This is a genomic window from Gillisella terrae, from assembly GCF_004801395.1.
In the GTDB taxonomy this organism is placed as follows: Bacteria; Pseudomonadota; Alphaproteobacteria; order Rhizobiales; family Rhizobiaceae; genus Allorhizobium; species Allorhizobium terrae.
Map to the genome: position 1 here is coordinate 115,343 of NZ_SSOA01000010.1, position 57,671 is coordinate 173,013.

The window sequence follows — 57,671 nt, forward strand, 5'->3', positions numbered from 1 at the left end:
CAAAGCCGCAATAAGGCTAAGGTTCTCTTGTGCCGGGCCTTCTTGTTTGCGATCCAGAAACACCTTGGCATTCTCGGCAAAGGCGCGAATTGTGGCCACCGGCTGGTTGATTTCATGGGCAACCCCTGCCGCGACCTGCCCTAAAATAGCAAGCCTGTTGGCCTGCACCAACTCCTGCTGCACCCCCTGCAATCGGCCTTCGGTGGCTTTATGGCCAGCGATTTCGGCTTGAAGTCGGTCACGAGCCTGCAAAAGATCATTGGTGCGCTCATAAACGCGGCGTTCCAACTCCGCCTGATTGGCCTGCGCACGGGCCAACCGAATGGCACCCGCCTGCCGCCGCCATAACACCAATGCACAGACGAAGAAAAAAGGCACCAGCACGGCCAAAACCAGCAGGCGAAACTCTCGCACTGTCGAAGCAATCGCAGCATCGACCGGCACAAGATAGTTTAACTGCCACGTGGTTGTCGGAACGGGCATGGAAACAAACAGATATTGGCCCGCTGTTTCACCTGGCAGAACGGCCCGCACAAGCATCATCCCCGGCCCGATTGTTTCCGCCTGATTGAATGGGAGCGGAGCAAGAGACGCATCGCCAAATTGCAAACTGGCGCGAATGTCGCGCACCTCATCGGGCAACAGTGTTGAGAGCGTCATGAACCGCCAGGATGGGATACTGGAGATCAGCACGACGCCGCGACGATCGGTAACAAAGGCACCCCGCGATGCTTCCAGCCAATCGCTTTCGAGCTGGTCAAACTCTGCCTTCACCACCACAACCCCCAGGGGATCCGCAGACGATCCAACCCGACGGGAAATGTAGAGACCGGGACGATGGCTGATGCTGCCCAGCGCAAAGTGCTCGGCAGAGCCACTGCTCATGGAACGCTTGAAATATTCACGAAAAGAATAGTCAACGCCGACGAAACTATCGGCCTGCTGCCAATTGCTCGACGCAATCGCGACGCCTTTTGCATTGGTCACATATAAAACGGATGCGCCTGTGGCCGCGACAAGGCGTTCCAGTTTGTCGCTCAAACGGACCACCGCTGCTGATGTTTTTAAATTCAGCGCGTCCAGCACCTGCTGATCTTCGGCCAGCAACAACGGCAAAGATCGAGGACGCTCCAGCACCGCGCGCAAAAACGCAACTTTCAGCCCCGCACTGACCCGTGCCTGTTCTTCCGTGTCGCGCAAGGCAGAATTACGCCCATAAACGCCCGCCGCATACAGCGCAAAGCCCGTGACGCAAAGGGCAATGAGCGCCAGGAAAAACCATGGCTTTCTGGGCCTCGATGGCAAAGCCGTTAAACCCGTTTCCTGATGTTGTGTGCGAACCACCATCCACCATGTTGTGCACTTTTCCGCACAGATTGCAACAGCGTGCGCGGACAGCCGCGCAAATCTTCCAGCCACATGGAGAGAGAATTCGGCTTTTTCTTGTTTTTTCAATGACTTTCTGTAGCGAAGCCAGTTTGGCACGCTCTTTGCTAAGCATATCGAAACATCACACTGATGTTGAAATCTACTGATGCCCCGGGAGGCCGATCCGTTCGGTTGGGGCGCTTACGGAGGGTCAGATGCATATAGACACGTCCGCCGCCCCACAGGGTGGCAAACTTCCATTCTATCGTCACCTGTATTTTCAGGTGATCACCGCCATCATTATCGGCATTGTGCTGGGGCACTATTACCCATCGGTGGGTGAGTCGATGAAACCTCTTGGCGATGCCTTCATCAAGCTCGTCAAAATGGTTATCGCGCCGGTGATTTTTCTGACCGTGGCGACCGGCATTGCTGGCATGAGCGATCTGAAAAAAGTCGGCCGCGTGGCTGGCAAAGCCATGATTTACTTTCTGGTTTTCTCCACCCTCGCGCTGGCCGTGGGGATGCTGGTGTCCAACGTCGTCCAGCCCGGCGCAGGCATGCACATCAATCCAGCCACGCTGGATGCCAAGGTGGTGACGTCCTACGCCCAGAAAGCCCATGATGCGAGCATCACCGGCTTCTTGATGGAGATCATTCCCGATACGATCGTCGGTGCCTTCGCCTCAGGCAACATCCTTCAGGTTCTTTTCTTCTCCATCCTGTTTGGCATCGCGTTGGCCATGGTTGGCGATTCCGCCAAACCCGTCACCAACTTTCTTCAATCTTTGACTGTGCCAGTGTTCAAACTGGTGGCCATCCTGATGAAGGCAGCACCTGTGGGCGCCTTTGGTGCCATGGCTTTCACCATCGGCAAATACGGCATTGGCTCGGTTACCAATCTCGCCTACCTGATTGCAACTTTCTATGTCACGTCCCTGTTGTTCGTGCTCGTCGTTCTCGGTGCCGTGGCCCGTTACAACAAGTTCTCCATTCTGGCTTTGATCCGCTATATTAAAGAAGAGTTGCTGCTGGTGCTGGGCACCTCCTCCTCAGAAGCTGCCCTGCCCGGCCTGATGGCCAAGATGGAGCGGGCTGGCTGCAAGCGCTCGGTTGTAGGTCTGGTTATTCCAACCGGCTATTCCTTCAATCTGGATGGCACCAATATCTACATGACATTGGCCGCCCTGTTCATTGCCCAGGCAACAGACATTCACCTGTCTTTCGGTGATCAGATTTTGCTGCTGCTGGTGGCCATGTTGAGCTCCAAGGGTGCCGCAGGCATCACCGGCGCAGGCTTTATCACCCTGGCAGCAACGCTGTCTGTTGTTCCATCCGTTCCAATCGCTGGTATGGCGCTTATTCTCGGCATTGACCGCTTTATGTCTGAATGCCGTGCTCTGACCAATTTCGTTGGCAACGCTGTTGCAACCGTGGTTGTTGCCCGCTGGGAAAATGAGCTGGACGTTGAAAAGTTCAACGCCGCCATGGCTGGTGAATTGCCGGAAGAAATTGATGTGACTGAAGAGCTGCCAGCACCCGCTGCGGCATAAATTGATCACAGACAACACACGCAAACGCCCCGGCAAAAACCGGGGCGTTTTTTTTTGCGCTGATCAAACGCCGTAGAGGGCGAGCAAAAGAGGATCGACGCCGAACAAGACCTCGTGGAACGCAAACAAAAGCAGCCCTGTGATAACGGCTGTCGCCAGCAGCGACAGCAGCATGATGCCATCCACTTTCAGATGTGCCCTCCCGGCAAAAATCGCGGAAAAAGGGATGATTGATGTTGCACTCGTCATTTCGTTCCAGCGTGCACCAAGCCTGCGGCGGCCCCGGCGCTCCATAATGGCAATGCCCATGAGCGAAAAGGCGGAAAATCCACCAAATAAAATCAAAGCGGCAAGTTCACCATTGGGAAAGACATGGCCGAAAAACAGCAGGAAAAAACCCCAGAGCACGGGATGACGTGTGACGGAGGCAATGGCACCGACACGGCCCGAAGACCGAAAACTGATGGAGGCGGGGTTTGGACTGAGCAACCCGCAGATCACCAGAAAAATACCGATCGGCGCGCATAGAATTGTTATCCAAGCCTGCCAGGGATGGTCCATCCAAAGTGCAACATCATCCGATGTGGCAAAAGCATAAAACAGCCATGCCAGCGACGCTAAAGATAGCAAAGAATAACCCGTCATATACACCGAGCGCCCAAGCCGTTCGATCAAATACTGGCGCAATCTTGCGAAAGACGGCAATGAATGCGTGAGGAGAAAAAAGAAAAATGCGAGAAGAAAATTCGCCATGAAGAAGCGCCGTGTTGTTTATGCCTCGGCCCTGTGCCGACCTCTGATCTCTTAGCACCGCCCTGCCCAAAAGCCTACCAAGCGCGCTCTTCAACAAAACGCGATTTGCGCTCAATCAAAGTGGCGGCCGCAAATTGTGCCTATGTCTAGGCGCGCAAGCCAAAACGAAAAACTTGGACATCGTGCTGATTCCCATCTTTTCGCACGATGCCCTTACGGAGATATTTATGCGCACATCGCTCGCCCTCATTGCATTGATCGCAGCAGCTGCTGGCACGCCTGCCATGGCAGCCGACTATGAAATTCATATGCTGAACAAAGGCGCAAACGGACAGGCTATGGTATTTGAGCCAGCCGCCCTCAAAATCGCCCCCGGCGATACCGTCACCTTCATTCCAACAGACAAGGGACATAGCGCAGAAACCATCCCCGGACTGTTGCCAAGCGGGGCCGAACCTTTCAAAGGCAAAATCAATGAGGCGATCAAGGTGACATTTCCCGTTGCTGGCGCTTACGGCATCAAATGTGCACCCCATGTTGGCATGGGCATGGTGGCCGTGGTTGTGGTTGGCGATGTGCCCGCCGCCAATGCGCAAGCATTGAAAGACGCAAAACTGCCTCCGAAAGCCACCACCAATCTGACCGCCGAGCTCGATTCACTGCATTAAGCCAGGTTACGCAAAGACCGCGCTGGCCGTTATCCGAAGCGGTAGATTAAAAATATTACAGCGCCGTGCACCATATAGGACGCACGGCGCTGTCATGACTGGTTTAACCTGCGTTTATTCGCGCTCGCCTGTCAGATTCAGCAACAGCTGGAAAATGTTCACGAAATTCAGATAGAGCGACAGGGCACCGAACACCGCCAGTTTCTGCTGAGATTCGTGGTCGATATTCTCGGCATATTGCTCCTTGATCGTCTGGGTATCCCAAGCCGTGAGGCCAACAAATACCACAATACCAATGACCGACACGGCAAATTGCAGCGCCGATGAGCCAAGGAAAATATTGGCGATGGAGGCAATCACAATGCCGATCAGACCCATCATCAGGAACGAACCAAACTTCGACAGATCACGCTTGGTTGTGTAACCATAAAGGCTCATGGCACCGAACATGGTCGCCGAAATGAAGAATGTCCGTGCGATGCTGGCACCCGTGAATTGCAAAAACACGGCAGCCATCGACAGTCCCATGACGGCACAAAATGCCCAGAACGCCATTTGTGCAGCGCTTGCCGACATGGCATGCAGACGGAATGAGAAGAAAAACACGAAGGCCAACGGAGCCAACATCACCACCCATTTCAAAGGTGTTTGGAAGATTGGCACATAAAGCGCGGGCGTAGAGCCAACAAAGAAGGCGACCAGACCGGTAATCACCAGACCGGCACCCATGTAATTGTAAACGCGCAACATGTGTTGGCGCAAACCCTGATCGAGTGCTGCGGCAGAGTGCGCGCCAGCACCCACTTGGTAACTTCTATTGACTGGATCCATTGATGGATACTCCTCTCGTTCTTTGTCTCGACACATGTTGAAAAGTGCCAAAGATTGCTAACTGTCTGAAACCCTGTTGATATTATCAGTTATCAATAAAGCGTCCTGGCCAGCCGGTCTGCTGCTGCTGCCAATGCATCTTCATCGCCGCCATCGGAAATCAGCGCATAAGCGACCTCGCCAATCTGCCAATGGGCGGCGGCTGACTTTCCGGAAAAAGCCAGCGTGACACGCTGCACCGAAAACGCGCCGGTCCGCGCCGCAAACAAGGTGAGGTCACGGCCATTGCGCTGCTTCACCGCCATTTCCACACTCGGTCCAAAATCCGACGGGAAGATCTGGCTGTCCAACACTGTCCAATTTTCCGGCAGCTTTGGCAGAATAATGCCGGTTGCAGCCCGTACTTCGCCAGCATCAAAGGGCGTGTTTGTCACGGCTGGGCGCAGCTTTTCCCGCACCAGGGTTGCTTCATGCGCCTGCAAGGCCTCGCGCACAAATGCGGGCGTGGGCACGGAGGCAACCACCGGCGTCGCGGTGAACGGATTGATCAGGGAATGCGCCACCCAGCCAAAACCGACAAAGATTGCAACCGCTGCCGCCCGCCGCAAAAGCGCAACCCGGCCTTTGTTGCGCAGCGCCTGTTCCAGCAAACGGGCATTCTTTCGCGTTTTATGGGCATCAGACATGTCATGGGGGCCCGCATTCAGCCGCAAGGCCAGACGCAACTCATCGCGCAGCTTCAAGTCGGCCATCACCCGTGCCGCCAGCTCAGGCGTCTGTGCCAGATGCGCCTCAACCTCTATACGCCGTGCCATATCGAGCTGATTGTCGATGTAGGCGTGAATGTCAGCATCCACAATCGGGTCAGGTTGTCGTGTCATCAGAACCTCCTACAATCCGGAGCCTTGGAACCGTGCCATGCGCGTCTTCAAACGCGCGCAACCGGGTGCGAGCACGCGACAGCCGCGACATCAGGGTGCCAACCGGAATACCCAGCATGTCGGCGGCCTCCTGATAGGAAAACTCCTCAATAGCCACGAGATGCAACGCCTGCCGCTGCTCTTCCGGCAGTTCCATAAACGCCGCCCGCACCTGATTGAGCCGAACGACCTGTTCCTGACCGCTCTCAACAATCGGATCAAACAATTCGGCCGCAATCGCATCGCGCCGCTCTGCAGATTTTCTATGACGCACCCGGTCGACATGCGTGTTGTGCAAAATTGCAAACAGCCAGCGACGCAGATTTCCGTCAGGACGAAAACTGCCATGACGCTCATAGGCCCGCACTAAGGCGTCATTGACCAGATCCTCGGCATCATCCTTGTTGCGCACGAGCGAGGTCGCATAACGCCGCAGTGCGGCAAGCTGTCCAATCACGTCAAATGAGCCAATTTTTTTGTCCATGCCCTATATACGGAGCCACATGCTGACTTATTCCATGCTTTTACATTTTTTTTGACTCTGTCAGTTGGCGGCGGAAAAGGGCGCACAACAGAGGGGTGCGACAATTTGATTATTGGCAACTGCGCACCCAAAAATCACCCTAAGGCGACCTGTTTTATGCCGCACCTGCGAAGGTGAAGATTTTTGTAAGCCCCAGAATTAACGGGATTATTTTAGCGGAAGCCGAAGTCTAAAATGCAAAGCAATGGCCTGTTCTGACGCGAGAGCGCTTACATTAGAGACTCTGCCTGCGACAAAATGCGCATTTCTTCTTTGTAAAAAAGGACTAATTCGCCAGTACGCGCTTGATGTGAGTCAAAGTAATGAAAAAAATCCCAGCACTACCAATTTTAATGCTAGCACCTTTGCTGCTGCTTTCCGGTTGCAATCTGGTTGTCATGTCGCCGTCTGGCGATATCGCAATGCAGCAACGCGACCTGATCATTTTCGCCACCGTTCTCATGTTGCTGATCATCGTTCCGGTGATTTTCCTGACATTGTTGTTTGCCTGGCGCTACCGCGCTTCGAACAAGTCGGCGACCTACCTTCCCGATTGGCACCATTCGACCAAGCTTGAGCTGATTGTCTGGTCCGCGCCGATCGCGATCATTCTGGTTTTGGGCACCGTAACGTGGATTGCAACCCACCGGCTCGATCCATACCGGCCGTTGGATCGCCTTGACGCAGAACGGGCTCTTCCAGCCGACGTGAAGCCGATGACGGTTGAAGTTGTGGCAATGGATTGGAAGTGGCTGTTTGTCTATCCTGATCTTGGCATTGCAACAGTCAATGAACTGGCAGCGCCTGTGGATGTGCCAATCAACTTCAAGATCACAGCGCAATCTGTGATGAATTCCTTCTACATCCCTGCTTTGGCTGGACAGATCTACGCCATGCCGGGCATGCAGACCCAGCTCCACGGCATCATCAACAAGCCCGGCGTTTATGAAGGCTTCTCTGCCAACTACTCTGGTGCCGGTTTCTCCAACATGCGCTTCAAGTTCCACGGACTTGACCAGAAAGGCTTCGACAATTGGGTTGCCCAGGTCAAGGCAAATGGCACTGCGCTGAATCAGGACGCCTATATGAAGCTCGAAAAGCCGAGCGAAAAGGACCCTGTTCGCTATTACGCTTCTACCGAGAAGAATCTCTACAACAAGATTCTCAACATGTGCGTTGATCCAGACAAGATGTGCGTCGACAAGATGATGCATATCGACATGATGGGTGGCGCTGGCAAAGAAAGCGCGGAAAACCGCGAGAAGCTGCAATATGACGACCGCGGTGTCGATTTGAGCGTCAGCCCTGATCACGGCGCAGAAGGTGCAAAAGAGCATTCCAGCGTCAAGACAGATGCAATGCCTGTCTCTTCGACCACCAAATCCGACGATAACACCATGCATATGAACCATACCATGCCGGGAATGAACATGCCCGACAGCGAAAAAGACGCGGCGACGCCGGTTCAGACCAAGAACTGAACCGCCATTCCGCCGCATTCAACTCAACGGGGCTTCCCATGTTTTCCAACCCAGACATCATGAAGTTTATCTTCGGGCGTTTGACCTTAGAGTCCATCCCGTACCACGAACCCATTCTTGTGGTGACATTCATTGCTGTTGCCATCGGCGGTGCAGCCGTGCTTGGCGCGGTCACCTATTTCAAACTGTGGGGCTATCTCTGGTCAGAGTGGTTCACCAGTGTTGACCACAAGAAAATCGGTATCATGTATATGATACTTGCCGTCATCATGCTGTTGCGCGGCTTTGCCGATGCCTTGATGATGCGCGTTCAGCAAGCCATGGCCTTTAATGGTGACCCAGGCTTCTTCCCGCCCCATCACTACGACCAGATCTTCACCGCCCATGGCGTGATCATGATCTTCTTCGTCGCCATGCCGTTCGTCACAGGTTTGATGAACTTCGTGGTACCGTTGCAGATTGGTGCGCGCGACGTGTCCTTCCCCTTCCTGAACAATTTCTCGTTCTGGATGACGGTTGCTGGTGCCGTTGTGGTGATGATTTCGCTGTTTGTTGGCGAATTCGCCCGCACAGGCTGGCTGGCCTATCCGCCGCTGTCCGGTGGTGATTACAGTCCCGGCGTCGGCGTCGATTATTATATCTGGGGTCTACAGGTTGCTGGTGTTGGTACCACGCTGTCTGGTATCAACCTGATTGCAACCATCGTTAAGATGCGCGCTCCAGGCATGACCTTCATGAAGATGCCAATCTTCACCTGGACATCGCTCTGCACCAACGTGTTGATCGTGGCCTCCTTCCCGATCCTGACCGCTACACTCGCGCTGCTGTCGCTCGACCGCTACTTCGGCATGAACTTCTTCACAAACGATCTCGGCGGCAATCCGATGATGTATGTGAACATGATCTGGATCTGGGGCCATCCTGAAGTTTACATTCTGGTCATTCCAGTGTTCGGCGTGTTCTCTGAAGTTGTGTCTGCCTTTTCTGGCAAGCGTCTCTTTGGCTACACCTCGATGGTCTATGCAACATGCAGCATCATGCTGCTGTCCTACCTCGTCTGGCTGCACCACTTCTTCACCATGGGCTCAGGCGCAAGTGTGAACTCGTTCTTCGGCATCACCACGATGATCATCTCGATCCCCACGGGCGCGAAGATTTTCAACTGGCTGTTTACGATGTATCGTGGTCGCATCCGTTTCGAAGTGCCGATGCTGTGGACCATGGGCTTTATGGTCACCTTCGTCATCGGCGGTATGACGGGCGTTCTGCTCGCTGTTCCTCCTGCTGACTTCGTGCTTCACAACTCGCTGTTCCTGATCGCACACTTTCACAACGTCATCATCGGCGGCGTGGTGTTTGGTGTGTTTGCAGGCATCAACTTCTGGTTCCCGAAAGCCTTCGGCTTCAAACTGGATGCCTTCTGGGGTAAGATGTCCTTCTGGTTCTGGCTGGTCGGCTTCTACTTTGCCTTCATGCCGCTCTACGTTCTGGGCCTGATGGGTGTTACCCGCCGTATGAACCAGTTTGATGATCCATCGTTGCAGATCTGGTTCGTCATTGCCGCTTTTGGTGCAGTGTTGATTGCAGCAGGTATCGGCTCGTTCATCGTGCAGATTGGCGTGAGCATCAAGAACCGCGAAAAGCTGCGCGACGTAACAGGCGACCCATGGGATGCCCGTACGCTGGAATGGTCGACCTCGTCACCACCGCCTGCTTACAACTTCGCCTTCACACCCGTTATCCACGATCCTGACGCATGGGATGATATGAAGAAGCGTGGCTATAGCCGTCCGCTGCTTGGTTTCCGCCCAATTCATATGCCGAAAAACACCGGCACAGGCGTGATCCTGTCTGGCTTGAGCGTCGCTTTTGCATTTGGGATGATCTGGTACATGTGGTGGCTTGCAATCGTCTCCTTCGTTGCAATTGTCGCTGTCGCGATCGGTCACACGTTTAATTACAACCGCGACTATTACATCTCTGCGGAAGAAGTGGTGAACACCGAAGCCACACGCACCGCTCTTCTGAGCAATAAAGGGGTGATCTGATGGATCCGAGAAGTAATAAGGCTACAAAGCCGGAATTTTACCTCACAGAGGACCACCATCCGGAAAGCAGCACGAACCTGGGGTTCTGGCTGTATCTGATGAGCGACTGCCTCATCTTTGCGATGCTGTTCGCAACCTATGCCGTGCTTGGCCGCAATTATGCGGCCGGCCCTTCGCCTGCTGACCTGTTTGACCTCAAGCTGGTTGCCATCAACACAGCAATGCTGCTGTTCTCGTCCATCACCTATGGCTTCGCCATGCTGGCAATGGAAAAGAAAAATCAGTCTGCAACGCTGATCTGGCTGGCCATCACCGGCTTGTTCGGCGCGGTGTTCATCTATCTCGAGCTCTATGAGTTCGTGCATTTGATCCATGAAGGTGCAGGCCCGAGCCGCAGCGCATTCCTCTCAGCCTTCTTCACGCTGGTTGGAACACACGGCTTGCACGTGACCTTCGGTCTGATCTGGCTGGTCACGCTCATGGTACAGGTCAAGAAACATGGTTTGAATGATGCAAACAAGCGTCGCCTGATGTGCCTTTCGATGTTCTGGCACTTCCTGGACGTTGTCTGGATCGGCGTATTTTCCTACGTTTACCTGCTGGGAGTTATCGGATGAGCGAGAACGCACATGCTCACGATCATGGTCATCATTCAGGCGGCCATGAAGCAAGCCACGGCAGTGTGAAAAGCTATGTCACCGGCTTTATCCTCTCTGTCATCCTCACCGCCATTCCTTTTTGGATGGTCATGAGCGGTGCCATTGAAAACAAAGCCCTGCTGGCTGGTCTGGTCATGGCCATTGGTGCCGTACAGATTGTGGTTCACATGATCTACTTCCTGCACATGAACACCAAATCTGAAGGCGGCTGGACCGTAATGGCGCTGATGTTCACGGTGATCATCGTGGTGATCGCCCTGTCTGGTTCGCTTTGGGTTATGCATCACCTGAATACAAACATGATGCCCATGGGCGTCGAGATGATGAGAAATATGCCCTAATCAGGCTTTATCCTCGGGCGGCCTAAAAGCCGCCCGACCCTTTTCAGGATTTTAAAATGTCCACTGCCCCCGCCCCTCGACAAAGCGTTGCTCGCAAAGCTTTTCTTTCTGCTTTTTTGCTCTTGGCTTGCGCAGCATTCGTAGCATTGGGCATCTGGCAGATTGAGCGTCTTGGATGGAAGCGTGATCTCATCGCGCGCGTCGACTCCCGCGTCCACGCCGCGCCCGTGCAGGCTCCTGCGCCGACTCAATGGCAAAAGATCAACCAGCAAGACGACGAATACAAGCATATCCAGATCACCGGTGAATTTGACAATTCAAAAGAAACATACGTCTACGCCTCGACTGCGCTTGGTGCGGGCTACTGGGTTTTGACCCCATTGACCACACCTGATGGCGGCGAAACCATCTTGATCAATCGCGGTTTTGTCCCTTTGGACAAGAAATCCCCCTCGACCCGTCTCGACGGCCAGATTAAAGGTACTGTGACGGTCACAGGCCTGCTGCGTCTGTCTGAACCAAAGGGCACCCTTTTACGCTCCAATGTGCCACAAGACGACAGATGGTACTCCCGCGACGTCGCAGCCATTGCCGCCAAACGGAACCTGAGCAATGTCGCGCCCTATTTCATTGATGCGGACAAATCCGACAGGGGTGACACGTTACCAGTCGGCGGCCTCACTCAGGTGAAATTCCCCAACAGCCATCTTCAATATGCCATAACGTGGTTTGCCATGGCCTTTATGACCTTGGCTTTTCTCTGGTATTTGCTTCGCCATTCCCCGAAGTCATAAAACCTGACATACCCGCAATTGCTTTTCAGTTCCGTCCCGCAGCCGCGCAGCACAAACAATTCGTTATCGCCGCCTAGAAGCGTCCGATGCGTGGAAAATGCCATCCCATATCACCTAAAACCCCGGAACATGGAATCTTTTCCGGCCTGATAATCTTAATGTGACGACACCTCAGCGTGTACTTTGCTTAAAACCCTCCTATTACCAGGCTTGCGACGTCCTTCGCCTTTTGCAAGGCATTGGCATGGTCATCTGTGATCTGTTTGAGTTGAAAGTTTGCGCTTTCAACGGGGCCGAGTGTCTGGGCTCCAGCTTGGCTGTGAGGTCTGATACATAATACTCGGAGAACATCATCGTTTCGGCCTTGGCAACAACTTCTTCCGTGATCTGGCGATAGTGCTCAACCGAGAACGGGACATGAATGTGTCGTAGGTCAACGACCTCAGTCACAAAGCCCCGTGCCCATCCCGGAGAAAACTACAGGCATGGTCTCCACCTTTCTGCGTCGTCGGCCCGTTTATGCATTCTATCACCATCCTCATTCCCCAGAGAAAAGGAGAGGTTTAACCAACGACCTCCCCGCCAAGCACATGTGTTCTGGGTTCAGACCGTGGCGTATCGGACGGTGATGGCGATTGTGCGTTTTGGGGCAAAGTCAGGGGTCCGCGACCTGTCAGCCGTTGGAGTGTCTGTATCGCCTCAATGGTCTGGCGCGCCAGAGGAACAAGGTGATCCCGGCTTTGATCGTTCTTGTATTGAAGGCGAAGCTTCATCCGCTCCGCTGGGATTTGCCAAATACCCTGAGTGAGGCTTTCCTCGTCCCATTCCGACCATTGAGTGGCAATCAATGTGCCTGGCCGCACCGCTGTCAGAGCAAGGATACGCAGCGCAAGTCTTGTCACTGGGTGACTTGGCGTGGCTATGGCTGCCAGTAGCATCTCCCTCGCCTCCTCCAGATCAACAACAGCGGGCTGCCTGCCCTTGATCAAGGGAGCCATCGCCTTTTGTACCGTCGCAGCTGGATCGTCTTTGGCGCGACCTGTGGCGATACCATAAACGAAAACAGCAGACATGCGCTGACGCACGCGCCGCGCTGTCTCGATTGCACCCCGGCGTTCAATCAATCGCAGCACCGGCAGAATGTCGGTTGGCTGCAAATCGTTGATTGGCCGCGCGCCGATATGCGGGAAGACCTCTTTTTCCAAGCTTTCGATAACATCGGAAGCGTGACGCTCAACCCACTGCGATTTTTGCAGATCATACCATTCGCGCGCCAACTGCTCGAAGGTATTAAGCGCTGCCAGTTTGCTGGCAAATTTGTTCATCTTTTTCAGGACAGAGGGGTCTCTACCCTCTCGTAGCTCGGCCTTGGCTTTATCGCGCGCCGCTCTCGCATCCGCCAGGCAATATGGGGATATGCCCCAAGCGCCAGCAGCTTTTCTTTTCCGTCAACCCGATACCTCGAGCGCCATAATTTCGACCCTGACACTGCAACCTGCAAATCAAACCCGCCGCTGTCAGAGATCTTTTACGCTTTCTCAGCCACGTGCGCTTTCTTGATTGGTGCGTCTGTCAGCGTTCATCGCATCTTATCGATCCCCCCATTGTTTCGGACCATACCCGTAATCTGCGGGCTATGTGGGTAAATTTGAAAACAACGGAGTATCTTAGAAACTCGAAAAAACGGTTTTCAAGGCTTAACGTACATTGGAAAACAGTGGAAAATCGAAAAATGGCGGAAGAGGTGCCGGTCAATTATGTTTTTTATAGTGCGGTTTTATTAAAATACTTCATCCATAAAATGAACAATACCCCTGAAATACCCCGCAAATATTAGAACGGACCGGCATCGATCCTTCGCAGGGAGCAGGCGTGTAAATATGACCTGGCAAACAATAAAAAGACTATTCTAAGAAACCATCGGGTTGCGGCGGTTTTGTTCACTCAGGCCATATACTCAGATCAGGTTCTGCCGAACTCGTCGACCAGACGCACAATGTCGTCTTCGCCAAGGTAGGATCCGGTCTGCACCTCAATCATCTCCAGCAGAATCTTGCCCGGATTGCCCAGCCGATGCACCGAGCCTTGCGGAATGTAAATCGACTGGCTTTCATGCAAGATTGTCACCGTGTCATCAATAGTGACTTCGGCAGCCCCCTTGACACAAATCCAATGTTCGGCGCGGTGGTGATGTTTTTGCAAGGACAGTTTCTTGCCGGGATGCACAAACAGACGCTTGACCTGAAAACGATCCCCGCTGAGGATGGAGGTATAGCCGCCCCATGGACGAAGGGAGGTCGGATGCGTTTCCGTCAGGCGTGCGGTTGTCTCACTGGCGGCCAGAATCTTAACCAGATTGCCGACATCCTGGGCATTGTCCAGTCGCCCGACAAAAACCGCGTCTTCGCTGGCAATAACCGCTACACCATCCATGCCCTGCACGGCCATATGGCTATTGCGCGAAATCACCAGAGAATTCCTGGTGTTGTGAACGGTGACATTGCCTTGCACAACATTGCCATCGGAATCGGCATTGCCGGTTTTCCAAACGGCATCCCAACTGCCCATGTCTGACCAGGTGAAGGCGGCGGGCACCACGGCAGCCTTTTTGGTCTTTTCCATCACCGCATAATCAATCGAGATCGACGGCGCCTCGGCAAAGGCTTTGGCGTCGAGCCGAAGAAAATCAAAGTCCTTGCTGGATTTGGCCACTGCTTCGGTTGCCGCCGCCATGACGCTGGGCGCAAAGGCTTCCAACTCGGTGATAATGCCGCTCGCTGAAAATAGGAACATGCCGGAATTCCAATAGAAATTGCCCGCTTCCAGCAATGTTCTGGCCTTGGTCCCATCGGGCTTTTCAATGAAGCGCTGGACAATATAGACGCCGTTTTCCAGATCATCACCAAGCTCGATATAGCCGTAACCGGTGGCGGGCTCGGTTGGATGAATGCCAAATGTCACCAGCTTGCCGGTTTTTGCCGCCGTTGCCGCTCTCGCGATCGAGCCAGTGTAGATGTCGTCTACGGTGATGGCGTGATCGGACGGCAGAAGCAAGAGCAGGGCATCGTCGCCAAAACGATCGGCCGCCACACGCGCTGCAACGGCAACGGCTGCCGCCGTATTGCGCGCCATGGGCTCCAACACGATGCCGGACAGGGCGACGCCTTGTTCGCGTGCCTGTTCGGCCACCCGAAAGCGAAACTCCTCATTGGTCACAATGATCGGTGCTTCATACATGGCATCATCGCGAACGCGATTTAAGGTCGACTGAAAAAGTGTTTCGTCACCAATCATTTTCAAAAACTGCTTGGCGGCGCTTGCGCGCGACAAAGGCCATAGCCGGGTGCCTTTTCCGCCAGCCATGATCACGGGGACGATTTTATCAGTCATGTTCAATCCTTCTGATTTAAGGCCCATAAAATGGTCTCTCGTAGTTTGCTCTAACGCAGGGCGAAGATTGGTGCGAGAAATTTCTGCATGTCCAAAACGTTATGCGACGATATTTAAAATTAGAGTGACGTGCCCCCAATAAATTAGGCCATTTAGAACTGGAATTTTCCACTTATGATCCCTGCAGGGAAGAAGAGGAGAATTCGATGAAAGCCTCGAAGTTTACGGAAGCGCAGATTGCATTTGTGTTGAAGCAGGCAGCGGATGGAACACCGGTTGGCGATGTTTGCCGCAAGGCTGGAATATCTGACGCGACGTTTTACAACTGGCGTAAAAAATATGCGGGCCTGATGCCCTCTGAGATGAAGCGCCTGCGCCAACTTGAAGAGGAGAACGCCAAGCTGAAGCGGATCGTTGCCGACCTTTCGCTCGACAAGGCTATGCTTCAGGACGTGTTGTCAAAAAAGCTCTGAGGCCTGCTCGCAAACGTCAGCTTGTCGACACAATCAAAACGGACTAGAAGGTCTCGATCCGGCGTGCGTGCGCCGTTTTGAAAGTTGACCGGTCCCTTTACGTCTACAAGTCCAGGCGCGGCGATCAGGCCGAACTGAAGCTGAAGATCAAGGATATCTGTCAGACGCGAGTGCGCTATGGCTATCGTCGTGTGCATGTCCTGATCAGGCGTGACGGGTGGCCCGTAAACCCAAAGAGAATCTATCGCCTTTACAAGGAGATGGGCCTCCAGATTCGCAACAAGGTTCCGAAGAGACGCGTCAAGGCGAAGCTGCGGGCTGACCGCGCCGAGCCAGCACATTCCAACCATGTCTGGGCTATGGATTTCGCTCATGACCAGTTGGCCACAGACCGCAAGATCAGGGTTCTGACCGTGATTGATACCTTCTCGCGCTTCTCACCGGCGGTTGATGCGCGCTTCAGCTACAAAGGCGAAGACGTTGTCCTCACACTTGAGCGCGTGTGTCGGCAAGTCGGCTATCCGGCCACGATCCGTGTTGATAACGGCAGTGAATTCATCTCTCGCGACCTCGATCTGTGGGCTTACCAAAAGGGCGTCACACTCGATTTCTCCCGGCCAGGCAAACCAACCGACAACAGTTATATCGAAAGCTTCAATGAGAAATTCCGGGCCGAATGCTTGAATACCCACTGGTTCATGAGCCTTGACGACGCCCGCTCAAAGATGGAGGATTGGCGTAGAGACTATAACGAGTTCCGGCCACACAGCGCGATCGGCAACAAGGTGCCGATTTCGCTCATGAACGGCTCATCGGCACTCACGCCGAACTGAGCCTTAACCCCGGAAAATTCTAGTTCTCTCTGGACCAAAATTGGGGAGTACCTCAAAATTCATGCCCCGCATTGAAACTGCAGTCGCGTTTGCCTCTTCACTTGGGCGTTTCGGTCCGATAAAATCTTTATTTCCATTTTTAAGAGTATATTTTTTGAAATTTTTTATTACCTATTTGCTGCGCTCATCAACAAGGGAGATTTTATAATTGTATAAACATTGCATCATAACAAAGAAATACCCTGGAATAAATGGATTAAATTTTGAATGGTCCTCATCAAAATTCTTAGCAAATATACTTATCTCTAAGGGGTATGAGGTTGATATTATAATCACCGACATGACAATTGATAAATTAAATATAGAACAATCATCCAATATTGAGAAATTTCCATATTTTTACTTATTAAAAAATTTAGTAAATACTGATAAAGAACTCTACGCACCGGTGGATGCCATCTCGGAAGCCTATTGTATCTACCGTGCGGTCTCACACAAACAATATGATTGCCTTCACTTTCATGACCGTGGGGGGGCTGGGTTTTATTGCACAATGGCGCGCAGGCAGGGATTAATGTCTGCAACTATCGTCACACATCTTAATGGCAGCTCGCTTTCGGTGCGCAAAGACACAAACTATCCACCAGACATAAGCCAACTCGAGTGTGAAGCGATCGAGCGAACGCAGATTGAATTGTCTGACGAAGTGGTGGTAACCAATGTTACTCTACTAAGTCACTATCAGACGCTTGGTATCAGGCTTCCGACGCTGAATCTTCACGTGCCGCTGTTGGGCGGCGATTCCGAGGCAGAATTAGTGAAAGCCTCTTTTGTAACGCGAAGTATTTTGGGACGTGACATCAATGAACTTGTTTTCATTGGATCGCACGATCTCCAGGAAGGACTACCATTTTTTATTGACGCCATTACGCGTCTTTCTAACAATATTAATCCTGACATCACAATCATTGGCGAATTTTCCCGATGGAGATTCGAGTTTACCGGTGCGTTCGTACTGAGAAGACTTTCGGACTATCGTGGACATATTCGGTTCTTGAATGTCGATACTCCCGACCAATTGGCGTCGTTGCTAACCTCAAAGCCAAACGCACTATGTTTCGTGCCACCGTCACTAGCAAGTCCCTTTTTTAGTATTGCTCATTGTTTCAAGCTGGGCCTACCCTTTCTTACTACAGACGGAGCAGAGGCAGCGCGACTGGTTGCCCCACAGGATCACAGTATTTGTTTTTCAGGACCGACGCCCATAAATCTTGCAAGGGCAATTGAGCGTTGCCTGAATGAAGGCGTTCCACAGATAAGATCAAACATCAGTCCAAGCGAAACCATAGCGCAATGGTATGGCTGGATCGCCAATCTGCGCAAGAAAGAGATACATCATGAGCAATCGGCAGACATGCCACTTGTTTCTGTTTGTGTAACGCACCATGAGAGACCGGCCTTGCTGCGGCAGGCTATTGATGCGCTCATGAAGCAGACTTACGATAACATCGAGATTATCATAGTTGACGACGGAAGCCGCAATGTCGATGCAATCGCGCTTCTCAAAATGCTCGAGAATCAACCCACGCGCTTTCCAGTTACCGTAGTATGGTCGGACAACAGGTATCTTGGCGCAGCGAGAAACACAGCTGCAGCGCATGCAAAAGGGGATTACATCCTCTTTCATGATGATGACAATCTGTCCGTGCCGACCGAGGTTGAAGTTTTTTTGAATGCGGCAATCCATTCCGGATTTGATATCCTAACATGCATGGCGTGGATCGATCATGCAGATGATCATTACCGAGGGATTGAACACACAAACAAGATTGAATATTATCCTGTAGGCGTCGGGGGGGTATTTTCGTTCTTGGAAAATAGGTTCGGGGATGCAAATGCCTTCTTCAAACGATCAACATTCCAAGCATTAGGTGGTTTTTCAGCGCTCTACGGCATTGGACTTGAGGATTGGGAACTTTTCCTCAAGGCTTTTTTGCGGGGCTTTTCCATTGGCGTGGTGCCGGAGCCGCTTTATACATATCGTGTCAGCAGACAGGGGATGCTGTCAACAAGTTCGATATTGCAAAACTATGAACGGATCTTCAGAATGGTTGATGCTGAAGCCCCTCCATTAAATGCGGATGTTCTCCGTCTTGCTTACAGAAATACGATGCTCGAAGAAGCAGAACGTCAGACGAAACGTTTTCTTGAACGATTGCCCGGTGGGGATATTCATTTGAAGCTGATGTCCAGCGATCCGTTATCTGACTCCGCGCGAGAGGATTTTTGCGATCTTGCCTATATCCTCGGACGCACCGCAGAATCGGTAGAACTATCGGCATTTAAGCCCTATAAGCAGGCAGATTTCGTGCGCCGCGTGCAATTAGAAGGAGCATCAAGAGTTGCGATCCGGTCCTGCGGGCAAATCCTTGAGCCTTTTTACGGACCTCCAGACAAGCTATTTGCTCTCATTGGTTGGGCGTTTCGTGGCAAAGGTCGTCCGGTCACGTTCTCAAGAATAACCATCAACGGAAGGAGCCATCGCCCCATTTTCAATCTCAGGGTTATCCGGCCGGATGTTCGCGATCATTTTCAAATTCGCCACGATTGCAGTTTGGGATTTCTGACACTAGTGACCACTGAAATGTCGACAAAATCCAGCCTGCAAAATTTCTTCATGCGAGACCTCCGCATCGGAAATATAGATGGACTATCTATAGGCTTAGTGACGAGGAATAAAAAAATTCAAGGCAACGTGGACACATATGTACCCTGTATTGAAGCAACGGTTGAACTGAGGGAAATTGAAGGGCGTATATCCTATATCTCTATAGAAAGCCCTGAGCCGCGTTTTATTTTCCACAAATCTGAGGGTGAGGATCTCCGGCAGCCGGATCGGGTTACTTCCTCAAACGCTATATTCAAGATACAGTCGCAGGAGCAAAAGCTGACATTTATCGTACCCGATAGTAGTAATGTTAGGTTTCTACTATTTTAAAACGACTAAGCCGAAGGGAAGAATGGCCCCTCCGGCCGACATCCTCTTCATCAGTTCAGGCTCTCATCATTCGCTGGAGATTTTCCAACTTAAGTTTATGCTTGGGTATCTTTTATCGTTATCTTTCATTATACTTATGCGGTATTAAAAAATTCCTGCGATCAGAAACCACAGCCGGATATCACAAAACACAAGACCGCCGCAACAAGCCTGATATAAAAGCCGCCTCATTTGGCGCGAAATGTAAAGTAACGGCGGCATATAATATTGTCATCGTCGACCCTCTTGCCTTGATTAAACACCGTGATAACTTTATCTTGACAGAGAAATAATAATATTAGCATGAACGTTGCGCTAGAGAGACATATTGGCAATCGCCATTTAAAGTCTTGATGAGAATTGATCAAAATGGAAATGATACGATAATGTCAAAGAATATTTCGCGAATCGTCTTCACCGGTGATTTTTTTCGGTCGGCGAATGGCGGCACGGATCAATTGAATGTTGTCAAATGGTTGTGTGATCGAGTCGGAGGCTTATTTACGCAACTTACCTCGTTGCCGCAAGAAATCATAATCCCCTTGATTGGACAATCAGTCTCCGAAGCACTGGCTATACAGAGCGGACTAACCGAACCGACCCTAGACAACTGGGCCAAAATCTTTTGGGACAAAGCCTCTTTAGATGTGGTGGATCTGATCAGGCGGCATTATGCCGACGCGCTGATTGTGACGATTGAAATGCCCCCGGTTCTTGAGGATGCTTTGGATCGTGCAGATGTGCCTTGGATTGATATCAGTATATCTCCATTGCGCTTCATGCCTGATTGGGCGTTTCACGTAAAATTTTCTAATCATTTTAATATTGATGACGTAAACCATCTCCTTCTCACGGAGAAAGAGATTTCAGAATTTGCTGGCCATGTCAGTTCTTGGTATGGTCCTGCAGATATCAACGTCCCGACGATAGTCTTCTTTGCCCAGACTCCTAGAGATCGAACTTTGATTCACAATGGCGGTTTCCGGACAGAAAAGGACGTACTAGATATCATCGACTCCCTGAGGGGCGGTAGACCAATATTGATCAAGGATCATCCGTGGAACACATCAAGCGATGTAGTTAATGCGCTTATTTCGGCCGGGGGAGTAACCACCAACCTCAACACTTACGCGCTTCTATCATGCGCCTCTGTCGAAGTGGTCACTCTTTCATCCTCCGTCGGTCGAGAAGCTGCGGCTTTCGGGCGCAGGTCCACGATTATTAGCCCCGATGTGCAAAACTGGGCTTTCTCAGGTGTCGACGTTTTACAGCACGCATTGTCCCCTCGTTTTTGGGGACCGTTATTTCGTTCCGTAGGCATTGATGTGTCGCCCATTTCAGAGCCCACCTGGCGTCCAAATTTTCTAAGGGAAAGTCTTCCTCCACAGGGATTGGATCTTGCAGTTTGGGAAACTAAACTTAAGCCGTTTTATAGCCGCTCTCCAGAAGAGCGTCTTGCGCTGACAGAGAAAGCCATCAACGAAAGAAGGACTTTGGTGGAGCGATGGGCGGCAATCGACACTGATGAGGCAATGCATTGGGACGCTCGGGCTGCTATAGCTGCAGGTTACCTGGAGGACCAGATGTCGATTGCAGATTTCGGGTGTGCTACAATGAACCTACGTCGCCATCTACGCCCAGATCAACGCTATATTCCGATTGATGTCGTCGCACGCAATGACGAAACCCTGGTCTGTGACCTAAATAAGGAAGTACCGCCGATAACAGGTGCAACCGCAGCGGCTTTTTTAGGGGTGATTGAATATTTGTTCGATCCTGAAAGCCTGCTTTCCAATGTGCGGCTCCAGTACGACGTATTAGTGCTGAGCTATTGTATTGCACCCTATGGCAAAAATGATGTTGGTCGTCGTGAGCACGCTTGGGTAAACGACCTGACAGAAGAGAGTCTCTTGGATATGTTCAAGAGGACGGGGTGGCACGCAGGGGATGGCCGGTTAATAGATGGTGTACAAAAGATTTGGCGGTTGACTGCCGCTTAACTGGCCTGTAGCTCAAGATTTGAGAATGTTGATATGGAATATGATGCCAGCGGTGATCCAATCTAGCGGCAATAGAACTAAGACGTGCCATGCTTCAAATGAGCCGGATGTCTTCTGAGGCTATGTCGAACTAGTTTCCAATAACAGTAATAGTAAATATTGATGGATGCAGGATTAATGGTTTTCCCGAAAACGACAAATGGAAAATTAAAAATAGTGCGATCTAGTGCTTTTTTTGATCATGATTGGTATATTGATACAAATCATGATGTAAAAAAAGCTGGTGTAGATCCTGCTTTGCATTATCTACAGTATGGCGCAAAGGAGGGACGAGACCCAAGCAAACGTTTTTCAACAGAACGTTATAAGAACGATTTTCCAGAGATCAGAGTGACAGGCGAAAATCCGCTCGTTCACTATGCTCGCGTTAACCATTCGTCTACGGGTAAACTTTACGGAAATATGCCCCGGCCTGAGCCGATAAAGACAGGTTCTTCGATTCCGAGAATATTCCACAGCGTCTGGCTGAGTGGAGATTCTGTTCCAACACCGCTTCGGTTGGGTTTCGAAAGTTTTGCCAAGACACATCCAGATTTTGAAATAAGAAAGTGGTCGCTGGACTCGATAAAAGACGATGACTGTGGTTTCCTTCACGAAGCTATTGCGCAGAAAAAGTGGGCATTCGCGACGGATTATATCCGACTGAAAGCGCTATACGAATTCGGTGGTATTTATGCGGACGGCGATGTCGCATTCTATAAGCGTGTGGATGGCTACCTTGATTTTGACAGTGTCTTTTGCTGGGAAAATCACTTTGCTATTGGGCCGCATTTTTTGATGTCCAAGCCAAGAAATCCGCTTATCGGCCGACTTCTCGACATTTACAGAGGGCGCAAGCTTGTCCTAGGGCAGAATCTTGACCTCACGCCGATGCCTGTCATCGTCACTTGGCTGTTCGCGACAGAATTGGGTATGCGGCTGGACGGCAGTCGTCAGATCCTGGCTGGTAACAATCTGATTGAAAGTGAAAAATTCTTCACCACCAGTTTCGGCGATGGTCAGTGCATAGCAGAACATATGTACTATGGTGGTTGGACGGATCCCTCCCACAATTCCTATAAGGATTCGCTAGTTGACATTGCACGTGAGTGGGAACAGCAATACGATTCTAAATATCAACGCCGACTTCGCCTTATCATGCCAGCCCGCCAGCAATGGGCATACTACTTTCTAGCAAACGCCGAAAAGGCATTCCCGTCATTAGGCGAAGTTTCAGAACTAGAGACTTTTAGGAGCTTTAAAAATCGCTTACTGGGCGGAAGCTTGAGCTCGAAAAACAAGATCCTTAGCGAGGCAGCCAAAGCCAGTCCCTTAAAAGTCATTTCACAATGGCACCTTAAGCCACTTAACAAAGGTGTTGAGGGAACATTTGAAATAAAAGAAAAACACACTGTCACGGCTGCCGTGTACAATTCCATACAGCGCCAAGAGCATAAAATTGATATTGTCCTCCCGATGTACAATGTTGAAAAGTATCTCGTTCGTTGTTTAAAATCCCTTCAAATGCAGACGTATTTAAATTTTGAAGTCCTGATGATTGATGATGGATCGACTGATAATAGTGGCCTGATAGCTCAGGCAATGTCAAAGGCCGATTCCCGTTTCCGCTATTATCGCAAAGAGAATGGCGGGCTGGGAGATGCTCGAAATTTTGCAATCCCCTATCTAGACTCTGACCTTGTTACTTTTATTGACAGTGATGACTTTCTTGAAACAGTACATCTCGAAAAGCTTGAAGCGAAGTTTCGCCAAGGACACGACATGGCGATATGCAACTTCCGGCTGACTATGCCAGACGGTCGCCTTACTGAAACGCGAGAACTTGACAAATTCTGGGGTGAAGAAGATCCCGTGATACACGCACTTATCTCAAACTACGAATGCTATGCGTGGAATAAAATGTATCGGACTGAAACGTTTACACAGAATCCAAATGCGCGCTACTCGCTCGGCTGGTTTGAGGACCTCGCGCTCACTCCCGCACTGATTTGTGGTGCAAAAGACTTAAGTTTTGTCAGTGACTGTACGTACAATTATGTTCAGAGACCAGGATCCATTTTGGCAAATGCACGTAAAAATCTAGAACGAAACATTGAAGTGTTTGCTTCCTTTAATATGCTAAAAAAGCATGAAGGTACAGTTCCCGAGAACTACTGGAAGCTGTATATGGAGTGGATGGCTCCGAAGCACTATTTTTATTGGCGCATTATTGCAATCCTGAGTGAGCGATCTCATGGAGAGAGAGTGTCGTTTTCTGATGTTTTTTCTAGGACTCTCAATCGAGAAGTTCCTGAATGGGCCCAAACGCCATATATGGAGCATTTTACTCGTGAAGCGCCTAGCCATGCAATTCGGTCGAGGCGCGAAGATCTCGTCCGCGCATTTCAGACAAACGATCTGGAGTTTTATGGACAAGTTAAAGGCACGGCGGAATTCGGTTTATGATAGGTAAATTATGCCCCTCATTTTAAATATTCATCGGTCTAATACATCAAATATTGGCGACATTAAATCGTCGCCGTTTAATTTCTTTGACGTTCCTGGTTGGGACATTGTGAGGCATGACATTCTTGAATCTGTCAATTCAAATCATCGGGCGCAATGGGAGGCGAGCTTCGACGCGGCGGACTGCGTCGTTATTGGTGGTGGCGGGTTGTTTGGGATTGATTTTTTCGAGCCCGCGCTAAACGAGGCTTATCGGAGGCGGAGGCCTGACCAAAAATTTGTTACGTGGGGTGCTGGGCACAATAACTATCAGGTGGGATCTTGGCGCGAGATGAAATATAATCTGGATCTTATCCCTTTCAATTACGACCTGATTGGACTGCGTGATGCCAATCAGATTTATGACTGGGTTCCTTGCCCGTCGTGCATGGATCCAGCTTTTGATGAATATTATGAAATCACCGAAGACGTTGTTTTTTTTAAACATATTGAAACGGATCTCGATGAATACACATTGAGTATATTGCCAAAAAACATCCGCGTAATAGACAACTATACTTCTTTTCATGATGTAATAAAGTATCTAGCTAGTGCCGAATTGGTTTTAACAAGTAGCTTCCACGGTGCATATTGGGCGACCCTATTGGGACGACGCGTAGTAGCGTTTCCATTTTCATCAAAATTTTACAGTCTGCGCCATCCTGTTGCTTTAAGTGATATTCAAGACTGGAAGCGTATGGCACAGCAAGCGCGAACTTATCCCCAAGCGCTTGAGGAATGTCGAGGCGCGAATATCAAATTTCATCAAAAATTCCTTGATTATCTTGCGCCGTAATCCGGTCTTCACTGTGATCGGATTAAGTCGGCGAGATTCATCCCCCCCCAGATCGCCAACATATCGTTGCGGAATTTTTCGACTTCGAGTGCCGCATACCGGGTGTAAGAATCCTCTATGAATTCAGACAATCCAAATATGTATTTTTGACCATCCATTTTTGTTTCGCTCTTGAACGTATATCCACCTTGTACCCCAAAATAACTAGCTAATTCTGGATAGATCGGCCATTTTGCATAGTTTATAAGAGGGTCAGCAGAGTAATCGTCAATCCCCGAAATTTGCCTTGTGGCTATATGCCTTGTTGCTAGCATGTCGATCAATATATCATTTATCGCAAAAATTTTGGGATGATTGATAGAATTCATAAAAGGCTTCACTGCCATCCATTTGGGTATGTAATTCCCAACCTTGAGACCGCATCGCTGTAGTTCGGCATCCAATGCCATTACAGAATTATCCCACATCGAAAAATATCCGACATGTGAAAATACACTTTCTCGAAATGCCGAGAGACACTGCTCCTTTGTCAGGCCATTGGCAAAACAAAATGCAATCAAGGCCGAGTTATAGTCTCCCAAGCAACTACGCACAATTTTGTGTGTTTTGTCATCAACCAAATAGACGCAATCTGGATGAAATGCCGCAAAATTTAATGCGGGGAACTCCAGAACATCTAGCTCCTGTTTTAACTCATCGAAGTCAAAGCCCACAAGGTCATAAAATCGATGTGAGAGCACCAAGTCAAAATTTCGCAAATGTTCAATTAGGCTTTGGTTTCTTGAGAATTGCGTGGTTACATTCCAAACATGGAACAATTGAATGTGAGCGTCTGGAACTAGAACTCTCAACGACGCTTCTATTGATTCGATTTGACAATTGCCGAGTATCGCGATTTTCATGATGCCTCTACCTATCAAAGAACGTTGTTTTCAATGGACTCTTCGTCGCACACAACTTTGAAGAGGTTCGTGCTTTGGGCCTTCGAGTTTTCTTGCAACAACTGACGGCTTTCTTCGATTTCAACTTCTAACGGCCCATCATTGACGTAATGCTTGAAAAATATTCGCATAACATGTGCAACGCCTTCTGGTCGGATACTTCTAAAATCAGGTTCGAAATATCTATTTCCGACGACAGGGTTATTAATGATTTCGAAAGAAGGGAAATAGTCGACACCCTTGTTGCGATTTGAAAACTCCTCAGCAACAACGCGAAGCACTGATTTACTGTAAACAGTAGCTGCGAGAACTGATGACGGCGAATATGTTGCGATTAATGGGACTGGTGACACTGTCAACAGCATCCTAGCAGATGCATTCACTGATTTTAATATATCAAAGAACTGTCGCAAGTCGGTCAGAATTTGCTCTGTCGTGTAATTTGCAAACATGTAGGATCCCGGATCCCAATCACTCGCCACCACGCCAGGTGCCAAGGGTAAGCTAGCTCCGGATCCGATGTGTTCCCAGCCTTCAGTAAGCCCCAACGTAAAAACAAGAACATCCAACTCTGCAAACATTTTTCGTACCGAATGCAGATGCGCTTTCCTGTCGGCTAGCAAAGCTTCCTCATCGGCATAACCATCTGGTTCAATGTTTGGGCGAAATGGGTCAACCCAACGCTTGTCGGGTCGCTGCCACAACGGCATAGCATAATCAGCCAGGCCATAAGCTCTCTCAATGAGTTGACGAAGTTGTTTTACATTGTAAATATTGCCAAATCTCGCGGAATACACTCCGAAATTGCGATTATGCCGATCATGAGTTGAAAGGCTAAGGTCATCCTCGCTGATCAGATAGTTGAACCCTCGCGCTTGAATTGCTCGTGATAGATGCTGTGCGAAGCAACTGCCTGCTGTCGCCACGGCGTCTGATTTGGATATCTTGAACGAAGAGTTACGAACCGGATCCAAAAGAAAACTTGGGACACTTGAAACGGAACGGCGCCAAAACGCCTGATTTGGGAGCTTGTCATACGGGGTAGACATTCGCTGTTCCTTCAATCAAGAAATTACATAATTATTCGAAGACTACTAAGCCTGCTACGATTACGAAAGCCTTAAATGTCCGACACATTGATTTATTCATCAAATTCCGTCACATCAATCTCAGCCACAGCATGGGGCTGGGAGCATTTCGACAAAATGCAAGTCGCTGCAAATCTAAGCGTCGCAACTCGGAGATTGCGCAACCCTACTGATCTTGCCCCCAGATGTCCGGCATACGCTGCGGCGTTTGATTGCCTCGCAGACCGATGCTGTTCCTCGTGTGGCTATTGACGTTTACGGCTTCAGCGAAGGACGGGCCGGTTATGGCACAGCGAAAAGGCAAGCTTCTGCCGAACGCCCCGGCAATGTACTGGTCGGCGTTCGGCAGAACATGATGTTGAGGCGGTACTGGCCTATTTGCGGCAGATGTACCCTACCCAAACCTACCACAGCATTGCCGCCGATACCGGGCTTCCCTCTGGCACCATTGAGAACTGGTTCATGCGCAAGGCCAAGCCTTCTGCCTCGCATTTCGCTGGCTTGATTGCAGCCTATGGTCCACAGTTTCTGGCTGCGGTTCTGACCATCAGGCCAGAATGGGTGGACCGTGCTGCGAAATACGAGCGGGCACTGGCGATTGATCAGCACATCGAGGACTTACGGCGCGAGAAAGAGGCGCTGTTGGACGGTACCGTATGAGCCATCGGTTTGACAGTGCCACGGATCTTGTTGCGCAGGCACAACGGCAGCGCTTGGCCCAAATGCGCCAGACTGCGCGAGCGGTGCCGCTGAGCGCGCCGGAACTAGTGGCCGGATTGCTCAAGCAGATCGAATCGAAGTGCTGGTGGATTGATAAATTTGGCCACGGCCGAAACGCACGGCCAGCACATGAGGTGGAGCAACAGCGCCATAACCTCGCGGTTCTGGTTCAGGCCCACGACTTGATACGGGATCAGGGAGTTGGCGATGGACGTAAAACCCAATCCCGGCAGGGATAACAGCGGACTGGTCAAAGTCAGCTACCATGCGGTGACGCGCTATTTGCAGCGCATTGTGGGCGTCGCCGTTGAAGGGTCGTTCGCGGCCTCACTTGAAGAGGCCACCGCCCACTGTGATGCGGCTGGGCTGACGCTGGAGCAAGTGCGCTCGCTGATCTGGACACCGGATGTGGCCGCTGCTGCGCGGGTTGGATTTCAGTCGCTGCGAACGCCGGAGTTTCATGCGCGCCTCAGCGATACCGGCGTTGTCATGACCATCACCGAACTCAAGCCTCGGCCTGTGCTGGGGCGAATTAAAATCCTCACCGAGCCAGAGCGCAAGCGGCACGACGCCCGCCTGCAACGGCGCAGGAAAGGCAACACCTTAAAAACAGGAGACCACAGATCATGGCGGACACATGGCGTTGCCCGTGACCAGCTCCGCGCTTTTGTTGAGCGCATCGGGCGGCTGGAAGAAGAAAAAAAACCATCGCGGATGACATCACGGATGTTTACGGCGAGGCGAAGGGCACGGGCTTTGACGAGAAGGTTCTCAAGAAGGTCGTCGCACTTCGCAAGAAGGACGACCAGGAGCGCATGGAAGAGGATTTGATCCTCGACACCTATCTCCATGCCCTCGGCATGATCGACAGCCCACCGGAGGGCTGATGAGGTGGCACAAACTGCTGAAAAGAGACAACGGCAGGCGGCAAGGCCGGTGCCGGACAATGCCGTGGTGCCAATAGTGCAAGGGTTTGACCTGCATTTGATCTGGATGGATCAGCGCAACGTCACGGCGACAATGAAACATCTTCGCGCTGAGGGGATCAGGGAGCACACCTCTGGTGTCCCCCTGCCTCATGATGGTGGCTATGACCAGCATGTGCGCAGAACCATTGAGAGCGGCATTTGCTGGCGGCGCATTGGTGTGCGCAGGCGCTGGCGTGTGGAGGTGGGTCATAGCTGAGGCGCATGTTCAACGGCTGCGCAGGCTTGCTGTCTGCCCGATGCCGGAGTGTGACACTGGTGTCATACACCCCGGCGTTCAATCAATCGCAGCACCGGCAGAATGTCGGTTGGCTGCAAATCGTTGATTGGCCGCGCGCCGATATGCGGGAAGACCTCTTTTTCCAAGCTTTCGATAACATCGGAAGCGTGACGCTCAACCCACTGCGATTTTTGCAGATCATACCATTCGCGCGCCAACTGCTCGAAGGTATTAAGCGCTGCCAGTTTGCTGGCAAATTTGTTCATCTTTTTCAGGACAGAGGGGTCTTTACCCTCTCGTAGCTCGGCCTTAGCTTTATCGCGCGCCGCTCTCGCATCCGCCAGTGAGATATGGGGGTATACTCCAAGCGCCAGCAGCTTTTCTTTTCCGTCAACCCGATACTTCAAGCGCCATAATTTAGACCCTGACACTGCAACCTGCAAATCAAACCCGCCGCTGTCAGAGATCTTTTACGCTTTCTCAGCCGCTTTCGCTTTCTTGATTTGTGTGTCCGTCAGCATTCATCGCATCTTATCGATCCCCCATTGTTTCGGACCCTACCCAAAATCGTCGGGCTGTGTGGGTACATTCAAAAACAACGGAGTATCTTAGAAACTCGAAACAAAACGGTTTTCAAGGCTTAACGTACATTGGAAAACAGTTGAAAATCGAAAAATGGCGGAAGAGGTGGGATTCGAACCCACGGTACGGTCTCCCGCACGCCGGTTTTCAAGACCGGTTCCTTAAACCACTCGGACACTCTTCCTTCTATGTCAGAGCGATCTCTGACCGTATCGATATGGTTCGTTATCGATTCTGATTTCGGGTTATAGCCAGACAAAACGTGGCGTCAACACCATAACAACAAAATGCAGCAAAACCATTCAAATTACGTAGATTTTTATTGCTTCATGCCGCGTGCGTTATAGTCTTCCAGTAGCGGGAATATGGCAAGCACGGCAACGGGAATGGCGAGAAAAATTGCAGCCGAAATGCCGATGTGCTGAAATGAGATCGCCCCTGTTACACCGCCCAGAAAGAACAGAAAAACCATGCGTGACAGCAGCCACAATTTGGGCATATCTGCCCTCACCGGCGGGGGGCCGTCTGGTGGCGCGATTTGACGGCCATTCCAATAGAATAGCTTTCCCAGTTCGATGCCAGTATCTGTCACCAATCCAGTCACATGCGTGGTGCGGATGCGTGCGCCGGACAATTTGGTGATGATCGCGTTTTGCAATCCCATGACAAAACACAAGAGGGCGATAATCATCAGCGCGAGATCACGATCAATCGGCCCAAGAAACCCTGAGAGGGAAAACGCCACGAGCAAGGCGGCCTCCAACGCCAAGGGCAGAGCATAAATAGAGCGCAGATTCCGACGACGGCCCCAGTTGATCAGGATTGCCGAAACGCCTGCACCAAACAGAAAAAACACAAATCCGGTGAAGCCGGACAGCAGCAATTCAAGCTCACCCAGAACAAGATTATCCGCGAGCGAAGAAACAATCCCGGACATATGGGATGTGTATTGATGCACGGCCATAAACCCGCCCGCATTCGCAGCACCGGCAATGAAAGTGAGGTAAAAAGCGAGATGGCGGTCACTTGCCTCGGTTCGATCTCTGTGTGCTAGGCTTTTGATGTATGTTTTCATATTGGACACCGAACCTGTGTCAGCGACTCGTGACGATGCACAACTATCTCACTGTGAGATTGCCATGTGCAAGCCAATAGCAATGGCAAAATGTCACTCTTGTTCAAATGCCATCTCCTCGCTTTTTCGCCAGGCTGACAGCACCGTGAGCCAAATATGGCCAACGAGGGCAAAGCGCTTTAACGGTCGACAAATGACTTGAAGACGTGTTACCCGAAACCCTATGAAACGTTACGGATTTCGGCTCGCCATACGCAGCAGACGCCCGCGCCCCCATGGTGACGGCAGTGTGCTGGCTGTGTGCGTCTTTCTGCTGACTTACCTTCTGTTTCTTCCGTGGTTTCCGGGCACCACATTTGCTCCCCGCCATAATGTCAATGATCTTGATTTCAGCGCGCTGCGCGGCAAGGTTCATCTGTCTGTGCGCAATGAAGGCAGACATCTGCGGGATGCAGATCGCGACGACGATAAGGGAGGGCCGCCTCCCAATGATATTCCCCTCGTTCTCATCGATATCGCGCCCACGGCTCCACCTCAACGCGCCGAACAACAAATCGGTTGGGAGCAGGCCACGCTTGCGCATTCATCTTACCGCAGCGCGCATCAACCGCGTGCCCCGCCGTTGCAACATTCCTGATGCATCAATCGGCGCATCGAGCGCCTGAGGTTTATGATGGCTCTAACTGCTTGCTTTGCGCCCATTTCGGCCAATGCGCGAGGTTTGAACCATAGAACATATGGAATGATGATAGATGAAAACGCCACGCTGGCTTTTGGCTCTCTATAGCCTTGTGATCATGTTCGGCTTATTGACGGCTTTGCCGAACATTTTGCCACAATCCACCCTTGATAAAATGCCGTCCTGGCTACCGCACAGCCGGGTTTCGCTGGGGCTCGACCTGCGTGGCGGCTCCTATCTGGTGCTGGAGGTGGATTCCGCTGATCTTGTGAAAGAACGCCTGCAAACACTGATGCAGGACGCCCGTCAAACGCTGAATGAGGCCAAAATCGGCGTTTCATCCCTGCGGCAAGCCAACAAACAGTTGGTCATAACACTGAGCGATGAAACGCAAAGGCAATCAGCCATTGCAGCACTCCAAAAGCTTGCCACACCGGTGGGCGTTACCGGCAGCTCCGATCTCGCTATCACGGGCGCGGGGTCGCAAATCACCATAGCCATGACCGATGCAGGTCTGGCAGACCGCGTGACGGCAGCGGTTGATCAAAGCCTCGAGATCATTCGCAAACGTGTGGATCAGGTCGGTGTTGCCGAGCCAACAATTCAGCGTGCTGGCGCCGACCGCGTTGTGGTGCAGCTTCCGGGCGTTCAAGATCCGAAACGTTTGCGCGATTTGCTGGGCTCGACGGCCAAGATGAGCTTTCATCTGATGGCCAATCCCGGTCCTGATGGCCGAATGCCTGCTGGCACCGAAACGCTCTCAGACGACAAAGGCCAGCAATTCCAGATTTTGTCGCGTGCTGCCCTGTCTGGGGATCACCTGACGGATGCGCGGGTGAGCTTCAACCAGAACAACAACGAGCCTGTTGTCTCGTTCCGCTTCGATAACACCGGCGCGCAGCGGTTTGCGGAGATCACCCGCGCCAATGTCGGCCAGCCCTTTGCCATTGTTCTGGACAACAAAATCTTGAGCGCACCGGTGATCAACGAACCAATTACCGGCGGTGCGGGGCAGATTTCGGGCAATTTCACCGTTCAATCGGCCAACGACCTTGCCGCCTTGTTGCGCGCCGGTGCGCTGCCTGCCAAGCTCACCGTGGTTGAGGAAAGAACCGTCGGGGCCGATCTGGGGGCCGATGCGATTTCCGTTGGTATCATGACTGGTTTGATTGGCTTTGGTCTGGTCGTCACCTTCATGTTTGTGCTTTACGGCGCCTGGGGCATTTTGGCCAATCTGGCACTCGCCCTCAATGTCATCCTCACCTTTGCCGGATTGACACTGCTAGGTGCTACCCTCACCCTGCCCGGCATTGCGGGCATTGTGCTGGGCATTGGCCTAGCGGTCGATGCCAACGTGTTGATCAACGAGCGCATACGCGAAGAAACCCGCAAAGGCCGCACAGCTATGGCGGCACTTGATGCCGGTTTCAGCAGGGCTTACTCCACCATCATCGACAGCAATGTTACGGCATTGATTGCCACGGTGTTGCTGTTCTGGTTCGGCTCTGGCCCTGTGCGTGGTTTTGCTGTCACCATGGGTCTGGGCATCATTATTTCAATGTTTACGGCGGTGTCGATCGTCAAGGTTGCCATGATCGCGCTGGTCGGGCGCATGAAGCTGAAGACCCTGGAGATAAAGTCGCTTTTCTCCATGAATCTTGTGCCCGAAGGCACCACAATACCTTTTATGAACGCGCGCTTCATTGGTATTGGCCTGTCAGCCTTTTTGTCTGTTGCCTCCGTTGTCCTCTTCATCACACCGGGATTGAATTACGGTGTCGATTTCAAGGGCGGTATCCAGATGGAGGTTTCCACCCAGGATCCCGCCGACCTTGCATCCTTCCGTAAAGGGTTGGAAAGCCTTGGCTTAGGCGATGTGGGCCTGCAACAGTTTGGTGATCCGAAACACTTCCTGCTGCGCGTGGAGCGCCAGCCAGGTGGTGAGGAAGCCCAGACAGCAGCGGTGGAGAAGCTTCGCAACGAGTTGGTGGTGATTGATAAAACCAGCAATGTGCAGAAAACCGAAGTGGTTGGCCCCAAAGTCAGCGGCGAGTTGGCAACTGCTGGCTTCCTCTCCGTGCTCCTGGCCAGCCTCGCCATGATGGCTTACATCTGGATACGGTTTGAATGGCCATTTGCGGTGGGTGCCATTGCAACACTTGTGCTGGATGTCACCAAAACCCTGGGGTTCTTCGCCCTGACAGGCATGGACTTCAATCTCACCGCCATTGCCGCACTGCTGACGCTTGTGGGCTATTCGGTCAATGACAAAGTAGTGGTTTATGACCGCATGCGCGAGAATATGCGGCTTTATAAATCCATGCCGCTGCGCGATGTGATTGATCTTTCAATCAACGAAACGCTGGCACGCAGCATCTATACCTCTGCCACGGCTTTTCTGGCGCTCTTGCCCATGGCCATCTGGGGCGGCAGTGCCGTGTCAAGTTTTGCGGTGCCGATGGTGTTTGGCATTGTGGTGGCCGCTATCTCGTCAGTGTTTATTGCAGCACCCATCCTGCTGTTTTTGGGCGATTGGCGGACAAAGCACCGCAAAGCGACCAAACAAGTGCTGGCAAAGCAAGCATAAGTACATCGTCATCATGACTTGGCCGAGGCCATCGCCTCGGCCAAGTCACTTACCTTTGCCAGCCATTTCTTACTCGCCAATCACCAAGCCCTTGGTCAATTCAAGTGCCTGCCGCTCAAACAAGCCGCGATAGATGCCGCCATTGATGCGGATCAGGCTTGCGTGGGTACCCTCTTCCGCAATCCGGCCCTGCTCGAACACCAACAGACGGTCCAAAGCCCGCACGGTGGACAGACGGTGGGCGACAACCAATGTTGTGCGTCCCTGCATCAGCCGCTCCATGGCCTGTTGAATCAGCATTTCCGATTCTGAATCAAGGCTTGATGTTGCTTCATCCAAGATCAAAATCGGCGCATCGGCCAAAAACGCCCGGGCAATGGCAATGCGCTGACGCTCACCGCCCGAAAGCTTGATACCGCGCTCTCCAACCATGGTTGAATAGCCTTTCGGCAAGGCTTCAATAAAGCCATGCGCGCTGGCAAGCCGGGCGGCATTTTCAATCTCACGTGCACTTGCGCCCGGTTTTGCATAGGCAATGTTTTCGGCCAATGTCCGGTGAAACAGAATGGGCTCCTGCTGCACAATGGCAATTTGCCGACGCAGTGCCGCCTGCTGGGTGCGGGAGATATCCTGCCCGTCAATGCGGATCATGCCACCGTTCACGTCATGCAAACGCTGGATAAGCTTCACAAACGTGGTTTTGCCAGAGCCAGAATGCCCCACAAGGCCCACCCTTTCGCCCGGTTTGATCGTAACCGAAAAATCCCGATACAGCGGCGCGGAATGGCGGCCGTAATGGAAATTCACGCGGTCAAATTCAATCCGGCCTTCGGTGATGCGGATCGGCTTTGCACCCGGCATATCTTCGATACCCAGTGGTTGATCATGCAACCACACCAGTTCCTCCATATCGTTGACCGATTTTTGAAGGTTGCGAATGTGCATGCCCACTTCACGTAGGTAACCCTGCAAGATAAAGAACGCCGTCAGCACAAAGGTGATGTCGCCCGCGCTGGCCCGACCACTGGCCCAAAGCCACAAGGCAAGGCCCAAAACGCACCCGCGCAACAGTGCAAGCAACGCCGCTTGCATGGAGCCATTCAAGGTTCCGCGCGTCCACGTCCGACGTGTGCGGTCTTGCCATTTGCGCACCACCTTCGCGGTCCGCTCATCTTCGCGCGTTTCAGCGCCAAAGGCCTTCACAACCGCATTGCAGGTGACAGCATCGGCCAGCACACCGCCTAGCCGGGTATCCCAACTGTTGGCGAGGCTTGCCATGGGTGCCACATAGCCCAAGGCCATGCTGGCAGTGAACACCAGAAACAGCAACGACCCGACCCCAACCAGCAGGCCCATCATGGGCCAATGCCACGCCATCAGCACGGTTGATCCTGTCAGCATCACCACCGACGGAAACAGCGCCACGAACACGGTATCATTGAGCAAGTCCAGCGCCCACATGCCGCGCGTTGCCTTGCGCACCGTTGAGCCCGCAAAACTATTGGCATGCCAATCGCTGGAGAACCGCTGAATTCTGAAAAACGCATCACCCGCAATGTCTGCCATGCTGCGCAGGGTAAACTGGATGATGGTGGTGAAGGTTGCGTGGCGTAGCGCGACCGCCCCCACCGAGAGCGCCATCAGCCAGCCAAAAGCAGTCATGGCATTATGCCATGTCACCGCATCGCTGGCCTGACCGGTGACAACAGCATCAACCAGACGGCCAGAAAAGAGCGGTGTGAGAACATCGGCAAGCGTTGAGAGCAGAACGGCGCAGACCATAAACGCAGCCCGCCCAGGCTGACGCCGCCAATGAACCCAACAAAAACGAAAAACGTTCCTGAATGCCCCGGCACGCCGGGATTTTTTTCCAAACAGCATAATAAATTCCGGCAACCGCCGGCCTCACGAAATAGAGATTGAGAGAGCCGTACGCAAAGAAATGCCAACGGCAGAATTTAGAATTTGAAAGATGAGAAGCTCAGAACTCGAACGGCTGAGCAATCAACGAAAGAGGCTGCTATGCAGCAACACCAGGCATTGCGCCAGATCGGACCCCGGTCGCGATATTGGCTGATGCCACGGGAGATTTTGAAAAATATGCCATCATAAACCTCCCTTTGAGCGCGTTGATAATGCAAAAATTGTAGACGGTTGAAAAATGGATGCCAAGACCGTTTTTTGCCGAAAATCAAGGTAATGGGCAACCGTGCCAAATTCGCCACAGTCATTTATCAAAAATCTACCTTTTTCGAAGTAGTCTCTGGGCGCAGCCCCAGAGCCACGGGCGGCTTGGATCAGAATGGCGATGGCTGGAGACACACCCCTATGAACGGCAGCTTGCGGTTCTCGTTTCAAAGCCTCAGAATTTTATTTTTGCTGATCGCCGTTAGTTTTTTCTTCGGGTTATCATCGCATTCCTTTGCTGCCGACCAAACGGTGACCATTCATATCGGCCCCGGGCAAACCAGCAGCGACATTGAAAAAGTGTTGAATGCTGCCAAAAGCCTCGGAAAACCTGTGGAGGTTGACTGGACAGCCGCACCCGCAGCCCCGTTGCAGACAACAGGCGCTTCAACAGACGCCGACATGATGATGTCCGCCTACAGCACGATACTGGCGACGCTTGTTCGCGGCGGCGACATTGCACTCACCGGGTTGTACGGATTGCCCACCGCGTTGCACAATAGCTGGACCGCTCTTTCGGACGAAGATTCAGGCATGGAAGATGTCGGCTATACCGTTGCCATCGCCATTTTCTCGGGGATGGCGGCGGCCTTGGCTTTTCTGTTCGTCTTCACCCGGTTTGCACCAAAATTAAAATCGGACCGCGAGCCCTTGGCCAAAGCATGGACGGCCGCACTGCGTCTGTTTGGCGATCTGTGTGCTCTGATCTTGTTTCTCGCCATCACCCGCAGCAGCGTCCATATGTCGCTGGCATCAGGCTCTTTTGCGCGAGAGGTTGCAGGCGGTATTATCCAAACGGTGTCCTTGACCGCTGCATTTGCGGCTGCGGGTCGACTGTTGTTTTACCACAATGGATCATCTGGACCCTTGCTCGACATTGCCAATCCCCGCTGGCATCTCGGTATGACCATCGGCTTTGGTGCCCTTTCCGGCATTATTGCCGCAACGCTCAGGCTGGCAGATACCCGCGGGCTGGACCCGATGGCCACGGATGGCTGGCTGTTTTTGAGCTCCACCATTCTCACGATTTACAAGCTTACCTGGGTCATTGTCGGTCGAAACGATATCGCCGCTGCATTTTCCGGCCGTGATGCCAATGGTCTGTCGCGGGCCGCGGGTAAGGCAACCGTCTATTTCTACGCGCTTTCTGTCATCTTCATATGGCTGCTCGGCTTTTTGGTGACGGGAACAGCGCAAAATGCCACGTGGTCGCGGGTGGCTGGCTCAAGCCAGGTGCTGTTCGTACTGATGCCAATTTTGGGGCGAGGCATTTCGGCGCTGTTTCGTTTGCTTGGCAATAAGCGCGAAGCCGCATCCGGTGCGGGGTTTCCGTCGGTACTGCTTTGGGCGTTGCGTATTCCCTTCGCTGGAGCATGCTGGATTTTTGGCATCCAGTTTACCCTTGTTATGTGGCGGCCGCTGCTGGATGGAGCGGGAATCGCGACGTCCACCTGGCTGGTCCATCTTCAGCAATTTGGCATTGCCGCAGTGTGTAGCTGGTTTGCATGCAGCTTCTTGTGGAAATATTTTGAGGCAGTCTCGCCAGACAAGGGCGTGGCTTTGCCCGGCCATGATGATGCCGCGCATAAGACAACAAGCCGGCTTTCAACAGTGCTGCCCGTGGTGCGCAATCTGGTGCTGGGTGCGGTGGTTTCCATTGCCCTGCTGGTCACATTGTCCTCCTTGGGTGTCGATGTCGCACCGCTTCTGGCAGGGTTCGGCGTTTTGGGTCTGGCCCTGTCCTTTGGCTCGCAAACACTGGTGAAGGATGTTGTTTCCGGCATCTTCTTTCTCGCCGAAGATGCGTTTCGCATTGGTGAGTATATCGATACCGGAAAATTGAAGGGGACCGTTGAGCAAATCTCGCTGCGATCGATCCGGCTTCGCCACCAAAACGGCCCAATCCACACCATCCCATTCGGCCAGATCACCGCCGTCACCAATTTCAGCCGCGATTGGGGCACGATTAAATTCGAACTGCGCTTTGATCGCGACGCAGAATTGGACACCATCCGCCGAACAGCGAAAAAAGTCGGTTTGGCCATGCTGGAAGATCCGGAATTTGGTCATGAATTCCTTGTACCCCTAAAAATGCAGGGCATTCAGGAAGTCAACGAAAACTCCATGGTCATCCGCTTCAAATTCACCTCTCGCCCCGGAAATCCGAGCATTATCAAGCGCGAAGGCATTCGTCGGCTTTTGAGCGCTTTCAAGCAGGCGGGCCTCAATCTTGCGTCAAACGCTGTCGTTGTGCGCAATGGCAGCGGCACTCTGACAGATGGGGCAGCCGCAATACCAATGCCGATTGCAAATCAACCCTGATATATCTTATCTGTATTCTTTAGAACATTTTCACTCTGCTTAACGTCTCCATGTATCTCGCACCTAGAACTTGACTTCTTAAGTCATCTTATTTAGTTGAATGCATAGACCAAGTCGATTTCACAGGAGACACACTTGAGAACCTCTCGCATCCGTGGGGCAAAAGCCCTTGCTGTTTTCGCCGCGCTTTTGGCCACTGGCCCCGCTTCCTATGCCGTTGCCGCCGACGGCGAAGGGATCGTTGTCTACAACGCGCAGCACGAAAGCTTGGGGCGCGAGTGGATCGATGCCTTCACCAAAGCCACTGGCATTAAAGTGACAGTCCGTCAGGGCAGCGACATGCAGCTTGCCAATCAATTGGTGCAGGAAGGCGTTGCCTCCCCAGCCGACGTGTTTTTGACTGAAAATTCCCCTGCCATGACCTTGGTGGACAATGCTGGCCTGTTTGCCCCGGTCGACAAAGACACGCTTGAACAAGTGCCTGCCGAGTTCCGTCCGGCCAATGGCCACTGGATTGGCATTGCGGCCCGCTCAACCGTTTTTGCCTATGACAAAAACAAGCTGAGCGCCGACAAGCTGCCGAAGTCGTTGTTGGATCTGGCCGATCCAGCCTGGAAAGGCCGTTGGGCAGCATCACCTTCCGGTGCAGATTTTCAGGCCATTGTCAGCGCCCTTCTGGAGTTGAAGGGTGAAGAAGCAACAGCCAAATGGCTGAAGGCTCTCAAAGAAAATGCCACCTTCTATAAAGGCAACAGCGTTGCCATGAAGGCTGTGAATGCTGGCGAAGTAGAAGGTGCGGTGATCTATCATTACTACTGGTTTGGTGATCAGGCCAAGACCGGCGAAAACAGCAAGAATGTTGCTTTGCATTATTTCAAGCATCAGGACCCTGGTGCGTTTGTGAGCACATCGGGTGCCGGGATCATCAAATCCACCCAGCACATGAAGGATGCACAGGCGTTCTTGAAGTTCCTGACCAGCAAAGACGGTCAGGCCATTCTCAAAAACGGCACCTCGTTTGAATATGCTGTCGCCAAGGGCGCAGAATCCAATCCTAAGCTGGTTCCCCTCAAGGATCTTGATGCGCCAAAGGTTGAGCCTTCCAAGCTGAACAACCAAAAAGTAACAGAAATGATGACGGCAGCCGGCATTTTGTAATGCCCTGCGTCACCTGTTGGTGACGCCTGAAACTATTGTCTTTTGCTCAAGAAAGGCTTAGGCCAGACATCTGCAATCGCTTTGAAAAAAGCGATTGCATCGTTTTTTATCTGCGCGATTTGAGCGCAGAGAACCAAGAGTGATCAGGCAATCTTGCTGCAAGATAACAGACGACAGGCACATAATATGCAGGCATTGGTTCCGGGTGGCAGGCGTTCTGCCTTCCGCAGGCCAACATCGCATGTCGGTCTTCTTGCCATTGCCAGCATCGTCGCCCTCGTCAGTCTCGTTCCGCTCGGGTTTATTGTCTGGGTGACGATAGACGTCGGCTGGAATACCGTGGTTGAGCTGGTTTTTCGCGGCCGTGTTGGCGATTTGCTGATCAATACGGTGTTGTTGGAAGCCACAACCCTTCCCATCACCGTTGCCCTTTCCGTTGCTCTGGCATGGCTTATTGAGCGCACAGACCTTCCCTTTCCCAATCTCTGGTCATGGTTGATGGTCACGCCTCTGGCTGTGCCAGCCTTTGTGCACAGCTACGCATGGATTGGCGTTGCCCCCGGCATGCATGGGCTGTGGAGCGCTGTTTTCATCTCGGTTATTGCCTATTTTCCCTTCATTTATCTGCCTGTTGCAGCCACCTTGCGGCGGCTGGACCCATCCATAGAAGACGCCGCAGCATCTTTGGGGCTTGGGCCTTGGCGCGTGTTTTTTCGCGTGGTTTTGCCGCAATTGCGTCTGGCTATTTTAGCTGGCGGCCTGTTGGTGGCGCTGCATTTGCTGTCAGAATACGGTCTGTTTGTCATGATCCGCTTCGATACGTTTGCAACAGCCATCGTTGATCAGTTTCAATCCGCCTATAACAGCGCAGCCTCCAACATGCTGAGCGGCGTTTTGGTGCTGTGCTGCATTCTGCTGCTGGGTTTTGATAGCCTTTTGCGCGGCAAGGAGCGTTATGCCCGTGTCGGCTCAGGCTCTATCAGGCCCATCCAGCGCCGGGTACTTGGCATCTATCTCATACCGGCATTGCTGCTGCCCGCGATTGTTGCCATCCTGGCTCTGGGTGTGCCTGTTTATACGCTGTTTCGCTGGCTTTATATCGGTGGTGCAAGTATTTGGCGGATGGACACCGTTGGCAATGCCTTTATTCAGACGATTGTACTGGCCCTTGCGGGCGGCGTGCTGGCCATGGTGACGGCAACCCCTATGGCGTGGTTGTCGGTGCGCGCACCTAGCCGTTTTCAGCGCATTCTGGAAGCCTGCCATTATTATGTCGGCTCGCTGCCGGGTGTTGTTGTCGCTCTATCGTTGGTGACCATTACCGTGCGTTTGTTTTTGCCGCTGTATCAAACCTTTGCCACCCTGATTATCGCTTACATTCTGCTGTTTTTGCCCCGCGCCATGGTTGGCCTGCGGGCAAGCGTTGCCCAAGCCCCGATTGAGCTGGAGCGCGCCGCCATGAGCCTTGGCAAAAGCCCGACTGTTGCCGTTTGGCTCACCACCATGCGGCTGGCAGCCCCCGGTGCTGCGGCCAGTATTGCGCTTGTGGCCATGGGCATTACCAATGAACTGACCGCAACGCTGATGCTTGCCCCCAATGGCGTGGAAACATTGGCAACAAAATTCTGGTCGCTCACCAGTGAGATAGACTACGTGGCGGCAGCGCCGCATGCGGTGATGATGGTGGTTTTGTCCCTGCCCCTCACCCTCCTGTTGCAATCGCAATCCAAACGCACGGCTGGCCAATGACATTTCTCGATATTCACGCCGTCAGCAAACGCTATGGCACAACGCAAGCCTTGAACGCCGTGTCCCTCAGCATCGCAAAGGGCAGCAGAACGGCAATCGTTGGTCCGTCCGGCTCTGGAAAATCCACCCTTTTGCGGCTGATTGCCGGCTTTGAAACGCCAGACGCGGGCACCATCACCCTCGACGATCAATTGCAGGCCGATGCAGACTTTTTGATACCCGCTCACAAACGCGGCATCGGTCTCGTATCGCAAGATGGAGCGCTTTTTCCCCATCTAAGCATTGCCGATAACATCGGCTTTGGTATTGAGCGTGGCGCGCCGGATCGTGAAAAGCGCATTGCCAATCTGGCCGATATGGTTGAACTGGATGCCGTCATGCTGGCAAGACGTCCCCATCAGCTCTCGGGCGGACAGCAACAGCGGGTGGCGTTGGCGCGCGCACTTGCACGACAACCACGGCTGATGCTGTTAGACGAGCCGTTTTCGGCACTCGACACCGGCCTTCGCGAAACCATGCGCAAGGCAGTGTCCCGGCTGCTGGCGCAAGCGGGCATTACCACCATTCTCGTCACCCATGATCAAACTGAGGCCATGTCATTTGCCGATCAACTGGCCGTGTTGCGTGACGGTGCCGTGGTGCAGGTCGGCGCGCCGCGCGCCCTTTATGAGCGCCCGGTTGATCGCGAAACTGCCCTGTTTTTGGGCGATGCGGTTCTTTTGCCCGCCACAATTTCCAACGGTGTTGCAGACTGTGTTCTTGGAAAAATTCCGGTTGAGGGCACAGCCTATGGACAACGCGACATCATGCTGCGGCCTGAGCAAATTACGATCAGCCAGCAGGCAAAGCCAACCATTCGCCCCGTTGAAGTCACCGACATCGATTTTGCCGGGGCCACCGGCACCGTGACATTGAACACCCAAGATGCATCAACTGCCGCCCAACCGCTCTCCATCAGAGTGTCGCGGCTCGATTTGCCCTCACCCGGAGATTTTGTCTATCTCAGTGTCACAGGTGCCGCTTACGTTTTGTAGGCTTGGTTCAAATCAAGTCCTCTGACGTCAACCTGCGCGCCGGAGCAGAAAGCGGCAGACACATCGCCTGCCGCTCATATCTTGATCGATTATTCGGCGTCGTTAAAGCCAATGCCGCTATTGGCAGGCTCAATCGCTGATCCGGCAATGATTTCGCGCTTGCCAACATGGTTGGCAGCGCCCACCAGCCCTTCGCGCTCCATGCGCTCCACCAAAGACGCCGCACGGTTGTAGCCAACAGACAGACGACGCTGGATGTAGGAGGTCGAGCATTTCTGGTCGCGCAACACGACCTTGACGGCCTTTTCATACAGCTCATCGCTTTCTTCACCGCCAGCGCTGCTTGCGCGCTCATAGGTGTCCTCCGAAACAGCCGCCGCAGGTGCTGGTGCCGGATCCGCACTGTCATCCTCGGTCACTGTACCAAGGTATTCAGGACGGCCTTGAGTTTTCAGATGGGCAACCACCTGCTCTACTTCCGCGTCCGACACGAACGGTCCGTGGACGCGGCAGATACGGCCACCGCCTACCATTTGCAGCATATCGCCCTGACCAAGAAGGTGCTCGGCACCCTGCTCGCCCAGAATTGTGCGGCTGTCAATTTTCGATGTCACCTGGAAGGAAATGCGGGTCGGGAAATTGGCCTTGATCGTGCCGGTGATCACATCCACAGACGGACGCTGGGTTGCCATGATCAGATGGATACCTGCTGCACGCGCCATCTGCGCCAGGCGCTGAATGGCCCCTTCGATTTCCTTGCCAGCCACCATCATCAGGTCGGCCATTTCATCGACGATGATGACGATGTAAGGCATATGCGACAGATCAAGATCCTGATCTTCGTAGAGAATTTCGCCCGACTGACGGTCAAAGCCCGCCTGCACGCTCACCGTAATGACCTCGCCCTTTTCGCGGGCCTGGGCTGCGCGGGCATTGTAGCCATCGATATTGCGCACACCAAGACGTGACATCTTGCGATAGCGATCTTCCATTTCGCGAACGGCCCATTTCAGAGCCATCACGGCCTTTTTCGGGTCGGTCACCACCGGCGTCAACAGATGCGGGATACCATCATAAATCGACAGTTCCAGCATTTTTGGATCAACCATGATCAAGCGGCATTCTTCTGGCTTGAGCCGGTAGAGCAGCGACAGGATCATGGTGTTGATGGCAACCGACTTGCCGGACCCTGTGGTGCCAGCTACCAGCAAATGCGGCATCTTTGCCAGTTCGGCAATCACCGGCTCGCCGCCAATGGATTTGCCAAGGCAAAGCGCCAGCTTGAACCGGGTTTCCCAATAGTCTTCACATTCAATCAATTCGCGCAAATAGACGGTTTCGCGCACCGCATTGGGCAATTCGATACCAATAACGTTGCGGCCGGGCACAACGGCAACACGAGCAGACAGCGCCGACATGGAGCGGGCAATATCATCAGCCAGACCAATGACGCGCGATGACTTGATACCTGGGGCTGGCTCGAATTCATACAGCGTCACCACCGGGCCGGGACGCACATCAATCACTTCACCTCGAATGCCGAAATCTTCCAGCACACTTTCCAACAGGCCAGCGCTCTGTTCCAGCGCTTCAGGCAACATGGCTTCTGCGCGCACCGCTGGCGGCTCTTGCAACAGGCCAATTGATGGGAAGGTGTAATCGCCATCAAAAGGATGGTTGCGATTCATTTCCAAGCCACCGATTGCCCGGTTCGCACGAGGGCTCTCAGAAAAAGAGCGGACCTGAACGGCTGGGGCAACTTCGGCAGGTGCGGCCTCTACGGCGTTAGGTTCAACCGGGACAGGCTCGACAAAAGCGGGCTCGATTGATGCAGGTGCCACGGACGGCGTGACCAACCCCTCAGCCACGTGAACCACCGGTGGCAGGACGCTCTCGGCAACCTTGTGCGGCGTAATCTGTGCAGGCACGATCGGTTCAGCCGACACCACGGGCGCAAGAGGCTGTGGCGCTGGCATGATGCTTGCCGCAATGAATGGAATTGTCACGGGCGGATAAATATTTGCCGAAACCGGAAATTCCGACCAGTCCAACGGCTGATAGGTCCGTGCCTTGGTGATCGAGCGAACCTTGATTTCACGATAAAACGCCGCGACCGAACCATACAATGGCATCGAGATTGGGCGAGACACCGGCACATAGGCAGCAGGCTCGGGCAAAACAGCTGGCGCAATCTCTGCCGCGTCAAACGACATCATTTCAAAGAATGCGAAGTCCGATACCTCTAGTTTGCCAGAAGTGAATGCAACGGCTTCATCTTTTTGTGCATGAATGGTCAAAGGGGGCAGGACTTCGGAAACAGTTGGCCTTTCGGGTTGAGCGTCGTCGGCATGCAAATGCACGGCAATGTCTTCGGCCATGCGCATGGCGGCGGCGGCCTGACGCAAGCGGGTCGTTTCCAAATCTGGCGATGCAACAGCATCCATTTTGGCCGTATCAACCGTTGCTGATGCAACGGAGGCTAACTGGGGTGCAATCATAACAACAGGCTCGACTTGAATTTCTACAGGCTGAACGTCCGGGAGCTGAACCTCGGCAACCACTGAGGGCTCCGCCACCACTGGCTTGGTTTCAACCGGGCGCGGTGGAGGGCTGCGACGCGGCACAATCAACGGACTGCCGGTTTTGGGCAGGCCGAAAGAATTGGTGGGTGCGGTGGAAACAAACATGCTGGTGTTTTGCAACGTCATATTTGTCGTGGTGTATGACACGGTGGCCTGGGGTGCGCTGGCACGGGCTGCGGCCTCTGCTGCCGCTTTTTCTGCGGCAGCCAGTTCCGCTGCGGCTTCAGCCTCACGGCGACGCGCAATAACGCTTTCCGGTGTGCGGGTGAAGCGAACATTTGGCCCCAGCACAAACGCCGATTGCCACGGCTCCAAAGGCACTTTTTTGGCGTCCTCGGGAATCAGAGCCTGACGATCTCCGCTAAAGGACACGGCCCCGTCATCCTGATCATCAAGATCGGAGTGATCATCGGAACGAGAGTGGTTCTGTGTTGGAAGACGCATGATAACTGACACTCAGGTGAGAAAGAACGCTTGTGTCTAAAAGAAGTAAAAAATAAAGGTTAACCACTCGTTTCGATGGCGCGGTAAATCGTCGAAGAGTGGTGCAATTTATTTACGTTAACCCCTTGTTTTCGCAATAACGGTCAAATTGACCCGCATGAGAAGATCACCCCAGCCCTTTGAAATCAGTGAATAATCAGGCGGCATATTTTTTGTCCCAGAATGGGCATATTTTTCGCCCATAGGCTCTGACAACGGGTGACAGAAAGAGGCTGGCGTTGCCGCGACAACCATGGCACCTTCGCCGGGCATGACGGGTTTATCGCGCGCTTATCGGGGAGGATGGATTATGACTGAGACATTCACGGCTGTTGTTATCGATCAGGTCGATGGCAAGCCCAAAGGCATGTTTCGCCAATTGGCGCTGACGGATCTTGCTGATCACGATGTTCTGGTGGAAGTGGCCTATTCCACCTTGAACTACAAGGACGGCCTTGCTTTTACCGGCGCTGGCCGCATTGCCCGTCGCACCCCGTTGATAGCTGGCGCCGATTTGGCAGGCACTGTCGTTCAATCACGATCACCAGACTGGAGGCCCGGTGATCGTGTCGTCGTCAACGGCTTTGGCATGACAGAAACCGAGGGCGGCGGCTATACGCGCTTTCAAAGGGTCAAGCCGGAATGGCTCATGCGTCTGCCAGACGGGTTTTCGCTTGCACAAGCCATGGCCATTGGCACGGCGGGTTACACGGCAGCGCTTTGCGTTTTGGCCCTTGAGGATTGGGGTGTCATTCAGCCCGGTACAAGTGAGGTTGTTGTGACTGGTGCCGCTGGTGGCGTTGGCTCTATTGCGGTCAGCCTTTTATCAAGCCTCGGTTATCGCGTAACAGCCTCGACGGGACGGCCCGAAACCCACGAATACCTGCGCACCCTTGGTGCGTCAGACTTCATTGACCGGACGACCCTCACCAATAAAGGCGGGGCATTGCAAAAAGAGCAGTGGGCGGGGGCCGTTGATACGGTGGGTTCGACCACACTTGCCAATGTCCTTGCCCAAACCGTCTATGGCGGCGCGGTTGCAGCCTGCGGCCTTGCGGGCGGGGCCGATCTTCCTGCCACAGTCATGCCGTTTATCTTGCGCGGCGTGACACTGCTCGGCATCGATTCGGTGATGACGCCCATGGCAAAACGTATTCGCGCCTGGAATTATCTCGATCAGCACCTCAACCGCGACCACCTTGCAGCCATGACCAGCGTGGAGCCAATGTCAAATCTGCCCGCTCTGGCTGATGCGATTCTGGCAGGCAAGACCCAAGGGCGCGTGGTGATTGACGTGACAAAGTGAGGGGCGTCAGCCCCCAAGCCGCACAATCTGGCCAATGAGGTGATGGGCCGTGCGTGTAGCAGCCCCTGTTGCAACCGCCATCTGCGGCAGCAACATCCACTCCAGCGCCCAGGCCGCGCCGGAGCGCTCCTGCTCATGCACCATGCTATGATGCATCCCAGAGACCTGCACCGCATTAAACCGTGCCAGCGTCACCAATGTTTCTGCTGCGACCGGATTTTGCTTGTGGGGCATGGCTGATGATCCGCCGCCGCCGCTGAGCTGTATTTCCTTGCCCACCTCGGCAAGCAGAGCAATGTCTTGCCCAAATTTGCCAAGACTGCCCGAAATCAGCGAGAGAAGATCAGCAAACTCAACAATCCGGTCACGCTGGCTGTGCCATTGCGTGGCAGCAGAAAGCCCCAGCGCGCTGGCGAGTGCAGCGCGAACCGCCCCCCCTTGATCGCCCAGCTTTTCCAGCGTGCCTGCGGCACCGCCAAACTGCACCGCAAAGCCATCTTTCACGACATTTGAGAGCTGCGTGCGATAACGCTCAAGCGGGGCGCGCCATGCTTCAATCCGGTCAGACACCGTAATCGCAATAGCGGGCTGCATACGCGTGTAGCCCATCAGGGGCTTTGCCCCAAAACTTGCATCAAGCTTTGCAAATGCAGCAATACAGGACTCAAGCCGCCGATCCAGCAGCAATGCCGCCGCCTTGAGGCGCAAGATCAGGCTTGTATCAATCGCATCCTGACTGGTTGCACCAAAATGCAGCTTTTCCGAAGCGCTGCCGCCAATCGCCTGCCGCATTTGCTTGACCAGTTCGGGAATGACCACGCCGTCGCGGGCCGTGGCCCGCTTAAGCGCGTCCATATCGGGCTTAAAGCCAGATAAAACAGCTGCGATGCGATGCGCGTCCTCCTCTTCAATCACCCCTTGCCCGGCCTGTGCCTTTGCAAGCGCAATTTCAAACGACACCATGGCGGCAATATCCGCCTCGGCTGAAAACAGCGCTGCCAGATCATCATCGCCAAACAGGCCACTGAGAAAAGGGTGATTAAAAAGATTTACGCTCATGGCACCATCAAATGTCAAAAAATACGGTTTCGTTTTCACCTTGCAGATGAATATCAAACACGTAAGCGCTGCCCTCTTTGCGGGCAATCAGGGTTGGCACCCGTGTTTTATGCTCGATACGGGCCAACAGCGGATCTTCAGCATTGGCAGCTTCTTCTTCGGGAAAATACATCCGCGTTTGCAAGCCGATGTTGATACCGCGCGCCACCACCCAGAAGGTGATGTGCGGAGCCATAAATTTTCCGCCCTTGAAGGGCACTTTGCCGGGCTTGATGGTTTCAAACACGAATTCGCCGGTGGCCATATCACCCGGGCAGCGGCCCCAGCCCAGAAAGTTGGGATCCGCCTTGCCAGCGGTTTCTGATGGGCTGTTGTAAAGCCCATCGGCATCGGCCTGCCAGATTTCCACCAGGGCATCTTTCAAGCTATTGCCACCGCCATCAATAACATGGCCACGAATGGTGATGCGCTCACCACGGGTCTTGTCATTGTAGAGCGGACCAGAGCCAAGGTCCGTTTCAAACACACCTTGGATGCCGGAAAAATTGGGCGTACAACCGATATGCACATAAGGCCCAGCCGTCTGCGAAGGGGATTCTTTCAAATATCCGAGTGGCTGCACCATATCAGTTGCCCTCCTTACGGTTTTCAAACAGGGTGGAGCGACGTCCACGCAGCACAATGTCAAATTTGTAGGCGCGCATATCCATCGGGATTGTGGCGTTCATATCCAACGCTGCCACAAGGCGCTTGATGGCCTCTTCATCCGGGATTGTCTTGACGATTGGACACAGCCAGATCATCGGATCGCCTTCGAAATACATCTGGGTAATCAATCTCTGGGCAAAGCCATGGCCGAAGACTGAGAAGTGAATATGGGCGGGGCGCCAGTCATTTACACCATTGGGCCATGGATAAGGGCCGGGCTGAATGGTTTTGAACCAATAATAACCGTTCTCATCGGTGATGGTACGACCCACACCGCCGAAATTGGGATCAAGCGGGGCCAGATAAGTCTCTTTCTTGTGGCGATACCGACCACCAGCATTGGCCTGCCAAAACTCAACCAAAGCACCGGCAACGCCCACGCCGCGCTCATCCAGCACCCGGCCATGCACCAGAATGCGCGGGCCGATGGCCAGTTCGCCGGGATTGGCATAGTTGCAGATCAGATCATTATCCAGCTCATTGATCATGTTGTGACCAAAGACCGGCCCGGTGATTTCGCTCTTGGTGCCTTCCAGCGAAATCAGCGCCCGCTGCGGAGAACGCAGCACGCTGGTTTTATACCACGGCGTATAGGCTTGCGGATGCATGGCGCGATCTCGCGCAAAAAACGGCCCTGTCTCGGGCAGAGTATTTTTCATATCTTTCCTCCTCAATTTCTTATCAAATCAATCGATGCAAACCCGATATTATCTGTCTTTTGCGGCCGCCTGTTGATCCATCTCCGCGTAAACACCCTTGGCAATTTTAATGGCGTGGTTGGCGGCAGGCACACCAGCATAAATGGCCACATGCATCAGCGCTTCGCGAATATCTTCGCGGGTGGCACCGGTGTTGACGGTTGCGCGCACATGCATGGCCACCTCCTCATCCTGACCGAGCGCGGCCAGAAGCGCGATGGTGACAATGGACCGCTCCCGCTTGGTGAATTGATCACCAGACCAAACGGTTCCCCATGCGCCTTCGGTGATCAGCTTTTGAAATGGCGCATCAAAACTGGTGGTGTTCGCCTGGGCGCGATCAACATGGGCATCCCCCAAAACCGAACGACGGGTCACCATACCACGCCGATACGCATCAGAATTGGGTGTTTGATCAGCCATACCATTGTCTCCATTGCGCATTTTTTTAAATAGCCTTTATCACCGGCTCAAAAATCGCCTCAGTTAAATCATCTTGTCTGGATTTAAGCGCACCGCTCAAGAAAGGGTAACAGCGCCGCCACATAAGCATCCGGCTGCTCAACACACGGAATGTGACCGGCATTTTCGATTTCGACGAATTCGCTCTCTGGTATCAGATCCGCCAGCGCGCGCACCAATGCTGGCGGGGTGGAGCCATCCTGATCACCAACCACACAAAGCGTCGGCACCGCAATCCTAGCCGCATCAGCGGTAAAATCGGCATCGCGAATAGCAGCACAGGTGCCGCAATAGCCCTCTAACGTCTGGCGCACCAGCATATTGCAGCAGCCCGCATAGACAGCATTATCCGACGTGCGAAATGGCGGCGTAAACCAACGCTCCATAATCGGCTCCAGCAGCGAGCCGATACCATTGGCCTGGATAGCGCTAATGCGGGCATTCCACATCTCGTCGCTGCCAATCTTATGGGCGGTGTCGCTCAGCACCAGGGCCTTCACCAGATCGGGCCTGCGGGTATAAAGCCCTTGCGCAATCAAGCCGCCGACCGACAGGCCGCAGACAATCACATTTTTAAGATTGAGGTGGTCCAGCACAGCCGCCATGTCATCGACATGATCAAAAATTGAATAGGGTGCGTTGCCCACATCGGAAAGCCCATGCCCCCGTTTGTCGTGCAGCACAAAGGCGAACTTATCTCCAAGACGCGCAACAACCTCATCCCAGATGCGAAGATCGGTTCCCAACGAATTGGCGAGAGCAATAACCGGCTTGCCGGTTTCCAGCCCGATTGTGCGGTAGTGAATCACCGCTGATGCCGTTTTGAGAAAGTTCATGCCTCATTCCTCCTGACTTGATATTGAAACGACCATACGGTTAAGTAAAATGAGATTATTATCGCTGCAAATAACCATATAGTTATGAAATTGCCATGATCGAACAGCGCATCAAATTTCGACACCTGCAAACCTTTGTCGAGGTCGCCCGCCAAAAAAGCGTGATGCGCGCCGCTGATATTTTGCATGTCAGCCAACCCGCCGTCACCAAAACCATCCGCGAGCTGGAAGAAGTGCTTGGGGTTGCGCTGTTTCAGCGCGAAGGCCGCGGCATTGTCATTACCCGGCACGGCGAGATTTTTTTGCGCCATGCCGGTGCCACCATGACCGCGCTTCGGCAAGCGCTCGATTCGGTGTCGCATGATAGCGCCCAGCTTGGTCCGCCGGTTCGCGTCGGTGCTCTGCCCACCGTTTCCACCCGCATCATGCCCAAAGCCATGACGGCTTTTTTGAATGAAGACACCGGCAGCCGGATCAAGATTGTCACCGGAGACAATGCGGTTTTGCTGGAACAATTGCGGGTCGGCGAGCTTGACCTGGTGGTCGGCCGCCTTGCCAGCCCGGAAAAAATGACCGGCTTTTCGTTTGAGCATCTCTATTCCGAGCAGGTTCTGTTTACCGTGCGGGCGGGTCATCCCTTGCTCACTGTCAAACAGCAGCTCTTTGAGCGGATCAGAGAATTTCCGGTGCTGATGCCAACGCGAAACTCGATTATCCGGCCTTTTGTCGATCATTTCCTGATAGCCAACGGCATCCCTGCCCTGCCTACCCAGATCGAAACGGTGTCCGATGCTTTTGGCCGTGCCTTTCTCAAAAGCAGCGACGCCATCTGGATTATCTCGGAAGGCGTTGTGGCCGGAGATATTGCGGAAGGTACGTTAACAACCCTGCCCATTGATTCGTCCAGCACCCGCGGCCCGGTGGGCCTGACCGTGCGCACCGACGCCATCCCGACGCTGCCGCAATCGCTTCTCATGCAAGCGATCCGCGATGCGGCAGCAGGGCTTAGTAGGAATTAATAGGGCAGTCCCACGTAGTTTTCAGCAAGCGACGTAGACGCAGCTTTGGAATGCACCAGATAGTCCAGCTCGGCTTCCTGAATGCGCTGGCCAAAATCGCCGGTGTCGGGGAAACGATGCATCATCGTCGTCATCCACCACGAGAACCGAACAGCTTTCCACACGCGAGACAGCGCCTTGGCTGAATAGGCATCAATTCCGGCTGAGGATTTGTCGGTGTAATATTCGATCAAACCTTGGCTGAGGTAATGCACGTCGCTGGCGGCAAGGTTCAGCCCCTTGGCACCTGTCGGCGGCACGATATGGGCGGCATCACCAGCCAAAAACAGCCGTCCAAACCGCATCGGCTCGGTGACAAATGAGCGCAGCGGCGCAATGGATTTTTCAAAGGATGGCCCCGTGACCATGGCTTCGGCATGTTGGGCAGGCAGACGGCGGCGAATCTCATCCCAAAAGCGATCATCGCTCCAGTCTTCCACCTTGTCGTCGAGCGGGCACTGAACATAATAACGGCTGCGGGTGGTGGAGCGCATGGAGCAAAGCGCAAAGCCACGGGGATGGTTTGCGTAGATCAACTCATGCGACACCGGCGGCACTTCAGCCAAAATGCCGAGCCAGCCGAAAGGATAGACCTTCTCAAATTCCTTGATGGATTTTTCCGGCACCGACTTGCGGCTCACTCCATGAAAGCCATCGCAACCGGCGATAAAGTCGCAATCAATGCGGTGGGTCGCGCCATCTTTTTCATAGGTGACATAGGGATTTTCCCCATCGAAATCATGGGGCTGCACATTGGCCGCCTCATAAATAGTGGTCGCTCCAGCCGCTTCGCGGCAATCCATCAGATCGCGGGTCACTTCCGTCTGGCCATAGACCATCACCCGCTTGCCGCCGGTGAGTTGATGCAGATTGATGCGGTGATCGCGGCCGTCAAAGGCCAGCGAAAAACCATCATGCGGCAGGCCTTCACTTTCCAGCCGGGCTGACGCTCCCGCTTCCTGCATCATCCGCACCATGCCTTCTTCCAAAACGCCAGCGCGCACGCGGCCAAGAATATAATCGCGGCTGACGCGATCAATAATCACCGCATCAATGCCGCGACGGTGCAGCAATTGCCCGAGCAGCAGACCAGAGGGGCCAGAGCCAATAATAACAACTTGAGTACGCATGAATTCCTCCCGAAAATGCTCTCTGTCAAAAAATTGACGCCGATCCCTTCGCTTCTCAATGGATTTTTAGCTCAAAAAATTGCACTATTCGTTCATCCTTCAGAAGGCAGCAAAAATGACCAGCGTTCAGAATGACCGACTGTATGGCGAAGATGGCACGAAAAGCCTTGATTTCTGGCTCCATTGCGAAACACTTTATTCCCGCAGCAGTCTTCACCGCTTCGAGATTGACATTCACCGCCACGATAGCTTTTTACAAATCTTGCACATTTCCGACGGAGAAGGTGATGCCTCGCTTGAAGGGCGCACGCACACCATCTCACCGCCCACAGCGATTGTTGTTCCAGCTGGCTTTGATCATGGATTTCGCTTTTCACACGCCATCAAAGGCCTGATCATCACCGTGCTGCCCGCAGCCCTACCGGCTGCGGTGCGTGCAAATCTGCAAAATACCTTTTCACGCCCGACGCTGTTGTCGCTGAGAGATCACCCCGATTGCGACCATATCCATCACACTATGGAGCGGATTTTGCTGGAATTTGGTGCCGAGAGATCCATCCGCAATGCTCTGCTGGAAAGCTATATAACGACTGTGCTTTTGCTGCTCACGCCCGAAAACGCCACGACCCGCCAGCCCATGGGCCAGGATGCCGAACGCATGGTACGCCTTGGCACGCTGATTGATGCGCATTTTCGCCAACACCAACGCGCCGATTTTTATGCCGACCACATGGGGCTTTCCACCACCCATCTCAACCGCATCATACGATCACAAACCGGCCTGACCTTGCAGCAGATGATTGCTGGGAAGCAGGTGGAAACCGCCAAACAGGAACTGATTTTCAGCCATGCCTCGGTGCAGACCATCGCTTTACACCTCGGCTTTGGCGACCCCGCCTATTTCTCGCGCTTCTTCACCCGCGAGACCGGCATGACGCCCAGAGCCTGGCGGGTGGCGGAATGGCAAAAACAGGCGAAGCTCACCCATTATCTTGGAAAAGCCTCAACGTAGCAGAGAACGCAAAGCAGTTTGCGTCGCTAAAAGTGCTGGCAAAAAGCGCTCCGCCATTTCGGATGCCTTAATAAGCGCCGCAGGTGCGCCAATGTTGATGGCAGCCACAACCTTTCCCCGATCATTATAGACAGGGACGGCGATGGAGCAGAGGCCAATTTCCAATTCCTGATCGATGATGGCATAGCCTTCTACACGCACTTTGGCGATTTCAGCCATTAAAGCATCGGGGTCAGTTTTGGTCATTGCCGTGTTTGCCACCAAAGACGACCGCGCCAGCACATCCCGCGCCTCCTGATCGCTCAAGGCCGCCAGCAGCACGCGCCCCATGGAGGCGGAAAAACATGGAAGCCGACTTCCGGGCGTGAGGTTGATCGACATGATCCGCCGTTGCGAGGCGCGGGCGATATAGACAATTTCGGTGCCATCCAGCACGGAGGCAGATGCACTCTGTCCCACCTTTTCTGACAGTTGATCGAGATGCGGCTGCAAAATGGCCGGAAGCGGCGTAACCGAGAGCCACGCATGGCCGAGGCGCAGGATTTTGGGTGTTAGGGAAAAGAATTTGCCGTCGTAATCGGCATAGCCGAGTTGTGCCAAGGTTAGCAAACAGCGACGTGCTGTTGCGCGATCCAGCCCCGATATTGTTGATGCCTCGGCAATCGAGAGGCGCTGTTTGCCCTCATCGAAGGCCTCGATGATTTTGAGCCCCTTGGCAAAACCGCCCATAAAATCCGTTTCGCGCATAGCGTCTCTCCAATATTTTTTTCATTTTGTGCGATATGTGAACAAATGTCAATTATCGCACAAAATACTTGCCGCCGGTTGTTCACACGCCTAACTTCAGCCTTGGAGGCGCGCTGGCTCGACTTGCGCATTCACAAACGGGAGATCCCCATGGACAAGACAATTAAGACCGCGGCAGACGCCGTTGCCGAGATTTTTGACGGGGCAACCGTCATGATTGGTGGCTTTGGCGGCTCTGGTGCACCAATCGAACTTATTCACGCTCTGATCGACAAAGGGCCAAAGAACCTCACCGTGATCAATAACAATGCCGGTAACGGCCGCATTGGTATTGCCGCGATGATTGATGCGGGCATGGTCAAGAAAATGATCTGCTCCTTTCCCCGATCATCCGATCCGCGCGCTTTCACCGATCGCTATCTCGCCGGTGAAATTGAGCTGGAACTGGTGCCGCAAGGCACATTGGCCGAGCGTATCCGTGCTGGCGGCGCTGGCATTCCGGCCTTTTACACCCCCACCGGCTACGGCACCGAATTGGCCGAAGGCAAGGTGATTGCTGAGTTTGATGGCCGTCATTACGTGCAGGAGCGCTGGCTGAAGGCAGATTTTGCCATTGTCAAAGCCCATCTGGGCGATTTGCACGGCAACCTCACCTACAGCAAGGCGGGTCGAAACTTTAACCCGTTGATGTGCATGGCGGCCAAGAAGAGCATTGCGCAAGTCTCTCGCATTGTTGCCCCCGGTGAGATTGATCCGGAGATCATTGTCACCCCTGGTATTTTTGTCGACGGCGTCGTGGAGATCGCCAATCCGCAACAGGAAGAAGCGCTGATCCGCGCCGGAGTGGTTTACAAATGACAATAGACACCCGCGAAGACATCAAGCTTTCCAACGCCCAGATTGCCTGGCGTGCAGCTCAAGACATTGCTGATGGTGCCTATGTGAACCTCGGCATCGGCTTTCCCGAAATGGTGGCCCAATACCAGCCGCCAGGCCGTCAGGCGATTTTTCACACCGAAAACGGCATTCTCAATTTCGGTGAAGCGCCAAAAGAAGGTGAAGAAGACTGGGATCTGATCAACGCTGGCAAAAAGGCCGTGACGCTCAAGCCCGGAGCTGCCTTCTTCCACCACGCCGACAGCTTTGCCATGGTGCGCGGCGGCCATCTCGATGTCGCAATTCTGGGGGCCTATCAGGTGGCACAAAATGGCGATCTGGCCAATTGGCGCGTCGGCAGCAAGGGCGTGCCAGCGGTCGGCGGTGCCATGGACCTTGTGCATGGAGCCAAGCAGGTTTTCGTCATCACCGAACATGTCAGCAAGAAGGGCGAGTTCAAGCTTTTGGACAAATGCACCTTCCCGCTCACCGGCGTTGGCTGCATCACCCGCGTTTACACCAGCCATGCGGTGATTGACATCAGGGACGGTCATTTCGTGGTGCGCGAAAAGCTGGCTGCCATGACCATGGATGAGCTGCAAGCCATGACGGGTGCGCCATTGCATACCGATGGCCCTGTGGCCGATCTTGTTGTGCCGGACCTGTGAGGAGAATGTAATGACGGACGCCTATATTTGCGATTATATCCGCACCCCAATCGGTCGCTTTGGCGGCTCTCTCTCCTCTGTTCGGGCCGACGATCTCGGTGCCATTCCGCTGAAAGCGTTGCTGGCCAGCCATCCCAAGCTGGATTGGGAAGCGGTGGATGATGTGATTTTCGGCTGCGCCAATCAGGCCGGCGAAGACAACCGCAATGTTGCCCGCATGTCATCGCTTTTGGCGGGCCTGCCCGTTTCTGTGACCGGCACCACCATCAATCGACTGTGCGGCTCCGGTATGGACGCGATTATTGCCGCTGCCCGCGCCATCAAATCCGGTGAATCGGAGTTGATCATTGCAGGCGGCGTGGAAAGCATGAGCCGCGCCCCTTTTGTGATGCCCAAGGCCGAAACTGCCTTTTCGCGCAGCGCCGAAATCTACGACACCACCATTGGCTGGCGCTTCGTCAATCCGCTGATGAAAAAACAATATGGCGTCGATTCCATGCCGGAAACCGGCGAAAATGTTGCGGAAGATTACAAAATCTCTCGACAGGATCAGGATGCTTTCGCCGTGCGCAGTCAGGACAAGGCATCAAAAGCCCAAGCCAATGGCCGTTTGGCGCAGGAAATCACCCCTGTGACCATTCCGCAGCGCAAGGGCGATCCGGTGATTGTCGAAAAAGACGAGCATCCACGTGCCACAACGCTGGAAACGCTGGCCAAGCTTGGCACCCCGTTTAAAAAAGAAGGCGGCACGGTCACGGCTGGCAATGCATCCGGCGTCAATGATGGTGCGGCAGCGCTGATTATCGCCTCAGAGGCGGCCGTGAAAAAATATGGCCTGACACCGATTGCCCGCATTCTCGGCGGAGCCACGGCGGGCGTTCCCCCACGGGTTATGGGTATTGGCCCGGCCCCTGCCAGTCAGAAGCTGATGGCACGTTTGGGCATGACGCAGGACCAGTTTGACGTGATTGAGCTGAACGAAGCCTTTGCCTCGCAGGGTCTTGCCACCTTGCGCCAGCTTGGCATTGCCGATGACGATCCGCGCGTCAATAAAAACGGCGGTGCCATTGCTCTTGGGCATCCGCTTGGCATGTCCGGTGCCCGCATTACCGGCACGGCAGCGCTGGAATTGTCACTGACCGGCGGGCGCTATTCGCTCTCTACCATGTGTATTGGCGTTGGCCAGGGCATCGCCATCGCGCTTGAGCGCGCATAACATGCAAGAGAACCCCGCGCAGTTTGAAACTGCGCGGGGTTTGGTGTCAGAACGGTGCGTCGATGTCCACCACGTCGATCAGCTTGGTGTTGACGAATTCCTTGATGCCGAGGCCCAGCAATTCCCGCCCGTAGCCGGAGCGCTTCACACCACCAAAGGGCAGATCTGCCTTCACCATGGTGGGATGATTGATAAACACCATGCCGGTGTCAATTTGTCGCGCCACCTCTACACCATGCTTGGTATCGCGGGTGAAGACGGAACCGCCGAGACCAAAGGGCGTATCATTGGCGATGCGGATGGCATCGGCCTCATCTTTTGCCCGAAACAGCATGGAAACAGGGCCGAAAAACTCCCAATAACGGGCCGGATTGTCATCGGCGACATCCAAGAGAATTGTCGGCTGCACAAACGCGCCCTGATTGGGGACAGGTGGTCCAACTTCCACCGCCGTTGCACCAAGCTCAACCGCTTCGCGGATCTTCTGTTT

Annotated in this window: 48 protein-coding genes, 1 tRNA gene and 3 pseudogenes (2 of these 52 running past the window's edge); 29 read left to right on the forward strand and 23 right to left on the reverse strand. The window is 53.2% G+C overall.

Annotated elements, in window-relative coordinates; genetic code table 11:
- Window positions 1-1,347: the 5' portion of a sensor histidine kinase gene (locus tag E6C51_RS16480; RefSeq protein WP_146936340.1), read on the reverse strand. The gene continues 513 nt to the left of window position 1, outside the view; 1,347 of the gene's 1,860 nt are visible here — the first part of the coding sequence; its start codon is at window positions 1,345-1,347; its stop codon lies beyond the left edge, outside the window.
- Window positions 1,348-1,583: 236 nt separating this feature from the next.
- Between E6C51_RS16480 and E6C51_RS16485 the strand changes: the two genes are divergently transcribed.
- Window positions 1,584-2,921 carry a dicarboxylate/amino acid:cation symporter gene (locus tag E6C51_RS16485; protein ID WP_146936342.1) on the forward strand — a complete coding sequence of 446 codons (1,338 nt, stop codon included), beginning with the start codon at window positions 1,584-1,586 and terminating at the stop codon, window positions 2,919-2,921.
- A gap of 63 nt (window positions 2,922-2,984) precedes the next feature.
- Here the strand turns inward: E6C51_RS16485 and E6C51_RS16490 are convergent, their stop codons facing one another.
- Window positions 2,985-3,674 (reverse strand): NnrU family protein, encoded by a 690-nt coding sequence (locus tag E6C51_RS16490; protein ID WP_190236782.1) that lies wholly within the window; start codon window positions 3,672-3,674, stop codon window positions 2,985-2,987.
- A gap of 227 nt (window positions 3,675-3,901) precedes the next feature.
- Here E6C51_RS16490 and E6C51_RS16495 point away from each other — a divergent pair, with 227 nt between their 5' ends.
- Complete coding sequence (locus E6C51_RS16495) at window positions 3,902-4,342, forward strand: pseudoazurin (protein WP_146936346.1); 441 nt, start codon at window positions 3,902-3,904, stop codon at window positions 4,340-4,342.
- Window positions 4,343-4,456: 114 nt separating this feature from the next.
- Here the strand turns inward: E6C51_RS16495 and E6C51_RS16500 are convergent, their stop codons facing one another.
- From E6C51_RS16500 to E6C51_RS16510, 3 genes are all read right to left on the reverse strand, one after another.
- A complete protein-coding gene (locus E6C51_RS16500) occupies window positions 4,457-5,173 on the reverse strand; it encodes a Bax inhibitor-1/YccA family protein (RefSeq protein ID WP_146936347.1) in 717 nt (238 codons plus the stop codon).
- A gap of 92 nt (window positions 5,174-5,265) precedes the next feature.
- Window positions 5,266-6,054: an anti-sigma factor family protein gene (locus E6C51_RS16505; protein WP_190236783.1), complete on the reverse strand. Its 789-nt coding sequence runs from the start codon at window positions 6,052-6,054 to the stop codon at window positions 5,266-5,268.
- Window positions 6,038-6,577: a sigma-70 family RNA polymerase sigma factor gene (locus tag E6C51_RS16510; RefSeq protein ID WP_190236784.1), complete on the reverse strand. Its 540-nt coding sequence runs from the start codon at window positions 6,575-6,577 to the stop codon at window positions 6,038-6,040. The genes E6C51_RS16505 and E6C51_RS16510 overlap by 17 nt, the downstream gene beginning before the upstream one ends.
- Before the next feature lie 362 nt (window positions 6,578-6,939).
- On the opposite strand from E6C51_RS16510, the gene cyoA reads away from it, so the two are divergent.
- From cyoA to E6C51_RS20315, 6 genes and pseudogenes are all read left to right on the forward strand, one after another.
- Window positions 6,940-8,097 carry a ubiquinol oxidase subunit II gene (gene cyoA, locus E6C51_RS16515; protein WP_146936353.1) on the forward strand — a complete coding sequence of 386 codons (1,158 nt, stop codon included), beginning with the start codon at window positions 6,940-6,942 and terminating at the stop codon, window positions 8,095-8,097.
- 38 nt (window positions 8,098-8,135) lie between these two features.
- A complete protein-coding gene (gene cyoB, locus E6C51_RS16520; RefSeq protein ID WP_146936355.1) occupies window positions 8,136-10,145 on the forward strand; it encodes a cytochrome o ubiquinol oxidase subunit I in 2,010 nt (669 codons plus the stop codon).
- Entirely contained in the window at window positions 10,145-10,762 is a 618-nt protein-coding gene (cyoC, locus tag E6C51_RS16525) for a cytochrome o ubiquinol oxidase subunit III (RefSeq protein ID WP_146936357.1), read from the forward strand. Before cyoB ends, cyoC begins: the two co-directional genes overlap by 1 nt.
- Window positions 10,759-11,145 (forward strand): cytochrome o ubiquinol oxidase subunit IV, encoded by a 387-nt coding sequence (gene cyoD / locus E6C51_RS16530; protein ID WP_146936359.1) that lies wholly within the window; start codon window positions 10,759-10,761, stop codon window positions 11,143-11,145. The genes cyoC and cyoD overlap by 4 nt, the downstream gene beginning before the upstream one ends.
- Before the next feature lie 56 nt (window positions 11,146-11,201).
- Complete coding sequence (locus E6C51_RS16535; RefSeq protein ID WP_190236785.1) at window positions 11,202-11,939, forward strand: SURF1 family protein; 738 nt, start codon at window positions 11,202-11,204, stop codon at window positions 11,937-11,939.
- Window positions 11,940-11,949: 10 nt separating this feature from the next.
- A pseudogene (locus tag E6C51_RS20315) lies at window positions 11,950-12,057 on the forward strand (IS6 family transposase); the annotation flags it as partial.
- A gap of 445 nt (window positions 12,058-12,502) precedes the next feature.
- On the opposite strand, the gene E6C51_RS16540 reads toward E6C51_RS20315, so the two are convergent.
- The 3 genes from E6C51_RS16540 to E6C51_RS16545 form a co-directional block, all read right to left on the reverse strand.
- A complete protein-coding gene (locus E6C51_RS16540) occupies window positions 12,503-13,264 on the reverse strand; it encodes a tyrosine-type recombinase/integrase (protein WP_190236786.1) in 762 nt (253 codons plus the stop codon).
- A gap of 5 nt (window positions 13,265-13,269) precedes the next feature.
- Entirely contained in the window at window positions 13,270-13,428 is a 159-nt protein-coding gene (locus tag E6C51_RS20285; protein WP_407920826.1) for an Arm DNA-binding domain-containing protein, read from the reverse strand.
- 473 nt (window positions 13,429-13,901) lie between these two features.
- Window positions 13,902-15,329, reverse strand: a complete 1,428-nt coding sequence (locus E6C51_RS16545) for a mannose-1-phosphate guanylyltransferase/mannose-6-phosphate isomerase (RefSeq protein ID WP_190236787.1) — start codon at window positions 15,327-15,329, stop codon at window positions 13,902-13,904.
- A 206-nt stretch (window positions 15,330-15,535) separates the two neighbouring features.
- On the opposite strand from E6C51_RS16545, the pseudogene E6C51_RS16550 reads away from it, so the two are divergent.
- From E6C51_RS16550 to E6C51_RS16570, 5 genes and pseudogenes are all read left to right on the forward strand, one after another.
- A pseudogene (locus E6C51_RS16550) lies at window positions 15,536-16,635 on the forward strand (IS3 family transposase).
- Window positions 16,636-16,975: 340 nt separating this feature from the next.
- On the forward strand, window positions 16,976-19,633 hold the full coding sequence (locus tag E6C51_RS16555; protein WP_190236788.1) for a glycosyltransferase: 2,658 nt from the start codon (window positions 16,976-16,978) through the stop codon (window positions 19,631-19,633).
- Between the two features lie 425 nt (window positions 19,634-20,058).
- Window positions 20,059-21,672, forward strand: a complete 1,614-nt coding sequence (locus E6C51_RS16560) for a hypothetical protein (protein WP_190236789.1) — start codon at window positions 20,059-20,061, stop codon at window positions 21,670-21,672.
- A gap of 162 nt (window positions 21,673-21,834) precedes the next feature.
- Window positions 21,835-24,177: a glycosyltransferase gene (locus E6C51_RS16565; RefSeq protein WP_190236790.1), complete on the forward strand. Its 2,343-nt coding sequence runs from the start codon at window positions 21,835-21,837 to the stop codon at window positions 24,175-24,177.
- 10 nt (window positions 24,178-24,187) lie between these two features.
- A complete protein-coding gene (locus E6C51_RS16570) occupies window positions 24,188-25,012 on the forward strand; it encodes a polysaccharide pyruvyl transferase family protein (RefSeq protein ID WP_190236791.1) in 825 nt (274 codons plus the stop codon).
- An 8-nt stretch (window positions 25,013-25,020) separates the two neighbouring features.
- Here E6C51_RS16570 and E6C51_RS16575 read toward each other — a convergent pair whose 3' ends face one another.
- Both E6C51_RS16575 and E6C51_RS16580 read right to left on the reverse strand, forming a co-directional pair.
- Complete coding sequence (locus E6C51_RS16575) at window positions 25,021-25,914, reverse strand: WcbI family polysaccharide biosynthesis putative acetyltransferase (protein ID WP_190236792.1); 894 nt, start codon at window positions 25,912-25,914, stop codon at window positions 25,021-25,023.
- Between the two features lie 14 nt (window positions 25,915-25,928).
- Complete coding sequence (locus tag E6C51_RS16580) at window positions 25,929-27,002, reverse strand: GSCFA domain-containing protein (RefSeq protein WP_190236793.1); 1,074 nt, start codon at window positions 27,000-27,002, stop codon at window positions 25,929-25,931.
- A gap of 426 nt (window positions 27,003-27,428) precedes the next feature.
- Between E6C51_RS16580 and E6C51_RS16585 the strand changes: the two genes are divergently transcribed.
- The 4 genes and pseudogenes from E6C51_RS16585 to E6C51_RS16600 all read left to right on the forward strand — a co-directional run bounded on the left by E6C51_RS16585 (window position 27,429) and on the right by E6C51_RS16600 (window position 28,946).
- Window positions 27,429-27,701: a hypothetical protein gene (locus E6C51_RS16585; RefSeq protein ID WP_190236794.1), complete on the forward strand. Its 273-nt coding sequence runs from the start codon at window positions 27,429-27,431 to the stop codon at window positions 27,699-27,701.
- Window positions 27,698-28,000 carry a hypothetical protein gene (locus tag E6C51_RS16590; RefSeq protein ID WP_190236795.1) on the forward strand — a complete coding sequence of 101 codons (303 nt, stop codon included), beginning with the start codon at window positions 27,698-27,700 and terminating at the stop codon, window positions 27,998-28,000. Before E6C51_RS16585 ends, E6C51_RS16590 begins: the two co-directional genes overlap by 4 nt.
- Before the next feature lie 337 nt (window positions 28,001-28,337).
- Window positions 28,338-28,648: pseudogene (locus tag E6C51_RS16595) on the forward strand (DUF2312 domain-containing protein).
- Window positions 28,649-28,652: 4 nt separating this feature from the next.
- Window positions 28,653-28,946, forward strand: a complete 294-nt coding sequence (locus E6C51_RS16600; RefSeq protein ID WP_190236796.1) for a hypothetical protein — start codon at window positions 28,653-28,655, stop codon at window positions 28,944-28,946.
- A gap of 62 nt (window positions 28,947-29,008) precedes the next feature.
- Here E6C51_RS16600 and E6C51_RS16605 read toward each other — a convergent pair whose 3' ends face one another.
- From E6C51_RS16605 to E6C51_RS16615, 3 genes are all read right to left on the reverse strand, one after another.
- Window positions 29,009-29,434, reverse strand: coding sequence for a tyrosine-type recombinase/integrase (locus E6C51_RS16605; protein WP_330999778.1), 426 nt, complete (start codon window positions 29,432-29,434; stop codon window positions 29,009-29,011).
- Between the two features lie 209 nt (window positions 29,435-29,643).
- A tRNA-Ser gene (locus E6C51_RS16610) sits at window positions 29,644-29,733 on the reverse strand.
- A gap of 135 nt (window positions 29,734-29,868) precedes the next feature.
- Window positions 29,869-30,624 carry a YoaK family protein gene (locus tag E6C51_RS16615; protein ID WP_190236798.1) on the reverse strand — a complete coding sequence of 252 codons (756 nt, stop codon included), beginning with the start codon at window positions 30,622-30,624 and terminating at the stop codon, window positions 29,869-29,871.
- A gap of 223 nt (window positions 30,625-30,847) precedes the next feature.
- On the opposite strand from E6C51_RS16615, the gene E6C51_RS16620 reads away from it, so the two are divergent.
- Both E6C51_RS16620 and secD read left to right on the forward strand, forming a co-directional pair.
- The gene (locus tag E6C51_RS16620; protein ID WP_190236799.1) at window positions 30,848-31,261 is read left to right on the forward strand and encodes a hypothetical protein; all 414 of its coding nucleotides are present in this window, start codon (window positions 30,848-30,850) and stop codon (window positions 31,259-31,261) included.
- 115 nt (window positions 31,262-31,376) lie between these two features.
- Entirely contained in the window at window positions 31,377-33,890 is a 2,514-nt protein-coding gene (gene secD / locus E6C51_RS16625) for a protein translocase subunit SecD (RefSeq protein ID WP_190236800.1), read from the forward strand.
- A gap of 69 nt (window positions 33,891-33,959) precedes the next feature.
- Here the strand turns inward: secD and E6C51_RS16630 are convergent, their stop codons facing one another.
- Window positions 33,960-35,771 carry an ABC transporter ATP-binding protein gene (locus tag E6C51_RS16630; protein WP_190236801.1) on the reverse strand — a complete coding sequence of 604 codons (1,812 nt, stop codon included), beginning with the start codon at window positions 35,769-35,771 and terminating at the stop codon, window positions 33,960-33,962.
- 447 nt (window positions 35,772-36,218) lie between these two features.
- Here E6C51_RS16630 and E6C51_RS16635 point away from each other — a divergent pair, with 447 nt between their 5' ends.
- The 4 genes from E6C51_RS16635 (at window position 36,219) to E6C51_RS16650 (ending at window position 42,340) form a co-directional block, all read left to right on the forward strand.
- The gene (locus E6C51_RS16635; RefSeq protein WP_190236802.1) at window positions 36,219-38,399 is read left to right on the forward strand and encodes a mechanosensitive ion channel family protein; all 2,181 of its coding nucleotides are present in this window, start codon (window positions 36,219-36,221) and stop codon (window positions 38,397-38,399) included.
- 135 nt (window positions 38,400-38,534) lie between these two features.
- The gene (locus E6C51_RS16640) at window positions 38,535-39,557 is read left to right on the forward strand and encodes an iron ABC transporter substrate-binding protein (RefSeq protein ID WP_190236803.1); all 1,023 of its coding nucleotides are present in this window, start codon (window positions 38,535-38,537) and stop codon (window positions 39,555-39,557) included.
- Between the two features lie 186 nt (window positions 39,558-39,743).
- Window positions 39,744-41,306, forward strand: coding sequence for an ABC transporter permease (locus tag E6C51_RS16645; RefSeq protein WP_190236804.1), 1,563 nt, complete (start codon window positions 39,744-39,746; stop codon window positions 41,304-41,306).
- Window positions 41,303-42,340: an ABC transporter ATP-binding protein gene (locus E6C51_RS16650; RefSeq protein ID WP_190236805.1), complete on the forward strand. Its 1,038-nt coding sequence runs from the start codon at window positions 41,303-41,305 to the stop codon at window positions 42,338-42,340. The genes E6C51_RS16645 and E6C51_RS16650 overlap by 4 nt, the downstream gene beginning before the upstream one ends.
- An 89-nt stretch (window positions 42,341-42,429) precedes the next feature.
- Here E6C51_RS16650 and E6C51_RS16655 read toward each other — a convergent pair whose 3' ends face one another.
- Complete coding sequence (locus E6C51_RS16655) at window positions 42,430-45,366, reverse strand: DNA translocase FtsK (RefSeq protein WP_190236806.1); 2,937 nt, start codon at window positions 45,364-45,366, stop codon at window positions 42,430-42,432.
- 349 nt (window positions 45,367-45,715) lie between these two features.
- Here E6C51_RS16655 and E6C51_RS16660 point away from each other — a divergent pair, with 349 nt between their 5' ends.
- Entirely contained in the window at window positions 45,716-46,711 is a 996-nt protein-coding gene (locus tag E6C51_RS16660) for an MDR family oxidoreductase (protein WP_190236807.1), read from the forward strand.
- 6 nt (window positions 46,712-46,717) lie between these two features.
- On the opposite strand, the gene E6C51_RS16665 is transcribed toward E6C51_RS16660, so the two are convergent.
- From E6C51_RS16665 to pcaD, 5 genes are all read right to left on the reverse strand, one after another.
- A complete protein-coding gene (locus E6C51_RS16665; RefSeq protein WP_190236808.1) occupies window positions 46,718-47,770 on the reverse strand; it encodes a 3-carboxy-cis,cis-muconate cycloisomerase in 1,053 nt (350 codons plus the stop codon).
- 7 nt (window positions 47,771-47,777) lie between these two features.
- Complete coding sequence (gene pcaG / locus E6C51_RS16670; RefSeq protein WP_190236809.1) at window positions 47,778-48,395, reverse strand: protocatechuate 3,4-dioxygenase subunit alpha; 618 nt, start codon at window positions 48,393-48,395, stop codon at window positions 47,778-47,780.
- Between the two features lies 1 nt (window position 48,396).
- Window positions 48,397-49,137 carry a protocatechuate 3,4-dioxygenase subunit beta gene (gene pcaH / locus E6C51_RS16675; RefSeq protein ID WP_190236810.1) on the reverse strand — a complete coding sequence of 247 codons (741 nt, stop codon included), beginning with the start codon at window positions 49,135-49,137 and terminating at the stop codon, window positions 48,397-48,399.
- 48 nt (window positions 49,138-49,185) lie between these two features.
- Complete coding sequence (pcaC, locus tag E6C51_RS16680) at window positions 49,186-49,599, reverse strand: 4-carboxymuconolactone decarboxylase (protein WP_190236811.1); 414 nt, start codon at window positions 49,597-49,599, stop codon at window positions 49,186-49,188.
- 83 nt (window positions 49,600-49,682) lie between these two features.
- A complete protein-coding gene (gene pcaD / locus E6C51_RS16685; protein WP_190236812.1) occupies window positions 49,683-50,474 on the reverse strand; it encodes a 3-oxoadipate enol-lactonase in 792 nt (263 codons plus the stop codon).
- Between the two features lie 95 nt (window positions 50,475-50,569).
- Here pcaD and pcaQ point away from each other — a divergent pair, with 95 nt between their 5' ends.
- Window positions 50,570-51,493 (forward strand): pca operon transcription factor PcaQ, encoded by a 924-nt coding sequence (gene pcaQ / locus E6C51_RS16690; RefSeq protein WP_190236813.1) that lies wholly within the window; start codon window positions 50,570-50,572, stop codon window positions 51,491-51,493.
- Here pcaQ and pobA read toward each other — a convergent pair.
- Window positions 51,490-52,662 carry a 4-hydroxybenzoate 3-monooxygenase gene (pobA, locus tag E6C51_RS16695; protein ID WP_190236814.1) on the reverse strand — a complete coding sequence of 391 codons (1,173 nt, stop codon included), beginning with the start codon at window positions 52,660-52,662 and terminating at the stop codon, window positions 51,490-51,492. The genes pcaQ and pobA overlap by 4 nt on opposite strands.
- A 115-nt stretch (window positions 52,663-52,777) precedes the next feature.
- Between pobA and E6C51_RS16700 the strand changes: the two genes are divergently transcribed.
- Entirely contained in the window at window positions 52,778-53,674 is an 897-nt protein-coding gene (locus E6C51_RS16700; protein ID WP_190236815.1) for a helix-turn-helix domain-containing protein, read from the forward strand.
- Here the strand turns inward: E6C51_RS16700 and E6C51_RS16705 are convergent.
- Window positions 53,666-54,421 carry an IclR family transcriptional regulator gene (locus E6C51_RS16705; protein WP_146937696.1) on the reverse strand — a complete coding sequence of 252 codons (756 nt, stop codon included), beginning with the start codon at window positions 54,419-54,421 and terminating at the stop codon, window positions 53,666-53,668. The genes E6C51_RS16700 and E6C51_RS16705 overlap by 9 nt on opposite strands.
- A 150-nt stretch (window positions 54,422-54,571) precedes the next feature.
- Between E6C51_RS16705 and E6C51_RS16710 the strand changes: the two genes are divergently transcribed.
- From E6C51_RS16710 to pcaF, 3 genes are read left to right on the forward strand one after another with little or no spacing between them, the layout of a single operon-like run.
- On the forward strand, window positions 54,572-55,279 hold the full coding sequence (locus E6C51_RS16710) for a 3-oxoacid CoA-transferase subunit A (RefSeq protein ID WP_190236816.1): 708 nt from the start codon (window positions 54,572-54,574) through the stop codon (window positions 55,277-55,279).
- Window positions 55,276-55,965, forward strand: coding sequence for a 3-oxoacid CoA-transferase subunit B (locus tag E6C51_RS16715; protein WP_146937700.1), 690 nt, complete (start codon window positions 55,276-55,278; stop codon window positions 55,963-55,965). Before E6C51_RS16710 ends, E6C51_RS16715 begins: the two co-directional genes overlap by 4 nt.
- Before the next feature lie 10 nt (window positions 55,966-55,975).
- Window positions 55,976-57,181, forward strand: coding sequence for a 3-oxoadipyl-CoA thiolase (pcaF, locus tag E6C51_RS16720; protein WP_190236817.1), 1,206 nt, complete (start codon window positions 55,976-55,978; stop codon window positions 57,179-57,181).
- A 46-nt stretch (window positions 57,182-57,227) separates the two neighbouring features.
- Here the strand turns inward: pcaF and E6C51_RS16725 are convergent, their stop codons facing one another.
- Window positions 57,228-57,671 carry the final stretch of an NAD-dependent succinate-semialdehyde dehydrogenase gene (locus E6C51_RS16725; protein WP_190236818.1) on the reverse strand. 948 nt of this gene lie beyond the right edge of the window, so only the last 444 of its 1,392 coding nucleotides appear in the window; its start codon lies off the right edge, out of view; the stop codon is at window positions 57,228-57,230.

Coding starts and splice junctions, on each gene's coding strand:
- E6C51_RS16565 (WP_190236790.1), top strand. CDS start 21,835: ATGGATGCAGGATTAATGGTTTTCCCGAAAACGACAAATGGAAAATTA.
- E6C51_RS16630 (WP_190236801.1), bottom strand. CDS start 35,771: ATGCTGTTTGGAAAAAAATCCCGGCGTGCCGGGGCATTCAGGAACGTT.
- pcaC (WP_190236811.1), bottom strand. CDS start 49,599: ATGGCTGATCAAACACCCAATTCTGATGCGTATCGGCGTGGTATGGTG.
- pcaF (WP_190236817.1), top strand. CDS start 55,976: ATGACGGACGCCTATATTTGCGATTATATCCGCACCCCAATCGGTCGC.
- cyoD (WP_146936359.1), top strand. CDS start 10,759: ATGAGCGAGAACGCACATGCTCACGATCATGGTCATCATTCAGGCGGC.
- E6C51_RS16655 (WP_190236806.1), bottom strand. CDS start 45,366: ATGCGTCTTCCAACACAGAACCACTCTCGTTCCGATGATCACTCCGAT.
- E6C51_RS16615 (WP_190236798.1), bottom strand. CDS start 30,624: ATGAAAACATACATCAAAAGCCTAGCACACAGAGATCGAACCGAGGCA.
- E6C51_RS16495 (WP_146936346.1), top strand. CDS start 3,902: ATGCGCACATCGCTCGCCCTCATTGCATTGATCGCAGCAGCTGCTGGC.
- E6C51_RS16635 (WP_190236802.1), top strand. CDS start 36,219: ATGAACGGCAGCTTGCGGTTCTCGTTTCAAAGCCTCAGAATTTTATTT.
- E6C51_RS16510 (WP_190236784.1), bottom strand. CDS start 6,577: ATGGACAAAAAAATTGGCTCATTTGACGTGATTGGACAGCTTGCCGCA.
- E6C51_RS16660 (WP_190236807.1), top strand. CDS start 45,716: ATGACTGAGACATTCACGGCTGTTGTTATCGATCAGGTCGATGGCAAG.
- pobA (WP_190236814.1), bottom strand. CDS start 52,662: ATGCGTACTCAAGTTGTTATTATTGGCTCTGGCCCCTCTGGTCTGCTG.
- E6C51_RS16620 (WP_190236799.1), top strand. CDS start 30,848: ATGAAACGTTACGGATTTCGGCTCGCCATACGCAGCAGACGCCCGCGC.
- E6C51_RS16665 (WP_190236808.1), bottom strand. CDS start 47,770: ATGAGCGTAAATCTTTTTAATCACCCTTTTCTCAGTGGCCTGTTTGGC.
- E6C51_RS16700 (WP_190236815.1), top strand. CDS start 52,778: ATGACCAGCGTTCAGAATGACCGACTGTATGGCGAAGATGGCACGAAA.
- pcaQ (WP_190236813.1), top strand. CDS start 50,570: ATGATCGAACAGCGCATCAAATTTCGACACCTGCAAACCTTTGTCGAG.
- E6C51_RS16485 (WP_146936342.1), top strand. CDS start 1,584: ATGCATATAGACACGTCCGCCGCCCCACAGGGTGGCAAACTTCCATTC.
- E6C51_RS16560 (WP_190236789.1), top strand. CDS start 20,059: ATGTCAAAGAATATTTCGCGAATCGTCTTCACCGGTGATTTTTTTCGG.
- E6C51_RS16490 (WP_190236782.1), bottom strand. CDS start 3,674: ATGGCGAATTTTCTTCTCGCATTTTTCTTTTTTCTCCTCACGCATTCA.
- E6C51_RS16645 (WP_190236804.1), top strand. CDS start 39,744: ATGCAGGCATTGGTTCCGGGTGGCAGGCGTTCTGCCTTCCGCAGGCCA.
- E6C51_RS16585 (WP_190236794.1), top strand. CDS start 27,429: ATGTACCCTACCCAAACCTACCACAGCATTGCCGCCGATACCGGGCTT.
- pcaH (WP_190236810.1), bottom strand. CDS start 49,137: ATGAAAAATACTCTGCCCGAGACAGGGCCGTTTTTTGCGCGAGATCGC.
- E6C51_RS16540 (WP_190236786.1), bottom strand. CDS start 13,264: ATGAACAAATTTGCCAGCAAACTGGCAGCGCTTAATACCTTCGAGCAG.
- E6C51_RS16545 (WP_190236787.1), bottom strand. CDS start 15,329: ATGACTGATAAAATCGTCCCCGTGATCATGGCTGGCGGAAAAGGCACC.
- E6C51_RS16575 (WP_190236792.1), bottom strand. CDS start 25,914: ATGAAAATCGCGATACTCGGCAATTGTCAAATCGAATCAATAGAAGCG.
- E6C51_RS16710 (WP_190236816.1), top strand. CDS start 54,572: ATGGACAAGACAATTAAGACCGCGGCAGACGCCGTTGCCGAGATTTTT.
- E6C51_RS16570 (WP_190236791.1), top strand. CDS start 24,188: ATGCCCCTCATTTTAAATATTCATCGGTCTAATACATCAAATATTGGC.
- cyoB (WP_146936355.1), top strand. CDS start 8,136: ATGTTTTCCAACCCAGACATCATGAAGTTTATCTTCGGGCGTTTGACC.
- E6C51_RS16580 (WP_190236793.1), bottom strand. CDS start 27,002: ATGTCTACCCCGTATGACAAGCTCCCAAATCAGGCGTTTTGGCGCCGT.
- secD (WP_190236800.1), top strand. CDS start 31,377: ATGAAAACGCCACGCTGGCTTTTGGCTCTCTATAGCCTTGTGATCATG.
- E6C51_RS16500 (WP_146936347.1), bottom strand. CDS start 5,173: ATGGATCCAGTCAATAGAAGTTACCAAGTGGGTGCTGGCGCGCACTCT.
- E6C51_RS16650 (WP_190236805.1), top strand. CDS start 41,303: ATGACATTTCTCGATATTCACGCCGTCAGCAAACGCTATGGCACAACG.
- pcaD (WP_190236812.1), bottom strand. CDS start 50,474: ATGAACTTTCTCAAAACGGCATCAGCGGTGATTCACTACCGCACAATC.
- E6C51_RS16705 (WP_146937696.1), bottom strand. CDS start 54,421: ATGCGCGAAACGGATTTTATGGGCGGTTTTGCCAAGGGGCTCAAAATC.
- E6C51_RS16555 (WP_190236788.1), top strand. CDS start 16,976: ATGACAATTGATAAATTAAATATAGAACAATCATCCAATATTGAGAAA.
- cyoA (WP_146936353.1), top strand. CDS start 6,940: ATGAAAAAAATCCCAGCACTACCAATTTTAATGCTAGCACCTTTGCTG.
- E6C51_RS16505 (WP_190236783.1), bottom strand. CDS start 6,054: ATGACACGACAACCTGACCCGATTGTGGATGCTGACATTCACGCCTAC.
- E6C51_RS16590 (WP_190236795.1), top strand. CDS start 27,698: ATGAGCCATCGGTTTGACAGTGCCACGGATCTTGTTGCGCAGGCACAA.
- pcaG (WP_190236809.1), bottom strand. CDS start 48,395: ATGGTGCAGCCACTCGGATATTTGAAAGAATCCCCTTCGCAGACGGCT.
- cyoC (WP_146936357.1), top strand. CDS start 10,145: ATGGATCCGAGAAGTAATAAGGCTACAAAGCCGGAATTTTACCTCACA.
- E6C51_RS16715 (WP_146937700.1), top strand. CDS start 55,276: ATGACAATAGACACCCGCGAAGACATCAAGCTTTCCAACGCCCAGATT.
- E6C51_RS16535 (WP_190236785.1), top strand. CDS start 11,202: ATGTCCACTGCCCCCGCCCCTCGACAAAGCGTTGCTCGCAAAGCTTTT.